Below are 57,671 nucleotides of genomic sequence, written 5' to 3' on the forward strand. Positions count from 1 at the left end.
TGATCTTCCTTTACCTTGACAGGCCAACCCTATGCGGGTTGGTATTTCTAAACACAGCAAGGCCTCTGAGAGCAACAGGTGCACCACCTGAAACTTACAGAGGCCTTTTTGTGCCTGATTTCAGAAAAACGGCAGCAAAATGGTCAACTCATTCTGGGACGAGCCAGCAGATAGCCACCCACTGCTGCCACGAAGCCAATGCCCAGGATGGCTACCCAATTTCGGGTGGTAGTGGTAATTGGTTTATTCATCTCCTCGGAGAGCAGTGGTTCATAGTTGATGCCACTGGTGACGGTGAGTACCAGTTGGACGGCTTCTTCCGGTGAGTCCCACTGCGGAAAATGACCGCACCGGGCAAACCAGTGAATACTGGCATCGGGGAAAAGGGCCAGCGCCCGCGAAGCCTGTTGTGTAAAGCAAACCCGGTCCTGGCGCCCCCACCCAATCACCAGCGGGGCTGAAATGGTGCCTCGCGGGGCTCCTTTCTGGGTCTCGCCGTAGGCCAGGTTGTACAGCAGCTCATCAAAGGACGGTGAGGAGACCATGGTGCGCAGTTCTTCCAAGACCAGTTTTGAGGGCAAATTCCAGGGACGGGCCGAAAACTGGGACAGCAGCAGCGTTCTTCCTACGGGGTTTCCCGCCAAGGTTGGTAATACCGGTTGAAGGAGTTGCAGCAGCCGCTTAGAGGAGGCCACCGAGTAATAGAAGACCGGCTTTTCCCAGCCTCTCCAGAATCCGCCGGGGTTCAGCGACACTACCGCACCCAGCACCCCACCGCGTCGCGCAAGTTCCAGCACCAGGCGGGCACCCATGGAACTACCCACGGCATCAATCCCCAGCAAGTTTTGGATATCTAAAAATGAGGTGACCGCATCGGCTAGGGTGCTGATGGATACCTCGCCCGATAAGGGCGGCGTGGCGCCATGGCCAGGCAAATCCAATGCAATTACCTCCCGACCGGCCTCGGCCAGACCGTCTATCATCAAATCCCAGGAGCGGGAACTGCCGCCCACGCCATGAATGAGTAACAAAGGTTTTCCCTCGCCGCGGCGGATGAAATGCATGTCCATCAGAAATCAGGTTAAAGGCTCATAGAGTTACGAGGCTGCTTAGAGGTACGGGTTAAAAAGCCTCATGTTCAATCTTTTGACTTCCTGCACATGTTCTTTCGCCCCTTTAAAAGGGAAGCCCCGCTTTAAGGCCGTTTTCATTAAATCGGCATTAAAGCGGGGCTTTGGGAAAAAGTCCTTAGGTGAGTTTCCTCTCTAGAGTGCGGAAAGTGTTTACTGCGCCTTCTTCTGGGTCACGTAGAAATTAGGGTCCACGGTGATATATGAAGTGCCAGCAACGAGCTTTGTTTTTTTCCAGGTTGAAGCCACGGGTTGCAGCCAGGTTTCTTTTCCGGCCACCAGCACTTTTACGGGCAAGTTAAAACCCGGTACGGTATTGTTCCAGCGGTAAGCCAACGTGCTCCCTTCCATGCGGTATTCCAGTTCGGGGATGCGCACATCGCGCAGGTACTGGTCAAAGAAGGCTTTGAGGTCTTTGCCGGTTTGCTTGCTCAGGTAATTCTCAATCTGCTGGGTGGTGACGGTCTGGTGGTAGAATTCCTTGTTGAGGCCACGCAGGATGTTGCGCCATTTAGCGTCATCGTTCACCACTTGCCGGAGGGTGTGCAGCATGTTACCGCCCTTAGGGTACATATCACCGGAGCCGCTGAAATTGACGTCGTATTTCCCGATGATAGGCCGGTCATTTTTGATTCCGCGCCGCGTGCCTATCACGTACTCACTGCCCGCTTTCTTGCCGTGGAAATACTCCACAAACAGGTTCTCAGAGTAGTTAGTGAAGCTTTCGTGGATCCACATATCCGCGATGTCTTTGTAGGTGATGTTGTTCGCAAACCACTCATGACCGCTCTCGTGGATGATGATGAAATCGAACTTCAAGCCCCAGCCGGTACCGCTCAGGTCGCGGCCCAGGTAACCGTTCTGGTACTTGTTTCCGTAGGTCACAGAGCTTTGGTGCTCCATGCCCAAGTAGGGCACCTCTACCAGTTTAAAGCCATCCTCATAGAAAGGGTACGGCCCGAACCAATGTTCAAAGGCCTTCAACATCTGGGGCACCTGTTTGAACTGCTCTTTGGCTTTGTCCAGGTTTTCGCGCAGGACATAGTAGTTGCAGTCCAGCTTGCCTTTCTCGCCGGCGTAGGTTTCTGAGAAGTGCACATAGTCCGCAATGTTCACATTCACGCCGTAGTTGTTGATGGGGTTAGTCACCGCCCAGTGGAAGGTCTTGGTGCCGTCCTGGTTCTGGTCCACTTTCCGGAGGCGCCCGTTAGAGACATCCATGAGGTTCTGCGGTACCGTTACCCTGATCATCATGCTGTCGGGTTCATCATACATGTGGTCTTTGCAGGGCCACCAAAGGCTGGCGCCATCGCCCTGGCAGGAAGTAGCGATAAACGGTTTGCCGGCTGCGTCTTTCTTCCAGGTTACCCCCCCACTCCAGGGTGGGTTGGTGCTCACCTGGGGCTTGCCGCTGTAAGAAACCTCCACGGTCTGCAAGGTGCCGGGCACCTGCTTCGCCGCCAACTGGATAAACCAAGCATTGCCATCATGTTTCACCGCGAGTTTCTGGCCGTTCTGCACTACCTGTTCAATGCGCATGGGTGGCTGCAAATCTATCTGCATGGTTTGCTGAGCTTTGAGCACTTTGTAGCGCACCAGGTTCACGCCCTGCATGGTACTGTCCTGCGGATTAACTTTCATGCGCAGGTCATAATGAACCAAATCCCACCAGGCCCGCTCCGGAGTAATGGAACCGCGCAAAGTGTCTTGCCGGGTGAAGGTGGGAGTAGTTTGGGCCTGGGTATCCCGGGTACTCAGAAGTCCCAGGAAACAGGCCACCGCGAGAACGGAGGTTAGCCGATGGTGCATGTTTGGATAGCTTTCAAGGTGAGGGTTAAGCCTTAGCAGGCGCACAGAAAAGCGCTTCTGTTTTCGGGCTACTTTGGTAAAAGTAAGCCGAAATCAGAAGCGCTCATACATTCTGGTTTGAATTAAATTCCGGAGCCTATTTCTTCTCCAGCCACACCGCCTCTACCTCAAAACTGTTGACCTGACCAGTAGCGGCTTTAGCATCCTGGCCCAAGGAAATCTCCAGTTTCTCCGCCTGCTGCAGGTTGAAAACCTCGGGTTTGGCCGGCCGGAACGAGAACGGCTGGAAACCCGGGTAAGGCCGCGGAAGCAGGATCATGGCATCGGGCTTCAAAGAATTCAGCGGTATCTCGATGTCTTTGAAGGTGTTGCCCACGCTGACCGTAGTAGCAAAAGCAGAGGCGTTGGCGGTGATCAAACTCACTTTTACCGGCGCCGGCGTAGCGTTGCCACTCCTGATCCTGATGACCAACTTATCAAAGCCTGCCAGCTCGGTTTCCCTCCCCTTCAGTTTGTCCCCGATGAATTGCTGAAAGCCGAAGGTCTTCTCCGCCGGAAGCTCTTTAGCTGAAAGTTTTAAAATCAATTGACCAGGTTCCGAAGCCGCGATTAGTTGGCGCTCATCGGCTTTCCAGAGGTTGGGGAAAACAAAGATGGAGCGGTCCGTGGTGGCGTTGAACAGCGACAGTGCCCCGTTCTCGGCGGCCACAAAGGTTTGGTAGGCATCGTTCTGGTAATAGTCCCAGGCCCAAGGATCACCCTCAAAGCCACCCGGGTACGACACGTGCTGATTTCCGTCCTGCACCATGATGCGGTAATTGACCAGACCCGGTGAGAGCAAATCAACGGGCACCTCGGCCTTGTACTGGTTCGCGCCTATTTTCTCCATAGGAACCGTTTTGTACCCGGCGGCTTGGTTGTTGAGCTGCACCTGTACCTTAGCATCAGGGGATACGCCCACCACCTGCGCAGTGATAGGGAAAGATCTTCCCGCTGATACTTCCTTCACAGGCTGATGGTTAACAAACGGCTTCGTGTCAAACGGCTGCGGCGCCACGAATTCCTTCACCAACAGGTTCCCAAAGGCTGCGTCCCGTTTTACTCCTGATTTTGATTTTTTGGTCAATAAATAGGCACCGGGCTGCACCTGGAAACTGCCGTCTTTGGCCATGGCGCTGTAAGTGTTTCCTTCGTTAACGGCGGTAATGGTGAAGGTCTCGCCCAGTTCAGTCAGTTTGATCTGCATAGACTGGTTTTGCCACTGGATGCGGGTCACTTCTTTGTTAGGCGATGCTTTCTCGAAGGGGTCGCGGATGTGGATGGCATCAGGCATCACCTCCAGGCGCCACACGCCTTTGTCCAGCTTGTCCAGGAAATAAGCGCCGGAACCGCTGTACTGCACCACCGGTGAGCTGCCTACGCCTGCCACCTGCGTCAGTTTGGCGGCGTTCACGGGTTTGGTACGGGTAGTGTTGGAGTACAGGAAAGCCTGAGGGGTATTCATCTCGCTCAAAGATTCCTTGTAACTCACCCGGAAAGCATCAAATACGCTGTCGGCAGGGTAAGAACCGTAGTTTTTGCGCAGGGGCACCTGGTGGAACACTTTAGAGGCAATCATCAAACTGATGGCTTTGGAGGGCGTGTAAGCCAGGTTCAGGTAATGTGTCTGGTACTCGGTGTTGCCGTAGGCGGTGGCCAAAGGGTCGTAGGCAAACTGCGTCGCCCATTGGAAACCGGCGCCCCGGAAACTCCGCGCCATGGCAGGATACATGTAAGAACCCAGCACATCGCCGGCATCGAACTCATACACCATCAGGGCCTTGTTCCTGAACTCGGGGATGGTGTCAAACGGGATGTGGTAGCGGTCTACGTTGGGCAGGTAATTGCCCTGCAACGTCCGGTTGGCCACCAGGCCGGTGGGATACCACTGAAAACTGAACCCGTCTACCTGGGCCTTGGCCACCGCGTCTGCATAGGTGGGTGACTCGCTGATGTTGTAGAATACCGGCTTGTTCCAGCCCGTGGCCCGGATGGCGGCCGTCATGCGGTTCACGTACTCGGTGGTGCGGGCTTTCGGTCCGGAGTGGTGCGGTTCATTGTTCACCTCCGCCCCGATGATGTTGGGGTCCGCGCCGTAGGTTTGTTTGGTGTAGGGATTGACGTGATTCAGCAGCTGTTTGAGGTAATTCTCCTGCGCCTTGAAGGCATGCTCGTTCACCAAGGCTTTCTGCTTGCCGTACAGGCGCGAGAACCCGGGTGTGTTCTCATCTTTCTCAGGATAGCCGTTGCCCCAGAACGCGATGGGTGTAAGCATGACCTTGATGTTGCGTTCCTTCAGCTTGAACAACAGGTAATCAAAGAGGCGCAGATGCTCATTGTTCTGCAGGTTACCCAAAGTATCGGAGATCTCGGTGTCCCAGACGTGTACCCGGAAGGCATCCAGCCCCAGGCGGGCCAGGTGGTACACATCCTGGTCAATAGCTTTCTCTGGATCTACGTTTCTGGCCTTCACGGAGCGGTATCCGTACGCGAACGGCACAGTGTAGTTCACCCCAAAGAAAGTGGCTTCCTGGTTGTTCTTTTTCCAGCGAAGAATCCCTCCTTTGTCTACATACACCAGGTCAGTTCCCTTCTCGTTTTTGGTCTGGGAGTAAAGGTTACTGGAGCTAAGCAGCCCGCAGGATAAGAGCACGGAACAAGCCAGCGTTTTGTATCTGTTTTTCATAAATGGGCCTTAAAATGCAAGGGAACGTTGTGCGGTTCCTTAGGCAAACTTACGCAGGAGAGTGTTACCTTCTATCAAGGTTACCATTAATATCATATACAAAGAGTTTAAGTAAAATCTCTCCCTTTTTGAATGATCTGAATTCTAAAAAATTATCAAACCACGCCTTGCTGATTACTTATCGGACTGCGGTATTTTAATATTTTGATTGTCTTGCAACCAAATTCCTTTTAGCCGGGTCATTGATAAAATCATTATAATCACACATTATCTCTATCACGTATGAAAACTACCTTTACTTTTTTGCTGGTTTTATTATTTTTATCAGCTTTTCAATGCCAGCACCAAGAGGACATTAAGCCTAGCTTGGGGAAAAAAGACATAGTAATTGGCAGATGGCAGTTGGTAGAATACTTTATGAGTGTTGGCGGTCCTGGCTATTGGACTAAAGCAGACGCCGCTAAACCTATTATTATTGAATTTAAAGCAGATGGGGAATATATTAGCGGCAGTGGAGACTGCTCCGGACAGTATACTGTAACAACCGGTCAGGATATTATAATCAAAGTTTCGTGCAGTGTTGGACACCTTAAGCAAAGCGAGCTTACCGGGAAAATTCTTCCATCTGGAGAGCTTTCCATTGTTCCAACTTCCCCCATGTGCATTGAAGGATGCTCATACAAGTACAAGCGCATTAAATAATTTGGCCAGATTGTGCTTCAGATAGCAGTTTGGTCTTTTATAAAGCTTGACTTAGAATAAAAATATCATTCAATTCTCTGAAAATAGATCAGCATACATTGACTTACCAAAAGTTCCAGATATTTTCTAACACATTTTGTTGTAGTAATACATAAAAGCCTTTATAGTAAAACAGATTAGTTAGATTGAATTTGACAGCAATATTCATTGTGGGTAGCCTATTGAACTAGAGCGAAGGTAATAGATGATTAATGTCAAATTTTGTAAACGCCATTTCTGCCGACGGCCGGGCTGCCGTATATACGAGTACGCTAAAAACAATTCACTACTTATAAATTTACCGGTAGCAGAACATTCCAAAATCATCTAACTGATGGAATTAACTAGTCATTGGGTTTCCGGCATGTTTTCCGGAAATTAACCCCAAAGCCATGATACAAGTTGAATTTGCCGAAAGAGCCAGTCAGCTTCTGCAAGAGGATAAAGACGTGATTGGGCTAGCCGTGGGCGGTTCCTGGCTCACCAATGAGCTGGATGAGTTCTCTGATCTGGACCTCATTCTTGTCACCAAGGAGAAGATATCAGATAGCAAAGACAAAATGCTGGCGTACGCTAAGAGATTGGGGAAACTGTTATCTGGGTTCACGGGAGAACACGTGGGCGAACCCAGGGTGCTGATCTGCCTATATGATGATCCCCTGCTTCATGTTGACCTCAAATTCCTGACCCTGACAGAGTTTCATAACCGGGTAGAGGATCCAATTCTCCTGCTTGACCCCGATAGCCAGCTTCAGGAAGTTTTAGACACCTCCACCGCCCAGTTTCCTTACCCAGATTATCAATGGATAGAAGACCGCTTTTGGATTTGGGTACACTATGCCCTTTTGAAGATTGGCCGGGGAGAATACTTGGAGGCGTTTGATTTTTTCGGGTACCTGAGAATGGTAGTGTTAGGTCCGTTACTCCACCTCAAAAACGGTAATCTGCCCAGGGGAGTAAGAAAGGTAGAGCGTGACTTGGAAAGTGAAGACCTGAGCCTACTCAAGCAAACCATTCCGGCTTATGACCGACATACCTTATTGAAAAGTTTGAAACATTCCGTTGCTCTTTACCGCTCCTTAAGAACCACACTCTTTAAGGATGTGATCTTTCAAAAAGACACCGAAGAAAAGGTGATGCGTTACCTTGAGAAGATCCATGCCAATGAGCAATAGAAGCTTATTTCTTTAATTACAGGTATTTAGGGCTTGTTTTCTTAAAAACAGGCCCTAAATACCTCAAACCAAATAGCTTACTTCTCTCCTATTTAGCCTGCAAAAGACCCCTCCGGAGCTCATCCAAGAAGGAAATGGTTTGTTTAAGGACGATCTGCTTGGAGTTAGTGACATTGCGCCCGTAGTCCTTGAGGCTTTCAATGTAAAGAATTTCTGACACCATCACCTTCACCATCTTGCGATCTACCATGAAAAACAGGAATCAGTCACTGCAGGCATATAGGGTTTAGGGAAAGGTGCTACTTCTTACTTATCAGTACGGAAAGGAGAAGCTGGTAATTTCTCTTTGTTGTAGAGGTTGGCGCTGTCGGGGTTGTCGGCCCAGGCGTAGCGAACGAATTTCGGCTCCGGTACCTCGTCGCTCCACACCACCACCTTGTCGCCCTCAATTTTAGCCTTGGCCCAGACAAACTTCTTTTCAACCCCGGCAATGGCAAACTGGCTGAGTTCCTCGTCGTCAATGGAAATCAGGCCGCTTCCTACATTGGTGAAACTCAGGATGATCTTATTGCCCTCAATCTTGGAGGACTGATATAACGGACCGGAAGAAACGATCTTTTTGTCGCCGTAGATCAGCTTCATGGCGGCCAGGGCCAACCGTTCGCCCACGTCTTTCTTGTTGTCCGGGTGAATGTCGTTCCACTCGCCTAATTCAATGGTAACGGCCATGGCCGTGTTAGGCACCGATAGTGTTTGCAGGGCCGCTTCCCGCATCAGCGCCCAGTTGCTTTCAGTAGGCAGGTAATTTGCCTCCATGAAGTTGGGAAGCTGTACAAACAGGAACGGCAGGCTGCCTTGCCCCCACTTTGCGCGCCAGTCTGCGATCAAAGCTGGTAAAAGCTTTTTGTATTCCATTGGGTTCCCGGCATTGCTTTCGCCCTGGTACCACAAAATGCCTTTGAGGGTATAGTCAATAGCCGGGGCCACCATGGCGTTATACAAAGCCGTGGGTTGGTTTTGGGCGCTGATGCCGCCTTCAAATGGACCAGTGGCCGGACGGTACACATCGCCCACTTTGTACTGCCAGGTGCCTTTCAGGTCAAGGGTTTGGCCGTTTGCCTCCAGGTAGTAGGGTTTGTCTGGCACAAAGCCGCCTTTGCCTCCTTGGTTCAGCACGCGTACCACAAACAAGTTCTTGCCTGCTTTCAAAGTACCGGCCGGAACGCTGTACCTTCTCTGCGGATACTGGTACCCTGTGTTTCCGACTTGTTTTCCGTTTATGTAAAGAAAATCAGCGTCCACGATGCGGCCCAGGAACACCTTGGCCGGTACGCCCACCATAGAAGCCGGAACCTCAATCTCGCGGCGGTACCAAACGGCTCCGTTCAGGTCCCTTATGCCCTGGTCTTCCCAATAGCCGGGGATGTTGATGTTGCGCCACCCTTTAGGTACGTACGCCGGATCAAACCACTTGACGGCTCCGGTGAGGCCTTTATCCAACTCAGGCTTTTGGCGGTTGGCTGCTGCCACGGCCGCGGCTCTGCGTTGAATAGGGTTCACGTAGCTGGTGTCCTTGTTTTTTTCTATGGTGGACACGATAGCCGGGAACTCCTTCAAACCTTCTTCGCTGGTCCAGGCTTCAATGGGCGTGCCGCCCACGCTGGCGTTGATCAGCCCAATGGGAATTTTATACCGGTCATACAGTTTCCGGGCGAAGAAATAGGCCACGGCGGAGAAGTTGTTCACGTCCTGCGGGTTTGCCCATTTCCAGGCCGCAGCCGCTGGCAGATCCTGGGCAGGGCCTTCCATGTTGGCCATGGTAGGAATCCAGAAATGCCGGATCTGGGGGTAACTGGCGGTTATGATATCGTTGGCATAGGTGATATTATGCAGCGACATCTGGTGTACCATGTTAGACTGCCCGGAGCAGAAATACACATCGCCCAGTAAAATGTCTTTCACGGTGATCTGGTTGCTGCCTTTGATGTCCATGGTGAAAGGACCACCGGCTTTCATGGGTGCCAGGGTTACTTCCCATTTCCCGCTGGGGTTGGTAGTGGCTTTGTAGTTTTTCCCCCGGAAGGTAACGGTCACTTTCTCACCGGGCGCGGCCCAGCCCCAGATGTTGGTTTTGGCATCTCGCTGCAGCACCATTCCGTCGCTTACCAGTTTGGGCAGTCTTACCTGGCTGAAGGCCTCGGCCTGGAACAGGCACAGAAGGGCAACCATAAACTTTACTTTCCCGCGGAACATGTTTCTTCTACTCATTCTTTGATTGGGTGGAAAATCAGATGAGCAATCTACAATTAAAAAGTATTGTTAGAAAGGAGCAGCCTGTTTCAAGAGCATTTTGGTAAAACCTCTCTTAAAACAGGCTGCTGCGCAATACACCCTTAACAATGTAAAGGTGCGTTTAAAAAATCCTTGCTCCTATTTATTACACCCACACTCCCAGCGGTAATCTTTGGAAAACTCCACAGTTACCTGGGCTACTTTGGTACCTGGCTGGTATCTGGAAGAAGTTGGAGCATTGTTCTTCATGGGTCCCGAAAGCCAGGTGATAGCGCCCGTTTTAGGATTGTACCTGTACTTGCCGGTTCCACCGTTGTCTAACCAGCGGTAGGTGCCATCTTTCTTCAAAGCAAAATATCCTTTGTAGTCAAAGCGGTAAGCCGGGCTGGCATTGGGCCCATTCCACACCGACTGGTGGCAGGTGTAGTTGCCGTACAGGAGCGGTCCGCCATAGGTGATTTTAGCGGCAGGCGTTGTTTTCACTTCCTTAGCCGCATTGAACTTGCTCCAGGCGGCTTTGGCGGAGCTGAGGTCACCCGCATACCGTTGCTGCAGGGAAGAGTCACCAGCTACAGCTTTTTGCAGGAAGGGCTTTGCAGCTCCTTCTTTTCCCTGGGCAGCCATGGAAACGGCTTTCAAGTAATTCACATAAGGATTCACCGCATCTACGGCCAATGAAAGATTGAACCGGGTTTCGGCACTGCCGTATTCTCCTTTTTCATAGTATTGAATACCCGCCATGGCTTCCTGCCCGGCAGATAACATCTGGGTTTCTTTTCCGCCTGTGGCAAAAGAGTACTTTAGCTTGTCTATGTACGCCTCCAAACCAATAGGAGCAGCTTTGGTGGGTTCAGATTTAGAATTTTCCGTACTCTTTGGGCCAGTTTTTTCAGTTTGACCCGCGGAAGATGTTTGCTGAACTGGAACATCTTTGGCATATCGCTCTTTGAGCGATGGGTTCAGTTTGAAGGCATGGTCCAGGTACTGTTCCGCTTGCCTGGCTTTATAAGGGTCGTTTTGCCTGATTAGGGCGATGGCTAACTGGTAGTTGGCAAACACATGGTCCTTGTTTGCCCCCACTATCCGCATAAAACCATCTGCGGCAGAGGAGTAGTTCTTAGCTTCAAAATACCCCTGGGCGTACAAAAAATCAGAACCTACAGACATAAAGGCGGTTTCACTTCCGCCGGTAGCATAAGAATCTTTTAATCGTTTCACATAGGCATCTAAATCATCCTGTGAGCTCTGGGCAAAAATCAGCGGCGCGAACAGCAACAGGAAACCTAGCAGGAATACATGTCTCTTCATCTTCAATCAATTAGGGTATAGCTTAATTTTTCCAAAATAAATATAGAAAAATAAACATATAACAACTATTCCCTTTCATTTGGCTCACATCAGCGCTTTTTTACACAGTATGAAATTGGTATCTCAGATGTGTTTTAAAGCCGAAATAGGAAAAGTAGGCCTAAAGCAAAAGCCAGCAGGAAGCCGCTCTTCACTTAAGAGAAGCGGTTTCCTGCTGGGTTTTGCGTTGTTTTTCAGAAACTACCTCCTACACGTTCTATCACATATTCTGTAAATATCCGCGAAAGGAAGTTACCAGTTTCAAATTATCGCCGATGGCCCTTTACAGTTAAGGAAATGTCTACTTCTGGCAGGATGTGGTGGCTCCCCAAGGGCCGGGTCTGCGGCGTACATCATGCCCCATTTGGTTCTGTCCAATTTGAAATCTGCTTTCATTTCAATGTTGTTGCTTTCCAGCGTGATTTTAGCCGGAAAGGTGATGGCGTGCGTCTGGCCTAACATCGTAAAATCTCCGGTAACGGTATAGTTAGCGTTAACTACTCCCCCACCAGTGGAAGAAGCCAACGGCTGAACATTAGTGATCTTGAAGGAGGCATTGGGGTGCAGGACCATGTTGAAGAAATCGGGGCTTTTGAGGTGCTCCAGCAAGGCGGGCCTCACGTGGTCAGGCAAATCGAAGTTCTGGATGGAGGCAATGGGAATGGTGAACGTCCCGGATTTCACTTTGCCGTCTACCACCTCCACGCCCGGGCTGCTCACTTTAAAGGAGCCGTCGTGGTACAAGGTTGGGCTGTAGCCTTTCCATTTAACGGTAGAATTTTCTTCTTCTATGGCGTAAGGCGTTTTGGTGATCTCTTCTGTCTCTTCGCAGCTGGTCAGGTTCCTTGGCAAACCCATAGACTCTCCGATCAAGGAGCAGAAGCTACCTTCCTTCCTGCGACATAACTAAGATGTGTGAGAAGCAATTTGAAGTAGGGCGTTTCCAGCAACTTAGAGACCTTCAACTTGAACTTACCTTTGTGAAGGTATACCGCAATGGTCAGATACAGATGGAAGCGTATGTGCTGGGCTGGATTCCTGAGAACCGGCTTTCCGAGTTGAAGATCCCGTAGGTAGAGACGTGACCATAGGGGAACCATAGCAAGCTAGTGCTTAAGCCATTCTATTGCGGGTTCTATCTCTGAAAAACTCTCGAACTGGATAGGAAGCACGTTATTATTGAACACCTTTCTTACCACGTGTTCCCGGAAGACGCTGGTGGAGCTGACGCGGGCGACCTTCTGCACCCTGGTAGTTGCCAAATCCAACACGAACTGGGTGATGACCGGAGCGAATACTTCCTCCTGGACATCAACCCGTGTTTCCCTTGCGTCAAACAGGAGCCTTTTGATGTCATAGTTCCTTGCGTTCTCTACAATAATGGCGAACGACCGGTTGATTTCAGGTATTAGAATATCGTTCATGGGTTGCATGGCAACAGACAGGATGTCCATGCTAGGATCGAAATCAAGGGTCAGGAAGGCGCTGTTGTAGATGATCATGGATGTTTATCTGAGTCAATCAGAAAACGGCACCTGAGCCACATTCGTTGCAAGGGCATTGCTGAGGCTATTGCAAACAAAAAAGCCACTTACAAGTTTTACCTTATAAGTGGCTGATTTTGAAGTGATCCCGTTTGGATTCGAACCAAAGACCTACTGCTTAGAAGGCAGTTGCTCTATCCAGCTGAGCTACGAGACCATCGAAACGAAAATGAGTAATGGAGAATGTCTTTTTAGTCATCCAACATTACTCATCTTTTTTCGTCGGGGTGGCAGGATTCGAACCTACGACCTCCACATCCCAAATGTGGCGCGATACCGGGCTACGCTACACCCCGAGTCCTGCAATTACAAAGCGACCAACTTCTCTAACCTTTCGTTCTCCGTAATTGCGGTGCAAAGATATTAAATGAAGTTTTCTTTTCAAAATTTATTTTCAAAAAAACTTCGCGGAGAGAGGGGGATTCGAACCCCCGGTACCCTTTAGAGGTACGGCAGTTTAGCAAACTGCTGGTTTCAGCCACTCACCCATCTCTCCGGGCATCCCTTTCTGTTAAAGAGTGTGCAAATATAGCCGAACTAAAATGAGATTACCAAAGCCCTGCCTAAAAAAATTTCCCCTTCTCTGCCCCGCAGCGCACCATCCGCTTCTCTGACAATGGCTTAGACCCAAAGATTTTTTTAAAATTTATTTTCCCGCCAGACGTTTCATGTTTGCTTCCCACTTGCACGAGCACTGCATTAGCAAAAGGAAGGCACAAGGGCATTTGTTTCTTTCTTTATAACTTGCCGCCGCACTTTAAAGCACTGGCCTTTTTCTATGACCTGGTATTTGCCATTTACTTCCATGGAGTTTTTTTTCTTTCTCCTGTTTGGGGTGCTCTACAGCGGATACCTGTTCAGGATTAAGAGGCTGGCCCGGCAGTTTTCCCAGAAAGCGAACACCATCTACATCAAAGCCATTATCAGGAGTATTTACATGGGGCTTTTGGTAGTGGCCTTGCTGGGACCTTCTTTTGGGGCCATGACCAAGGAAATAAGGACCAACGGTAAGGACGTTTACCTGGCGGTGGACCTGTCCCAGTCCATGAAAGCCCAGGATGTGCCCCCTTCCCGGCTGGAGAAGGTGAAACTGGAACTACAGGAGTTTATCCAAAACTCCAACGCTGACCGCATTGGGCTCATCGGGTTTTCCTCCGAGGCCTTTGTGCTCAGTCCGCTTACCTATGATCACGGTGCGCTGGACCTCTTTGTGCAATCTATGCGCACCTCGCTGGCGCCGGCAGAGGCTGCCCAGTTGGGCCCGGTCCTGCAATTGGCTAGCCAGAAGTTCAGGGAAACCGAAACCAGCCGTGAGACGGAACGCTCCAAAATACTGGTGGTGTTCTCTGATGGCGAAACCTTTGGGGAGAATGTGCAGGAAGCCGTGTCTACGTTGGTATACCAGGGGGTGCGGGTGTACTGCGTTGGGATAGGCACCTACGCAGGCGGAAAGATTCCTGAGGGACGTACCTTTAAGAAAGACGGCAAAGGCCAGACGGTGCTCACCAAGCTGGAAGCCGATGTTCTGAAGGAGGTAGCCCAACGTACTAAAGGTAATTACTTTGAGATAAATCAGAACATAAGTGAGATGCCGCGGCTGCTGAGTGCCGTCAATACCGTTAAAAGTGAGCTGCGCCAGGCCAAGGTGGTGGAAGTAGCGGCCAATAAATACCTCTATCCCCTGCTGGCCGCCCTGCTGCTCATCGCGCTGGATGTTTTATGGACGATACAGGTGCTTAAGATATGAATTACTGGTGGTTTATTGTTTTACTTGTCTCCCTGCCGTTTGACGGTTTCCAGCGCATTGCCCAGCGGAACCAGTTCAGTCAGCAGGCAGAGGCCGCCTACAAAAAGAAGGAGTACCAGCAGGCCGCGGCACTGTATGAAAAAGTGCGCGAGGCCGAAGACGGCAAGTCACCCGCTACCGTCACCCTGAACCTGGCCCACTCCTACTTTCACCTGCGTGAGTACACCCAGGCCTCGCCCCTGTACCGTTCTTTGCTCAAAACGCAAGACAAAGAATTACTCTCCACGGTGGCTACCCAGTTGGCCGTGATTGAGGCTGAGGAAGGAAACTACACCAGAGCCATTGATTTTTGCAAGCAAGCCCTTAAAGCCAGGGAAACGAATGCAACGGCGCGCTACAATTTTGAACTGCTCCAGAAATACCTGTTGCTGCACCCAGAAAAGCGGCAAGGTCCCAAACCACCCCAAAATAGAATAAACCAGAACGGGCCGGGCGGCTCCCGACAACCAAATGCAAATGGCAGTTCGGCAGCAGGTGCTCCTAACATTGACCAAAGCACAGGCGCAGGCAATACCGCCAATGGAGGCCCCTCCACACCGCAGAATGGCCAGGGCAATGATTCCAGGCAGGAGAATTTCGGGAGAAGCGAGGGGCTGAACAAAGGCTACAGCAACGAGGGACGGCCAGACAGCAATGCTACAGGCGGAAGCGGAAAAAGCAGCCAGGCTGCCCGCGAAGAGGATGCCCTGCTGCAGACCCGCTTTGAGCGCCTGAAAAAACTGCAACTCTCCCCCGAGAAAGCCCGCCAGCTCCTGGACGCTATGCGGCAGGAAGAAGCCCAATACCTGCAGCAGTTGCCTCGCAAAACCTCCAAACCAGCCGACAAGAATACCCCGGATTGGTAAATGAGAAACTGTTTTATGGCTCTTTTTGTAAAATGTGCCATAAAACAGTTAGGCTTAAAATCACAAGTAGCCATTAGAAGAAGTTATAGACTTAACTGCCGAAGGGTTAGACTTACAAGAACTGGTGAGGGTTGCCTATGCAGCAGTGAGGTGTAGAGAAGCTTTACCTTTTGAACCTGGGCGAGGAGTATTACCTTTCCGTTTCGGCACTGATTCCTGGAAAACAAGTCAGAAATGAGGCAACTTCAGCCAAGGGCCCTTTCCTGAAATTTTCACCTACTGCCTTGCACCTTCCTGCTGCAGACTTTTGTTTTACAGGAGAGAACCCTTTCAACCTAACAAGCGTTTGGTTTTTATTTAGAGAACTCCTAATTTCAAACCGATAATCCAGAAAAACTACTGCTATGCAAGTGAAAGAAGTATACGTTATCTCGGCGGTTCGTACGCCAATCGGGAGTTTTGGCGGGGCATTAGCCAGCCTGACGGCTCCTCAGTTGGGTGCCATCGCTATCAAAGGCGCTTTGGAGAAAGCCGGGGTAGACAAAAGCCTGGTACAGGAAGTGATCATGGGCAATGTGTTGTCAGCGAACGTGGGCCAGGCGCCCGCGCGGCAGGCAGCCATTGGCGCTGGTCTGGGATACGAAGTGGAATGTACCACCATCAATAAAGTGTGCGCCTCGGGTTCCAAGGCTATCATGTTCGCTTCCCAGGCCATCATGCTGGGCCACAAAGACATCATAGTGGCTGGTGGAATGGAGAGCATGTCCAACGTGCCTTACTACCTGGACAAAGCCCGTTTCGGGGCGAAGATGGGCCACGGCCAGATGATTGACGGCCTGGTGAAAGACGGCCTCTGGGATGTCTACAATGATTACCACATGGGCAGCGCCGCGGAAAATACCGCTCGCGAGTTGGGCATCACCCGCGAGATGCAGGATGAGTACGCTATCAACTCTTACCGTAAATCTGCCGCCGCGGCTAAAGCTGGTTACTTAAAAGATGAAATTGTGCCCGTAGAAATTCCTCAGCGAGGAAAGGAATCCATCTTCATCACCGAAGATGAGGAATACAGCAAGGTGAACTTTGAAAAGATCCCGGGCCTGCGTCCGGTGTTTGATAAGGAAGGCACTGTAACGGCGGCCAACGCCTCTACCCTCAACGACGGCGCAGCGGCCCTGTTGCTTATGAGCAAAGAGAAAGCCGAGGAACTGGGCCTGAAACCCATCGCCAAGATCCGCGGCTTCGCCGATGCCGAACAGGAGCCGAAATGGTTTACCACCACACCGGCCCTGGCCATTCCAAAAGCTTTGAAGGTATCAGGGGTAACGCCTGAAGAAGTTGATTTTTACGAAATCAACGAGGCTTTCTCAGTGGTATCACTGGCCAACAACCAGAAGTTGGGCCTGGAAGGCGGCAACGTGAACGTGTACGGTGGTGCGGTATCCCTAGGTCACCCATTGGGAGCCTCGGGAGCCAGAATTGTGACTACCCTCATCAATGTGCTGCACAAAAACAACGGCAAGATTGGGGTTACCGGAATCTGCAACGGCGGCGGCGGGGCCTCGGCCATCGTGCTGGAGCGGGTGTAAGCCTTTTGAACTATACTAATTCAAAATAGCCTTACGTTATAAGTAAGGCTTTTTTTATTGTTTTGTATCCATGAAAAGGATTCTGTTTTTATCTGCGTTTCTGCTGCTCACCTTGGGTTTTAAACTGGAGTCCAAGGCCCAGACCCGCGTGGTCACCTACCATGATTCCCTGCAATCGGCGATCAAGGAGGTGTACTTCATCAAAGGAACTGAGGACTCCGTGATGCACGGCTATTACCGTAAATACTACTCTACTGGCGAACTGGAGGCCATGGTAAAAGTAGTGGAAGGCAAACGCGACAGCCTCTATACCGAGTTCTTCCCCAGCGGCAAACCCAAACTGACGGTACCATATAAAGAAGGCAAAAAAAACGGACCTTTCTCAGCGGTCTACGCCAATGGCAACAAACTACAGGAAGGCCAGTACCTGAACGATCTGCAGAATGGTCCTTTCAAAAGTTACTATGAGAACGGCCAACTGAAGCAGGAAGCAAACTTTGTGGAGGGCTTCCCAGAGGGTACCGTGAAAGAGTATTTCTCCAACGGCAAGCTGCGTTCTGAGATCACCTATGCCAAGAAGGCGCAGAGCGGCGTCTCGCGCACCTTCCACCCCAACGGCGAAAAGCAGTCGGAGGCCAATTACCGCAACGGCATGATTGAGGGTGGCTACCGGACCTACTATGACAACGGCCAACTGGAGACCGAGACCATCAGCGATGGCCCTTCTAAACCGGCCAAGTTCAAAACCTACTACCGCTCCGGCAAACTCATGACTGAAGGCAGCGTGGTGGCGGGCAAGCCCGAGGGCACCTCAGTGGCGTACTATGAAAACGGCCAGCGTAAAGCAACCCTCACCTACAGCAAAGGCATCAGGGTAGGTCTGGCCCAGTCCTTTGACGAGAATGGAAAACTGAAAGAGGAAATCCGGTACGGCAACGCCGAGAAAGACCGCAAAATCACCCGCTTCTACCCTTCCGGGGCTATTGCCGCGCAGGAGGAGTTCAAAGACAACAAACGGGTGGGCACTTGGCAGGAATTCCACGAGAACAAGAAACCCAAAACCACCGAACCCTACAAGAACGGCCGCATCAACGGTGAGCGCCTCACCTACCACGACAACGGCCAGGTTGAATCCAAAGCCACGTACCTGAACGGCAAAATTGTGAGCACCCTCATCACCTACTTCCCATCGGGCAAGGTGAAATCAGAGACCCTGTACAAAGACGGCCTGCGCTACGGCACTTTCAAACAGCTCTACGAGAACGGTAAAACCGAAATGGCCGGCACCTTCCGCAACAACCGCGAAACCGGCACCTGGACCTACTTCGACGAGAACGGAAAACCCACCAAGAAAGTAGAATACCGCAACGGCCAGGTTGTAATAGCTGATAAGAAGTAGGCTTTATTGCTGATTGCCGAGTTCGGTTTTAAACCTGATTTTCAGAAAACAGGCCTGAAACACAGGAAGCCCATGCAGGAATTAAATTCCACATGGGCTTCGTCTTTTACAAAGCATCATAATTTTGCTGCCATAGAAGTTCTTTCCCAGAAAAAGATTTCAGCAATGCTCCCAACGCACCCCGCCCCCCCTTTGAAGGGAGTCGGGGGGATGACCAATTGGCTTGAGGAACCGTTTACCTTCCGCCAAAAACAAGGGCAACCATAAGGGATTGCCTTAACATTTCGGGAACGCCATAATCTGTAGTTTTAAGTCATCCAGAGCTTTAAAGGGGCCTATATGCGTATGAATTCTCACGTCCAAAATAAAACAGATTCAAGATTGATTCTTGGTCTCTTAAATCCCTCTATCCATCCCTAAAGGTTCTAAAACTAGTTTTTATTATCAATGTGGTTATTCTCACAAATTAATATGAACCATTACTTCTTTTGATTTCTGCCTGATTTTCAGAAAACAAGCTTAAAAATAACCTAACAAGGGTTAGCATTAGGTTTAAAAAATTTCTCCTATTGCTTTTTCCGCCGTACTTTAGCCGCCTAAACCACACTTTTTAGAATATGACGGACGCCCTGAACACCGCCCCTCTCCGTACGGATTGGACCATGGATGAAATACGCGCCATCTACTATAAACCCGTGCTGGAACTCATCGTGGAGGCCTCACAGGTTCACAAACAATTCCAGGCTACCGGCGAGGTGCAGGTGTGCACGCTGCTTAGCGTAAAAACTGGGGGTTGCCCAGAGGACTGCGCTTATTGTCCGCAAGCGGCCCGTTACCATACCGGTGTGCAGGCGCACAAACTTCTCAGCAACGAGGTAGTATTGGATGCCGCCCGCAAAGCCAAAGAAGGCGGTTCTACCCGTTTCTGCATGGGCGCCGCCTGGCGCGAGGTACGTGACAACCGTGACTTTGACCGCGTGCTGGAAATGGTGGAAGGCGTAAACGAGATGGGTCTTGAAGTTTGCTGCACCCTGGGAATGGTGAACGAGTACCAGGCTGAGCGTCTGAAACAAGCCGGTCTCTACGCCTACAACCACAACCTGGATACCTCAGAAGAGAACTACAGCAACATCATCACTACCCGTACTTACGACGACCGCCTGGGCACCATTGAAAACGTGCGCAAAGCCGGTATCTCCGTGTGCAGCGGCGGCATCATTGGCTTGGGCGAGACCGACGATGACCGTATTGCCATGCTGCACGTGCTCAGCAACCTGCCGCAGCACCCGGAAAGCGTACCAGTGAACGCGCTGGTGCCAGTAGAAGGGACACCGCTTGCCGAGCAACCACGCGTGAGCGTATGGGAGATGGTGCGCATGATCGCCACTGCCCGCATCCTCATGCCAAAAACCATGGTGCGTTTATCCGCCGGAAGACAGGAAATGCCGGTGAGCGAGCAGGCCCTTTGCTTCTTGGCAGGCGCCAACTCCATCTTCTCCGGTGACAAACTGTTGACTACGCCTAACCCCGGCTTCGCCGATGACAAGGCCATGTTTGAGTTGCTGGGTCTCAACCCGCGTAAGTCTTTCAAAGCCGAAACTGCCTGCGGCGGAACTGTTGACGCTCCTGCTGAAGCGGTTGCGGCTGAATAAACTGTTGCCATGAAGGTGCCGGAACGTCTGCTGCGCCAGCTGGAAACCAGAGTGCAGAAAGGAACCCTGCGGAGTCTTACCCTTCCCCCTAAAGGTTTGGTGGATTTCAGTTCCAACGATTACCTGGGATTAGCGGCATCAGAGGTTCTGGCTCAAAATATAGCCGAAGAATTAGGGAAACAACCGGCCCACGGCGCCACCGGCTCCCGCCTGCTGAGCGGCAATACCCGCTACGCCCAGGAACTTGAAGAAGAGCTTGCGCATTTCCACCATGGGGAGTCAGCCTTGCTTTTCAACTCGGGGTACGTGGCCAACTGCGGATTCTTCTCGGCGGTGCCCCAGCGCGGCGACACCATCTTCTACGATGAGGCCAGCCATGCCTCCATGAAAGAAGGTATCCGGCTCAGTTTCGCGCAGAGTTTCCCCTTTCGGCATAACGATGTAGACGATCTCCGCCAGAAGCTAAAGCGGGTCCAAGGCGATGTGTACGTAGCTGTGGAGTCGCTGTACTCCATGGACGGGGACTTCGCGCCGCTAATGGAGTTGGCTTCGCTTTGCCAGGAACAGGGCCTGTACCTGGTGGTGGACGAGGCGCATTCCAACGGAATCTACGGCCCTAACGGAGAAGGCTTGGTTTCCGCACTGAAGCTGGAGCAGCAGGTGTTTGCCCGCATCATGACCTTCGGGAAGGCGATTGGGGCACACGGAGCCGCGGTGGTTGGTCCGAGGGAACTGCAGGAGTTTCTGCTAAATTTCAGTCGGCCCTTCATCTACACCACTGCCCTGCCATTAGCCTCTTTAACGGCCATCAGGCAAGCCTACAGGTTACTTCCCTCCCTGACCCAGGAAAGAACCCAGGTACAGGAACTGGCCAAGTATTATCATTCACTCCTGGAAGACGGACGCGTTTTGGCTTCGTTTTCCGGAAAAGAGGGGCAAGACGGCAGCCCTATCCAAGCCTGGCAATTGCCAGATCCGGTGGCGCTGCGGAAATTGGCCAACCATATTCAGGCAGCGGGATTTGACGTGCGGCCAGTGTTCAGCCCCACCGTTCCAGCGGGCAAGGAGCGCCTCAGGCTGGTGCTGCACGCCTATAATACCAAAGCCCAAGTACAAAAATTATGCAACCTGCTTCATCAGCACACCCAAAAAGATATTTCATTACAGGCATAGGCACCGATGTGGGTAAAACCATTGCCGCCGCCATCTTCACCGAAGCGCTCCAGGCTGATTACTGGAAACCCGTACAGGCTGGAAACCTGGAAGACTCAGACACCCACACCGTTCGAAGCCTGATCTCCAACGTTCGTACTGTTTTTCACCCGGAGGCCTACCGCCTACAGATGCCAGCCTCCCCCCACACAGCCGCTGCCGCAGAGGGCATCCGGCTGTCACTGGAGGAAATTCAATTGCCTGCCACTAAAAACAACCTGGTGGTGGAGGGCGCTGGGGGCCTGATGGTGCCGTTGAACGAGCGGGACCTGGTATTGGACCTCATTCAGCAATTGCAATTGGAAGTGGTACTGGTTTCCAGAAACTATCTGGGCAGTATAAACCATACCTTGATGGCGGTGGAGGTGCTCAAGAGCAGAAACATCGGCGTAGCCGGCGTTGTCTTCAACGGGGTGCCTAACGCTTCGTCAGAAGATTTCATCTTAAACTACTCCCAGCTTCCGGTTTTTCCCCGCATTCTGCAGGAAGAAAGTTTTGATCAAAACACGGTATCAAGGTACGCGAAGACGCTACAAGATTATTTAACCAACCATGCACAATAGCCTTTCGGAGCGGGACCAGTTGGTGAACTGGCACCCGTACACCCAGATGCAAACGGCTCCCCCTCCCATTGGGGTCACGCGCGGAGAAGGCGCCGTCCTTTTCACCGAGGATGGCCGCGAGTTCATTGACGCCGTTTCCTCCTGGTGGGTGAACATCCATGGGCACGCGCACCCGCACATCGCGGAGCGGGTAAGCCAGCAATTGCGCACTCTGGAGCACGTGATCTTCGCAGGGTTCACCCACGCTCCCGCCGTAGAACTCGCAGAAAGGTTGCTCAAGCTCTTGCCCCAGAACCAAGCCCGGGTCTTTTACTCAGACAACGGGTCTACGGCCGTGGAAGTGGCGCTTAAGATGGCTTTGCAGTTCTGGTTTAACCAGGGCCAGGACAAGACCAGGATCATTGCGTTTGAAGGCAGCTACCACGGCGATACCTTCGGGGCAATGTCGGTGAGCGAACGGTCGGTCTTTACCCGTCCTTTCCAGCAGTATCTTTTTGACGTGGAATTTCTGCCAGTGCCGGTATCCGGCGAAGAAGAACAGACCTTGGCGCAACTGGAAAAACTGCTGGAACGCGATGACATTGCCGCTTTCATCTTTGAACCTCTGGTACTAGGCACTGCCGGAATGGTCATGTACTCGCCCGAGGTGTTAAACCGCTTGGTGGAGCGCTGCCGGGCCAAAGGTGTACTCGTCATCGCTGATGAAGTCATGACCGGCTTTGGAAGAACCGGCAAGCGTTTCGCCTGCGATTACCTGAGCCAAGAACCAGACCTGATGTGCTTCTCCAAAGGGCTTACCGGCGGCACCATGGCTCTGGGCGTGACCACCAGTTCGCAGGCCATCTATGATTCTTTCCTGAGCGACGACAAGACCAAGACCTTTTTCCACGGGCACTCCTATACCGCCAACCCGGTGGCCTGCGCTGCTTCTTTGGCCAGCCTGGATCTGGTGGAGGAACAATCATTTCTGGAGAACCTGGATAGAATCAGCGCTTCCCACGCTGCCTTCGCCCAGACCTTGGAAGGCAGAGCGGGAATTAAAGCTTTTCGCCAAACCGGCACCATTCTGGCCATTGAGTTTGAAGTGGGGCAAACCTCCTATTTCCATTCTTTGCGGGACCAGTTATACAATTTAGCCCTGGATAACGGCGTACTGCTGCGGCCTTTGGGCAACATTGTGTACGTGCTTCCGCCTTATTGCATCACCAATGCCCAACTTGAAAAAGTGTACGGGGTCATGGAGCAGATGCGAAATTTTAGTAGTGCAGGCGTTTTAGCCTTGTTTAGAGAAAATCACCCAGAAAACAGATGAAGAGCAGAGGGGATCAGGAATGGATTGTGGTCCGGGGAATGGGATCAATATCGGGGCTGGGAGGCACCCCGGAAGAAGTATATGCCTCCTATACCAGCGGTAAAACCGCCTTTACAACCTTAGACCACCTGGGGAATGACACTCCCGTGGCTCCAATTTCCCTTGCGGCCGAAAACCTGCTGCAAGATTTACTACAGGAAAATCCTGTTTATGATTCACTTGACCGCTCAGTGCAGTTAGCCATTTTAGCGGCCCGGCAGGCAGTAGCACAGGCAGGTTGGACCATGGGTGAAGAATTACCGGTAGGCATCAACCTTGGTTCTTCCAGAGGCGCTACCGGTCTGTTTGAGCATTTCCACGCCGATTTCCTGAAAACACCCGAAAAACGGCTTTCGCCGGGTGTCTCGCCCAGTACAACCCTGGGGAACGTGGCTAGTTGGGTGGCCAATGACCTGCAGGCGCAAGGGCCGCTCATCAGCCATTCGGTTACCTGCAGCACTGCGTTACAAGCATTCGCCAACGGGGTTGCCTGGCTCAAGTCCGGCATGGCGAAACGTTTTCTGGTAGGCGGCACTGAGGCTCCCCTCACTTCTTTTACAATTGCGCAGATGAAATCCATCGGCATCTACTCCAAATTTACCGCCGATGATCATCCTTGCCGCCCTTTGAATAAGGAACACAACACCTTTGTTTTAGGCGAAGGGGCTGCCGTTTTTGCATTGGAAAGAATGACCCAGCAAGAGTTGGAAGCCCTTGGGCAGGAGAAAGCAGTAGTTGTGACAGCCGTAGGAATGAAATACGAACGCAGCCCCTCCAAAACAGGCATCTCCAAAGAGGGATCTCACTTCCAGGCAGCCATGCGCGACGCCTTACAGCAAGCTGCCCTTTCGCCTGCCGACTTAGACGCTCTGGTGCTGCATGCCCCCGGCACTAAAGCCGGCGATGCTGCTGAGTTGGCGGCCATTGACAGTGTCTTTGGTGAAAACGCCCCTGATTTCTTCTCTAACAAAAGTCAGATAGGCCACACACTGGGTGCCTCCGGCGCCTTATCGGCTGAAATGGGGATTGCTTTGTTACTTTCTCATTTCTGGACCAGAGCCCACCAAAGTAATAGGGTTAACCCCTCGTCTCATCCTCATCATATTATGGTGAATGCAGCTGGTTTTGGCGGCAATGCCGCAAGCCTCTTATTTACCTTAATCACTAAATAAACCTCTTACAAGTAAGGTCCAGAAATACCTTTCAAAAGTTGCTTTTCAGCATTTATCCGTTTTAAAAACCCTTTTACAATTTGTACTTATTGCACTTTTTACACCATCCTCTTCCTTTCCTGCGATATCCAATCATTGGACAAAACAAAACTGTATGTCCACGTGTTTATAGGTTTTATTCTAAAAACCAGCCGTTTATATAAACCTACCATTTTACGAACCGTATTTCTACTAACGTTTTACTCTATTTGGTCCGGCGAAAGGCTCTGTTCACCGAATTAGCGCTTTTCTAAACCTGCGAGGAATAATTTTGAAGTACCTCACCACTTTTCATCATTCACCTAATTATAAGCTATGAAGGAAAAACCTTTACTTCCTAAGAGCCAGAATTGCAGTTTTCTTATTGCCTTCCTTTTCTTCCTTTTGTATTTTCAATACAGTGCTCAGGCCCAAACTCCGGGTTTGATTTTTCAACCAGCTACCGGAACTGGCAGGAATGTTTTGGACCCAAATCTTGATAACTATGTTTCCAAGACAAACACAGGGTATGTAGGGGCGAATGATAGAACATTCCAATACAATGAGATTGCCTATCGGGAATTGCCCCAACTGGGCTCTGAGCCATTGAATGACTTGGTAACAGGGTCAGCCGGCGGTCATACGGATTTGGCTCCTAACCCATTGTACATGGCTTACAATGGAACACAAGTGCTGTTTAGGGTGCGCTTAGGAGGAAACTCGTCGGCTTCAAAAGGCTACAGTTTCTTGATTGATTCTGACGGGGTATTTAATAAACAAAGACTGGCCAATGGAACCCTGGTGGATTATACCACTCCCTCTAAGGTAAAAAACCTTGGGTTTGAGTTTGAGGTAGTTCTGGCCCTCAACTTTGACGTGGTTATTTACCGTCACCGGGGTAGTGGGGATGAAACCGATCCTTTCACAAGTAATGTAATCTGGCGGGGAAGCACCAATGGAGGTTACAGCCAATACTTCCAGAAAGCCATTGCCGCTTCTACCGCCGGTGGAAACGCTGATTACTTCTTTGATTTTTACGTTCCGCTTTCTGCTTTCAGTGGTGATGGCGGGGTAGGAATTAGCCCAACTACTCCCCTGCGGGTAACTGGATCTACCGTAACCAGCGCCCAAACGGGATTGGAAGGTACTATCTCAGATGTTGGCGGGGTTGATGACAGAACTTATGCCAATGATAAATTCCGTATCTGGCGCGATCTGATTCCTGCCTTTCCGTCAACCTCTCTGCAGCAAATCCAGGCTGGCGAGTTCTGCCAAACTGCGGCGCCCTCTGCCCCCGTCATTTCAACAAACCCAACCATTAGAGTAGGCACTACTACCATTACCGGAACTTCCACTGAAAATGGCGGAACCATCACCCTCTTCCGCAACGGAACACAGGTAGTGGCAGCTTCGCCGGTAATCGTATCTAATGGAACGTTTTCTTTTCCTTTGCCAAGCGGCACCACCTTGGCTGCTGGTGATATCCTCACAGCAAGAGTAACCAGAGCAGCTTCAGGAAACTGTCCGGCCAGTACTTCGGTATCATCTAATACTGTAACGGTTGGCAATCAGGCCTTTGTCAATTGTACAACTCCTGCTCCCTCATTCCCAGCAACAAACACTTTTAACAGTAACCAGCAAAGTGTCAATATTACCTCAACGGTGAATGTTGGAGCTTCTACCTCTGGCTTAGGTACACTAAGAGTGTACCGTGACGGTGTATATTACCAAGGTTCTTATCCGGCACCTACTTCCTCTACGGTAAACGGAGTTACCACTTATACCTATGTATATACTCCTACGGCTTGTACAAATGGTAACTTTCGGTTTAGCTATTCCTGCGGAAGTAATAATAACACTAATAACTATGGTACTCTTACAGCTACTATCACACCTTCTGGTGGCTGCGAGTCACCAAGATCGAACCCTATTTATTTAGAAGGAGGAAATGAGAGAACTGCTCCTACCACTACCACAACTCCTTCTCCTACCATCAGCAACACATTTTTCTGTACTTCTACTACCACATTGCTTTCAGGAACTGCAGCTAACGGTGGCCCTGTTTATCTTTTTGTTAACAATCAACCTGTTACCAAAGACGCAAATGGTAATCTTGTAGCAACTACTACGGCAAGTTCAACAGGTACCTGGTCAATCAACTTATATCTATATCAACTTCAGGCGGGTGATGTAGTAAGCGTTAGAACAAAGTCTACAAGTACTAACCCTAGCCTGGGTTTATCAGGGCCTTCTAACACCTTAACAATAGGTGCTAACTGTGAAACAGCCGCACCTGCCTTTACCACCACCGCCCCATGCCCTACTGTAACAACCATTACTGGAACCTCATCAGAGGCAAATGGTACTACTGTTATAGTTTACCGTAGAAGCGGCACCACTCCTAACACAGCCACAGATACCCGTATCACCGAAACCGCTACGGTTTCAGGGGGAGCTTGGTCTGCTCCGGTTTTAAGTGGCATTACGCTTAGAGGAGGGGATGTACTGTACGCTGTAGCAACTGCTCCGGGAGGAAAAACAGTAAGCCCAGCCTCGGCAACTATCACCGTAACCACGCCATCAACTGCTGCAAGCCTTGGATTAACTTTAGCCTCTCCCATTAAAGAAAGGGCGACGGTGATTACTGGTACCAGTACGACTAATGGAACAGTGAATGTGTTCATTGAAGGACAGCGTATTGCCGGAACTGCCACCGTCACTGGGGCTTCTACTACAACTCCTGTGACCTGGTCCATCGCTATCAACCCTACAAACCAGGCAAACCTTTCAACCGGAACTTCGGTGACTGCTTCTATCACTCCTACTGGTGGAGGTTGTGAGAGTCAGCAAACAGCTGCTGTTACCGTTACCTGCGTTTCACCTTCAACTACCCCAACCTTCACCCCGTCGGCACAAACCGTTTGTAATAACAGTTCAGCCACTATCACGGTAGCCAATACCGAAAATGGGGTTATTTACCAGATTTACAATGGATCAACTGCCAGCGGGCCTTCTATGGTAGGTAACGGAGGTACCATTACCTTGTCTTCTGGTAACCTAACAGCTGCGGCTGTTTTAACGGTTAGAGCTTTCCAGGTAGGCTCCCCTGATTGCCAGGCTACTTTGAAAGGGTCAACTTCCATTACTATTGCACCGGCTCCTACAGCTTATGCAGTTACCCCAGCTTCTACAACAGTTTGTAATGGTGCCACAACCACTGTCACCATGGCAAATTCTGAATCAGGTGCCTCATACCAGATTCAGGTGCTTAACCCTTCTACCGGAACCTATGTTAACACGGGGAACGCTGTGGCAGGTACAGGCAGTGCAATCACCTTAACTACCGGCGCCATTACAACTAGTGGCACGTTCAAAGTGGTAGCTACCAAGAATGGATGCTCTACAGACATGTCCAACACCTTCACGGTGACTGTACCATCTAATGCTCTAACCATTACCCCTTCAGTTCAATCTGTCTGTGCGGGTAACACAGCCTCGGTGGTCATCCAAAGCTCAGAAAGTGGCGTTGTGTATCAATTGCAAACCGGGTCAGGTGGTACTTTCACCAACACTGGTGCTTCGGTTACTGGTAATGGTGGCAACATCACCCTTACCTCTGCGGCTCTTTCCACCACTGGCGCTAATACTTTAAGGGTACTGGCTACCTCAGGGGGATGTGCTCCTTTTGCCCTGACACAGCAGTTTACAGTTAACGTTACTTCTGCCACTCCAACTACCTTCAACGTAACTCCTGCTACCCAGACGATCTGTAGTGGCCAGGCTGCTTCTATTGCCCTCTCAGGATCACAGTTAGGTGTTTCCTATCAAATTTTCCTGGGTAGTACTTCAGTTGGAAGCATTGTGGAAGGAACAGGCAATGCCTTGACACTTTCAACTGGATCAATTACAGCCGGTGGTACTTACACTGTGGTGGCAACAAACTCCTGTGGTGCAAGGGTAACCATGTCAGGGAACTCTGTTATTACAGTAACCCCTGTTCCTACCGCCTTCGCAGTTACTCCTACCACACAGGCTATCTGCTATAACAATGCGGCCACTTTAACTCTGGCAGGCTCTGAAACTGGAGTTAGCTATCAGGTTCAGATTTACAACCCCGCAACCGGTAACTATACAAACACTGGCTCTGCTGTAACTGGAACCGGAAGTGCCATTACTTTAACTACTGGCTTGCTGACAGGCAATTCTAACCTGAAAGTAGTTGGCACCAGATCAGGAAATACCTGCTCAGTTGACATGAGCAACCGCGTGTTTGTCTCTGTGCCATCCGCCAACCTCACAGTGGCAGCCATTACCCCAACTATCTGTAGCGGCGGTACCGCCCAAATTAGAGTAAGTGCCTCTGAAACGGAGGTTTTCTACCAATTGTTCATCAACGGAGTAGCCACTGGGGCTGCCGTAGAAGGCACCGGGGGAGATATTACCCTTACCTCAGCCGCTATTACTGCAACTACTTCTTTTACAGTTCAGGCTACGCCAAGCAGCCCTGCCAATTGCGCTGCTTTCACTGTAGGAAGCCCAGTTACTGTAACTGTTTCGGCTCCGTCAAACCAAAATAGCACCTTGGTTACTTCAACTAGTATCTGTAGCGGTTCAACCGCCAGCATTAGCCTGGCTAGCTCAGAAGTTGGGGTAACTTACCAGATTTACAATGGTACCACCCTAACTGGGCTTGGGGTAGCAGGTACCGGAGGTGCCATTACCCTTACCACAGATGCATTGACTTCCAATGCTTCTCTTAGAGTGTACGCCGTGCGGTCTGGCTGTTCTTCTCTGGCAATTGGCTCTACTTATGCCATCACGGTAACACAATCTCCAGCAGTGCAGAGCTTTACTTCTAGCCAGCAGGTGGTTTGCTCAGGAGGAACTGTTTCTATCACTTTGCCTTCTTCACAGAACGGCATAGCCTATCAGATCTACAATGGTGGTGCTGCAAGTGGTGCCCAAGTAACTGGTACAGGTGGTTCTATTACCCTTATGTCTGGTGCTTTAACAGCTTCTACCACTTTGACTGTACAAGCGGTTAGCCCTGGAAACTGCGGCAATGTCACCATGGAAGGTTATGTAGCTGTAACAGTAAGTCCAACCCCACTAGCGACAAACATCAGCGCTTCTACTACCAAATTCTGTGGCAACGGAGGCAATGTAACCTTTACTGCTACCTCAAATCTGGTGAATGGAGTCACATATAGTTTAGCACTAAATGGGACACCAGTTGGTTCCTCCATTGTTTACAATGGAAGCAATACAGTATCCTTCACCACAAGCGTAAACTCTACTGGAACCTACACTATTGTGGCATCCAGCACAAACTGTCCATCTGCTACCTCAGCCCCGGTAACAGTAACAGTATCTCCAACGCCAATTGTGTACAATGTCACACCTGCCTCATTAACCATCTGTAACGGAAACTCAGCTACCATCACTCTCTCCAATTCAGAAAATGGCGTTACCTACCAAATTTACAATGGATCTAACCCTAGTGGAACAGCAATTACCGCTACAAGTACTGGTACTTTGACCTTGACATCAGCTGTGCTATCTGCAAATGCAATCCTAACTATTAAAGCATCAAGAAGCGATTGTCCTGCAGTTGATATGAATGGCTCAACAAATGTGACGGTTAGCCCAAAACCAGTATCCCCTACAATCACTGCAAACACCAGTTCTGTATGCGGCAACAGCAACGTCACTATTACTGCAAGTTCTAACCTGGTAAGCGGGGTTTCTTATCAGCTTTATAGAAATGGTATTGCTGAAGGAAACACTATTACCTTCAATGGAAGCAACGCAGTTACGTTTACAGCTGCTGTAACTGAACCATCCACTAAGTTCACAGTGGTTGCCAGCAGTGCCTCCTGCTCACCTGCTACCTCTAACGAAGTAACAGTGACCTCTATCCCAGCACCTGTTGCTCCTGTTATTTCAGCCTCTGCCACCACTTTCTGCGGAGCTGATAATGTAGTCATTACTGCTACCGGAAACATGGTGAATGGTGTTTCTTACAGACTTTTCCGTAACGGAGTAGCAGAAGGTAGCTCTATTACCTATAATGGAAGTAACACGGTTTCCTTTACAGCATCTGTTAGTGCTACAACAAAATTCACCGTGGTGGCCACCAGTGGTTCTTGCCCTTCTGCCACTTCTAATGAAGTTACCGTCACCGTTAACCCAGCACCAGCTGCGCCGGCAATTACCGCCAGCAACGCTAGCATTTGTGGTGGTACACCGGTTACCATTTCAGTTGGTTCACCAGTAAATGGATACAGTTATCAATTGTTCCTGAATGGCAGCCCAAGTGGCTCACCCGTTGTTGCGAATGGAGCGGTCTCCTTCACGGCATCTGCGGCCGGCACCTACAGTGTACGCGCTACTTCCAACAACTGTGATAGCCCGGTGTCTAATGAAGTAACTATTACCTCTACCCCAACATTCACGGCAAATGCAGGCCCAGATAAAGCCGTTTGTTCAACAAATGCCCAGGGTAGCAAAACAGTTACGCTTGAAGGAAATACGGCTCCATCTGGCACAAACGGTGCCTGGACTGTAGTTTCTAAGCCAAGTGGTTCAGGAAACCCTGTCTTTGCTGATGCCACCAACCCAACCACTACTGTCTCTGGTTTGAATTCGGGAGCTTACGTTTTCAGATGGACCGTGTCCTCTACTTCCTGTGGCTCACAGGCAGATGAGGTAACTATCACGTTGGATTGTGAGGCAGAAGTTGTTTCTTCTATGCAACCAAAGGCGGTTTCTGAGTACCAGAACGAAGATGTGCTTTTCACATTTGGTGACAGTGATGCTCCTATCACAGCTTATTCTATTGATGACAATTATTCAATACCAGGTGTATCTTACCGGATTGTGAATGGTCAGTTAAGAATGTATGTAAGCAACCGCAGTGCCCTGAGATCAGATTTGTATTCTCCAACCATCAGAACTACTGATGCTAACGGCGGTACTTCAACCCTTTCTCCAACCGTGATCATAGGCACCCCGCTGCCGGTTACTTTAACGTCCTTTACAGCTTCAGCCACTAACAATGGCATCAAGCTTAACTGGACTACTGCCTCTGAGAAGGACAATGCCTACTTCCAGGTGGAGCGTAGCCAAAACGGAAAAACCTTCTTGAGCATCGGGCAGGTAAAAGGAAACGGAACCAGCAACGTGGCGAAGACCTATAGCTTCACCGATGTTTCTGCCCCTGCTGGAACAGTGTACTACCGCCTGAAACAAGTTGATGTTGATGGAGACTCTGAGTACAGCAAGGTTGTATCCGTGACAGCTTCGGGTAATAAGGCGACTGCTCAAGTAGCCGTATCTCCTAACCCATTTACTAAGGAAGTTTCTATCTCTATTAACAGTGTAGAAGACAGAACAGTACAGGTAGAACTCTATGACCTGAACCAGAAACTGATCTACCATGAGACTGCCAATGTAACCTCCGGAAAAGTGACCCTCACCAGAGACTTGTCCAGACTTGCCAATGGTGTATACATCCTTAGAATCACGGGGGCTTCCCTTTCTGAGATCATCAGGGTAGTGAAGGAAGACTAATCTCATTCACCACCTTATTAAAACCCCACCTACCGCAGATAAAAAGTAGCGGTAGGTGGGGTTTTCTTTTAGTATTCCCCTGATGATTTAGTAAATTCGCAGGTTTTATTTAATATCTATGAAAATCATGAAATTTGGGGGCACCTCCGTAGGCTCTGCGGAGCGGATGGGTGCCGTCTCACAACTGCTTCCAACCCAGGAACCGGTTATTGTGGTGCTTTCTGCCATGTCAGGAACCACGAACCACCTGGTTCAGATTGGACAGCAACTGGCCCAAGGCGAGGTAGCCCAGGCAGAATCTCTCACAGCACAATTAGAGCAACACTATAAACAGGTGATTGCTGAACTATATAAACAGGAAGCATCTAAGGACAAGGGTAAACAGGTAATTGAAGTAGTTTTCTCTGATATCCGGGCCTGCTTCAACCATCCTTTCTCTCCTGCTTCAGAAAAAATCATTTTGGCGCAGGGTGAACTGCTGTCAACGCAGCTCTTCAAGATTTTCCAGGATGAGAAAGGCACGCCATCGGTGTTGCTTCCCGCGCTTGATTTCATGAAGATCACCCCAGATGAGGAGCCAGACCATGCTTTCATCCGTGAGAACCTGAGAAACCTGCTGGACCAGTACCCAGGCAACCAGTTGTTCATCACACAGGGATACATCTGCCGGAACGCCAAAGGCGAAATTGACAACCTCAAGCGCGGGGGCAGCGACTATACCGCTTCCATTGTTGGGGCAGCCGTGAAGGCCTCTGAGATCCAGATCTGGACCGATATCAACGGGATGCACAACAACGATCCTCGCATCGTGAAGAACACCTACCCTATCGCGGAGTTGTCTTTTGACGAGGCGGCGGAGTTGGCGTACTTCGGGGCGAAGATCCTGCACCCTTCCAGCATTCTGCCAGCCCAGCAGCACAACATCCCGGTGCGTCTGTTGAACACCATGGAACCTGAGGCCGCTGGTACCACTATCTCTTCTAAAAGAACCGGTAACAAGATCAAGGCGGTAGCGGCCAAAGACGGCATCATTGCCATCAAGATCAAATCCAGCCGCATGTTGCTGGCCTATGGTTTCCTGCGCAGCGTGTTTGAGGTGTTTGAGCGTTTCAAGACGCCTATTGACATGATCACCACGTCTGAGGTAGCCGTTTCCCTTACCATCGACAACATCACCTATCTGCCGGAGATCACCGAGGCCCTTCAGCGCTTCGGAACAGTGGAGATTGACACGGAACTGACCATTGTGTGCGTAGTAGGCGACTTCATGGAAGACAAGCCGGGCGCTGCCCTCAAAGTGGTGCAGTCGCTGGGTCATATCCCACTGCGCATGATCTCTTACGGCGGAAGCAAAAACAACATCAGCTTTTTAGTGAATACCATCCATAAAGAAGACGCCCTGGTGTCTATCAACGAAGGCGTGTTTCAGGAAAGAGAGGAAGCCAATGCTTAAAGAACAATTGCAGGCGTTCTCTCAACAACCTACTCCTTTCTATGCCTATGACCTTTCCCTGCTCCGCCTGACGCTGGATACCGCCAAAGCCGAAGCCGGGAAATACGATTTCCATGTGCATTATGCCCTCAAGGCGAACGCCAACGGCCCTATTCTGGCCGAGATCCTTGAAAGAGGTTTCGGGGCCGATTGCGTGAGCGGAAATGAGGTGCGTCGGGCGCTGGAGGCCGGCTTTGCGCCGGACCAGATTGTGTTTGCAGGGGTGGGCAAGTCTGACGCGGAGATCAATTTTGCCCTGGATGCCAATATCTTCTGCTTCAATTCAGAATCTGTGCAGGAACTGGAGGTGATCCAGGAACTGGCGGCCGCTAAAGGAAAAGTAGCGCAGGTAGCTTTGCGCCTCAACCCCAACGTGGACGCGTATACCCACAAGCACATCACCACGGGTCTGGAGGAAAACAAATTTGGGATAAATGTGTGGGAACTGGAAGACCTGGTGCCCCAGTTTGCACAGTGGCCTAACCTGAGACTCATAGGGCTGCACTTCCACATCGGGTCTCAGATCACTGATCTGCGGGCATTCGAAAACCTGTGCGTGCGGGTGAATGAGCTGCAGAGCTGGTTTGAGGAGCGCGGACTCACGTTCCCGCATCTGAACCTGGGCGGAGGCCTGGGCGTGGATTACCGCACCCCGGAAGAAAACCCCATCGCTGATTTCGCCACCTACTTCGCTATTTTTGAGCGGTTGCTGGACAAACGTCCCGGTCAGGTGGTGCACTTTGAGTTGGGCAGAGCTTTGGTAGCTTCCAGTGGTAACCTCATCTCCAAGGTGCTGTACATGAAGCATGGCCAGAAAACGAACTTTGTGATTCTGGACGCTGGCATGACCGAACTGATGCGCCCGGCCCTTTACCAGGCGTACCATAAGATTGAGAACCTTACCAGCGACCTACCCGCCAAAACCTATGACGTGGTAGGCCCCATCTGTGAATCAACGGACTGCTTCTCCAAGGCCATTGAACTGCCCGAGACTAAACGCGGTGACCTGGTGGCCATCAGAACAGCAGGTGCCTACGGCGAGGTAATGGTTTCTGAGTACAACCTCCGCGACCGTGTGAAAGCCGTGTACCTTTCTTAGCGTTTCACAAAGCTTATCCAGCTTTCAATTTTTGAACTCCGTTCTGGGGCTGTTTTCTAAAAATCAGCGCCAGAACGGAGTTTTTTTTCAGGCGGATTTTAGATCAGCTAAGCCCTTTCAGCTAAAGGAAATTCCCAAAACAAGCAGTTCCGATTTAGAGGTAATTCCGGAAAAAGAGACCAAAAACAGCCCCCCAAGAAGTATGCTGGTCTGAACAGCACTTAATGATCCTTGACGCAGGCTATGTTATATAACCGTTTTATCTAAAACAGGCCATAAACGTAAACACCCAGCTTATAGCCAGGTGTCTGCGTAATTGAACGAACTAAATAAACAAGCTATTCTTTGAAAGCGGATAATCTGCTTTGGATGCTGAAATGTTTTTCCAAATTAGATCTGGAAAATCAGGAAACCTCCTGCTGTACTTTCACTTTTTTTCTGGGTGCGCCCACAAAGTCAGAAGACAGGGCCATAATGTAGGCGCCGGCTTTTCTGATGTGGTCCTGGTTTTTGATCAGGTTGCCCAATGTAACTGTGCCCAGCACGCTGAAGGTATCATTGTCCCGCTGCACGTTCTGCAGATTGGTTAAGCCCAATGCGGCTACCAGTTCTGGCTCACTGCTGCGCAGGTATACCTCCAGTTCAAAATCCAGCGCCAAGGCCGGAGCATTGGTGGTTTTGCCTAGCTTCTTATAACCGTAAGAATAACCGTTGCTGATGGAAACGATGTCTGACAGCACCGCGGCTCCGGTGGGGTGCCCGCCGGCACCACGGCCTTTGAACAACTGCGGACCAGAGTAGGTGCCCTGCACCACCACGCCATTGAATTCCTGCTCTACCACAAAAAGATCGTCTGAGGCGTCTACCATACTAGGCAACACCACTGGTACCAACTCCCCGTCTGAGGTTAGGTGCACCGAAGCCACCATTTTGATGACGGAATCGCTTTGCTTGGCATATTCCACGTCTGCGCCACCCAAGTGATCTATGCCGAAGAAGGCCAACTCCTCGGGGGCAATGGTTCTGCCAAATGCGTGCGCCGTTAAGATACAAAGCTTGTGGCGGGCATCGGCTCCGGCCACGTCCAACCAAGGGTCCAGTTCAGCAAAGCCTTTGTCCTGGGCTTCCTTCAGGGCCTCGGCATAGCCTTTCTGCAGTTTGAAGATCTGGCTAAGGATGTAGTTAGACGAACCGTTCAGAATGCCGTGGACCCGTTCCAGTGGTTCGTTGGAAAAATATTCCTCCACCGTTCTGATAATAGGTATCCCCCCGGCCACCGCCGCCTCATATAATAACACGCCGCCAAACTCCTGCTGCAAAGCCAGCAACTCTGGCAGATGGTAGGCCACCAGTTTTTTGTTGGCAGTTACCACCCTTTTACCGCGCCGCAGAGCCTCGGCCACAATTGTGTAGGCTTCATTGGCATCACTTATGGCTTCCACCAGGATATCCAAAGAATCATCCTGCAGCACCTGGTGCCAGTCATAGGTGAAACTCTCTGAAGGCAAAGGCCGCAGTTTTTTAGGGTCTTTCACGCAGATGCGTTCTACTTTGAACGGAAGCGCCTCTTCGCGGGAAAGTATGTCGTAAAGGCCCTGGCCTACGCAGCCAAACCCAAACAAGCCGATTTTTAGAAGACGGTGGGAATCCATGTTTTTCTTTGTTGTTTTTTCTGTAAAAAAGTATCTAAGTGACGGCTTAGCTGGTCTGTCTCCAACAGGAACCCGTCATGCCCGGCTTCTGAGTGAATGACCTGGAAAGTGGCATTGGGAATATACCGGGTCACGTATTTCTGCTCCACCAATGGGAACAACTGATCAGTATCCACGCCAATAACCAGGGTCTCTGCTTTTACCTGGCGCAAGGCTGCTTCTGTGTTGCCTCGGTTGCGTCCCACGTTGTGGCTGTCCATGATTTTGGAGAGCTGCCAGTAAGAATAAGCATTGAAGCGCTTGGCCAGCTTCTCGCCCTGGTACCGCTGGTAACTGGCCGCCCGGTAAATTCTTTTCAAATCTGAAGAACCCTCGCGCTGCGCCTGGTTATAGGAGTTATAGGTGCGGTAAGATAGTAAGGCAACGGAACGGGCTGTTTTCATTCCCTCCAGTCCGGCGTCATCGGTGGCCAACTGCCAGGTAATATCCTGCTCAATGGCCATGCGTTGGCTCTCATTCAGGGCGATGGCCCAAGGCGATTGCCGGGCGTTGCCTGCCACCTGTACCAGGCGCTTGACTCTTTCCGGATGTTCAATAGCCCACTCCAGGGCCTGCTGGCCGCCTATGGAGCCGCCAATGAGTACGTTTATCTGCTCTATTTCTAAATGTTCGCGCAAAGCATCAAAGGCCCGCACCACATCACGGATGGTTAAAACCGGGAAAGTATGATAGTATGGCTTGCCGGTATCCGGGTTCAGGCTCAAAGGGCCGGTAGAACCGTAGCAGCTACCCAAAGAGTTGGCGCAGACAATGAAATGCTTGGCCGGATCAAAGGTCTTTCCTTCGCCAAACAAATCTCCCCACCAGTCTTTCACAAAAGCGTTGCCGGTGAAAGCGTGGCAAACCCACACCACATTGCTGCGGTCCTCGTTGAGGGTGCCCCAGGTGGTATAAAAGAGCTGGAAACCGGGCAAAGATCGCCCGGACTCCAACGTGAATTCTTCAGTGTAATTAAAAACGCGTCCTTTTAACATGGCCTTTACGCAGTAGTTGCGTTCTCCAACTTAGGTTTTCTTACTTTCACTTTGGCAAACGCCTGTTCAAAATCTGCTTTGATATCATCTAAATGCTCAATACCTACTGACACCCGCAGCAGCGTGGGAGTTACCCCGGCTGATAGCTGCTCTTCTTCGTTCAGCTGCTGGTGGGTAGTAGAGGCCGGATGGATGATGAGGGTTTTGGCATCGCCCACGTTGGCCAGGTGGCTTACCAGCTCCAGGCTGTTCACAAACACCTCGGCTTCTTCTTTTCCGCCCTTCAGGTTAAAGCTTAGCACGCCCCCAAAACCGCGTTTCAGGTACTTTTTGGCGAGTTCATGGTAGGGGCTGGAAGGCAGGCCTGGATAATTCACGCTTTCCACCAAAGGATGCTTCTCCAGCCACTCAGCCAAAGCCTGTGCATTCTGCACCGTGCGGTCTACCCGCAGGGAAAGCGTCTCCAACCCTTGAATCAACTGAAAGGAGTTGAAGGGGCTCAAGGCCGGACCGAAATCACGTAGGCCTTCTACCCTAGCCCGAATGGCGAATGCGATGTTCCCGAACGGCCCGTTGGCGCCAAATACTTCCCAGAAGTTAAGGCCATGGTAGCCTTCAGACGGCTCGCTGAACTGCGGAAACTTGCCGTTGCCCCAGTTGAAGTTACCGCCGTCTACAATCACGCCGCCCACACTGGTACCGTGGCCGCCTATCCATTTGGTAGCGGAGGCTACCACCACATTAGCCCCATGTTCCAGTGGACGGAACAGGTAACCACCCGCGCCAAAGGTATTGTCTACCACCAATGGAATCTGGTGCCCGGCAGCTACGGCCGCAATGGACTCAAAATCCGGAATATTGAACCGGGGGTTCCCGATGGTCTCCAGGTAAAGGGCTTTGGTATTTTCGTCAATTAACGAGGCGTAAGTGGCAGGCTCGTCATTCTTGGCGAAGCGCACTTCAATGCCCAGGCGTTTAAAAGCGACTTTGAACTGGTTGTAAGAACCGCCATACAGGTTGCTGGAGGCCACAAAATTGTCTCCTGCCTGCAGGATGTTGTTCAAGGCGATAAATTGGGCCGCCTGGCCCGAGCCTACGGCCACCGCTGCTACGCCCCCCTCCAATGCCGCAATGCGTTTTTCAAACACATCGGTGGTGGGGTTCATGATGCGGGTATAAATATTCCCGAACTGCTTCAGGGCAAACAGGTTGGCGCCGTGCTCGGCGTTCTCAAAAACGTAGGAAGTGGTCTGGTAAATAGGTACTGCCCGTGAGCGAGTGGTGGCATCTATTTCCTGGCCAGCGTGCAGCTGAAGGGTTTCAAAACGATATGAAGTAGACATAATATTAGCCGGTTACAATTGAAGAATTGAACAAATTCAAGAGCCAGAAATACAAACAGGTTACAGGTTTCCTCCTGAAGCTGCTGTGCATCAGGTCCCTGAGAAAAAATTAATTAACTGGAGGGATTAACGACAACAGCAACAAATATCCATAATGGACATAGTGCACATTCGCGTAATGGAAGGGATAATAGAATGGGTAATACCTGTTGCCGCCATGTTCAGGCGCGGCGCTGCATTGTCAGAAGTGGCGTTGAATTGATTTTCCATCTTCGTATCAATTTATATTCCCCAGGTGGCAATATGTCCCCTGGGATCAGGACTTAGCACCTTACACGGCTGGTAGGTTGCTAGAGCTTCATTGAGCCTGTCTCTCCGCTCTTCTTTATAAATCAACTACCGGAATAATTGACTTGATGCTGCAAATCTATCAACGAAAAACTAAACCCCAAATAATTTTGAAAAAATTTTGCGAATTATTTTAAAAAACCAACAAATGTTAGTAAATGAGGAGGCAGATAAAACCAGACCGGAAAATAGAAATATTCTTGCCCCGTCTGTATCCTTTCCTAACTTTGCCTCCCTTAGTTATCTGCTATGCAAGCGTTAAAAGAAACCAATTTCCATTTTCCGCAACAGACCGGCTTTTACCGGGGAAAGGTGCGCGACGTGTATTATTTCAAAGACAAATTAGCCCTGGTGGCCACAGACCGCATTTCTGCGTTTGACGTGGTGCTACCCCGCGCTATTCCTTATAAGGGCCAGGTGCTGAACCAGATTGCCGCCTCTTTTCTGGAGGCTACCGCCAATGTGGTACCCAACTGGGTTTTGAGCCAGCCGGCGCCCAATGTGACCATTGGCCGCCAGTGCGAAACGTTTAAAGTGGAGATGGTGATCAGGGGTTACCTGGCCGGCCACGCTTGGCGCGAGTACAGCGCCGGCAAACGCACCCTCTGCGGGGTTACCCTGCCCGAGGGTCTGCGCGAGAATGACCCTTTCCCTGAGCCTATCATTACCCCTACCACCAAAGCCGCCGAAGGCCATGATGAAGACATCTCCCGGGAAGAAATCCTGCGCCAGGGAATAGTGGCCGAACAAGATTATGTACAATTAGAGGCATACACCCGGGCGCTGTTCAAACGGGGTTCAGAACTGGCCGCAGAGCGCGGATTGATCCTGGTGGACACCAAGTATGAATTTGGGAAAGCAGATGGCATCATTTATGTGATAGATGAAATACACACGCCTGATTCCTCAAGGTTCTTTTACTCAGAGGGTTACCAGGAGCGGCAGTCCAAGGGTGAACCACAGCGGCAACTTTCAAAGGAATTTGTACGTCAATGGCTCATTGAGAATGGTTTCCAGGGCAAGGAGGGACAGCAGGTCCCTGAAATGACCGACGCTAAGATATCAGAGATTTCACAGCGTTACATTGAATTGTACGAGCAGTTACTAGGCAAAAAGTTTGTTCCCCAGGACTATGCCAGTCAGCCACATACGCTACAGGAAAGTATTGCGGCCAACATTTTTTAGATTACATTGTTAAAGATATTCCACCAAAAATTGGTAGATTCGCACTCTAAACCTTTTTGCTGTTACTTATGAAGTACACAATTGATAAAAAAGAGAATTACACCATCATCACCATAGATGAAAAAAAGCTAGACACCACGATCGCGCCCGATTTGAAGTCTGAGTTTGTGAAGTTGAATGCAGAAGGTATTACCAACCTGATCCTGGATCTTACCAACGTAAAATATACTGATTCTTCCGGATTGTCTTCTATCCTGATTGCAAACCGTCTTTGCAACTCTTCCGGAGGGGTTCTTATCTTAACCGGCTTGCAAGAGCACGTAACCAAGTTAATCACCATCTCTAAGCTGGAGTCTGTTCTGAACATTCTGCCTACTGTAGAAGAAGGCATTGACCGCGTTTTCCTGCACGAGATTGAGAGCGATCTTACAAAAAAAGAAGAATAGTTTCTAAGCGGGTACTGCAGTTTGGATTTTGAGCTGAAAATACTTGGGAGCTCCTCTGCCACCCCGTCTTTTGAAAGAAATCATACGGCCCAACTACTCACGGTTGGCAATCAGATAAACCTGATTGATTGCGGCGAAGGTACACAAATGCAGCTGATGCGATACAAGGTAAAGCATCAGCGCATTTGTAACATCTTTATAAGTCACCTCCACGGTGACCATTACTTTGGCCTGGCAGGATTGCTTTCAACCATGCACCTGCAGCAGCGCACCGGCCACCTTAATCTCTTCGGCCCCAAAGGCCTGGCCGAGATCATCACCCTCCAATTTAAGTATGGCGGCACCCAACTCCCCTACCACATCAACTTTGTGGAAGTGGACACCACCGTCTGTAAAAAAATCTTTGAGGATAAATACATGACGGTGCACTCGCTGCCCATGCAGCACCGGGTGCCCTGCTGTGGTTTTCTCTTTAGGGAAAAGCCCAAGCCTCGTCACCTGCTCAAAGGCAAGCTCCCAGAGTTCCTCACGCCTCCGCAATTGGTAAGACTCAAGTGGGGCGAGGACATCCGCAACGAACAGGGCGAGATCCTGGTCCGTAACCAGGACGTCACCACCGAGCCTAAACGTAGCCGCAGTTACGCTTACTGCTCAGATACCAAGTACAAGGAAGATATTCTGCCTTATTTGAAAGGCGTGGATCTTCTCTATCATGAATCCACGTTCCTGAGCGACATGGAGCACCGCGCTATCCACACCTTCCACAGCACCGCTGCCCAGGCTGCTACCCTCGCGGAGAAAGCCCAGGTAAGAAGACTGCTCATCGGGCACTTTTCCGCCCGCTACAAAGACCTCACGCCTTTGCTGGAGGAAGCACAGTCAATTTTTCCTAATACAGCTTTGGCTACCGAGGGGAAAACGATTAGTGTGTTGGAGTAGAGCCCCTTTCATCTTATTCTTTTTTAGCCTGTTTTGGTGAATTTGGCCCTAAAATGAAGTAGCCGGGTACACACTTGCTTGCTTTGTGAAAGGCCACTTTCCGCCGTACAAATTCCATTTCATTTGTGGATTCGTAGTCCGTTTGTGCTGGCGTGGCGCTGTTGTTTGCGTGGGTTCAATTACTTTATTGTTGTATAGCTAAGCTCCGTGCGCTCACGGCCGCGGGGCCCCGCCTTCCGGCCTCGCGCCTTGCCAGCTTCCTTTGCTCCTTTCAGTCGCAATGCCTTCGGCACCGGAACCTGACAAGGCGCTCAACCGAAAGGCTGGAAAAAGAATATCCCGGTAGGAACGCCGAAGACCTCGCAGCGTCCGAAGGTCCTGCGAGCGTCTTTTCCCTTGTAGAGACTCAATGCCTTGCGTCTTTACACGCATTGCTGATAAGATTCTCCCCTTGAGGGGAGCGCAGTGGGGTGTTTACACCTCCTGGTCATGGCTTTTGCTCTTCACTTCCTATGGTTCAAGTCTGTGACTTGGACCCACTATGACCGGCAGTTTGTAACTGCCGTGAGGCCATAGCCTCATACCCTATTATGCTGTTGTTGCTTAACCTGGCCCTTTTCTTTAATCATAGGAGTGATTCCCCTCCTCGGAGGGGCTGGGGTGGGTTAACTTGCCATGGTTCAATGCAGTTCACAAAGAGATGAGGCCCAAAGCTTATTTGAAACAACATGCTTTCTTGGCTTTTTTGAAGAAACAGGCTTAAAACGGTTTATCTCTGGAAACTGTCTGTATTTCCGCAGCACGTTTTTTCTTTAGCTTCTTTCTATCATCTTTACATCAACAGAAGAACCACTTTCCAAGCACTTCCAGATCATGCAGCAGACAAGTACAGAACTAAACCATTTGGGTCAAAAGAAACGGCAGCTCTTTATGGTTCTCTGTGGCATTTTCCTTACCAATGCTTTGCTGGCGGAGTTGATCGGGGTTAAGATTTTTTCGGGTGAGGGGGTCTTTGGCTTAACCGGGGCGCAGATTCCGGTGCTGGGCACCAGGCTGGATTTTAACCTCACCGCCGGGGTCATCATCTGGCCGGTCGTCTTTATCACCACCGATATCATTAATGAATATTTCGGGAAAGACGGGGTAAGGCGCATCAGCTTTTTGACGGCGGCGCTCATTGCGTATGCATTCCTGGTGATTGTGGTTGCCACAGCCTTACCGCCGGCGCAGTTCTGGCAAGAGATCAACAGCCAGGGACCCAATGGTACTTCTTTTGACATGGATTACGCCTTCAGCAAGGTTTTCCGGCAGGGACTAGGAATCATTGTTGGCTCATTGGTAGCTTTCCTTTTGGGGCAGTTGCTGGATGCACACGTGTTCCATTGGCTCAAACACTTAACCGGCAGCCGCAAGATCTGGCTTAGGGCTACGGGCTCTACCCTGGTCTCGCAGTTGGTAGACACGGTGGTGGTTCTGTTTATCGCCTTTTACCTGTTCGGGGATTGGGACCTGAAGACGGTACTTTCGGTGTCGGTCATCAACTATCTATATAAATTCACGGTGGCGGTGGTGCTCACCCCTTTGCTGTACGTGGCCCATACCTTCATTGACCGGTACCTGGCCGAGGAGCACCATGTACCCATGGAAACTTTCATCGCCAAAGACTAGGTCACCGCCGTATCAGTTGCCCATGAGCCAACCTCCCTTGTACCTGCTGAGCGGTCTCTGCGCCGATGAACGCTTGTTCCAGTTCCTGCAATTGCGCCATCCAAACCCCAGGGTCATTCAATGGATTACCCCGGAGCCAGATGACACCATGTCTTCTTACGCCACCAAACTGATCCGGCAGATTGAACCTGGCCAGGAGCCTCCTATTTTGCTGGGCTTAAGCTTTGGCGGGATGGTCATCCAGGAGATCGCGAAGCAGATTCCAGTGAGGCGGTTGATTTTGCTGTCAAGCTTGGCCAATACACAAGAATTGCCCCTGCATTACAGGTTGGCGGGCAGTTTGCAGATGCACAAATGGCTGCCATTAGGCAAATTCAAACGCTGGACGTTTCCTGCTAATTGGCTGTTCGGGGCTCATACCAGTGATGAGAAACGCATCCTGCGCGACATCATCCGGGATACCGATGTTCCTTTTCTGCGTTGGTCTCTGCACCAAATACTGCATTGGCGGCACCAGGCTTCTACCCTGAATGTAGTAGCCATTCATGGCGACAGAGACCTGATTCTCCCTGTCCCGCAGTTCCCGCATCTGCATCTGGTGAAAGATGGCCAGCATCTCATGGTCATGAGCAAGGCCGAGGAAGTGAGCCTTCTAATCAACCAGTACCTGTACTAAAGGGTTTTTCGGGGCGATTCTGCAAAAACCAGTCTCAAACAGAAAGGCTTTCCCGTTTGCCCGGCAATCGCTTTCTTTGTACAAATTATCAGAATAACATGGCACGAATTCTCACCGGCATCCAAAGCAGTGGCCGTCCGCACCTGGGCAACCTGCTGGGCGCCATCCTTCCCGCAATAGAGCTTTCCAAAAAATCAGAAAACGATTCGCTTTATTTCATCGCCGATCTGCACTCGCTTACCTCTATTAGGGATGCGCAGGAGCGCCGAATGAACACTTATGCCGTAGCGGCTGCCTGGCTGGCCTTCGGGTTTGACACCGACCGTAACATCTTCTACCGCCAGTCAGACGTGCCTGAGGTGACTGAGTTGACGTGGTATCTGAGCTGTTTCGCGCCGTATCCTATGCTGGCCAACGCGCACTCCTTCAAAGACAAATCAGCCCGCCGCGGCCTCGCCGATGTGAACGCAGGGTTGTTCACCTACCCTATCCTCATGGCCGCCGATATCCTGCTCTACGATGCGGAGTTTGTACCCGTGGGCAAAGACCAGGTACAGCACCTGGAAATCACCCGTGATGTAGCCAGTTCTTTCAACCACATTTACGGAGAGACTTTTGTTTTGCCAGAGGCGAAGGTAGACGAGAGCGTGATGACGGTGCCCGGCATTGACGGCGAGAAGATGAGCAAATCATACGGCAATACCATTGACATTTTCCTGCCAGACAAAGAACTCCTCAAGCGCATCAAGAGCATCGTTTCAGACAGCAAAGCCTTAGAAGACCCCAAAGACCCGGCTACAGATAATACCTTCAAGCTGTATTCGCTGCTGGGCTCGGCTGAGCAGATTGAGACCATGCGCCAGAATTACATAGCGGGTGGTTACGGTTACGGCCACGCCAAACAGGCTTTGTATGACCTCATCATCACCAAATATGCCGAGCCGCGTGAGCGCTTCCAGTACTACATGAACAACCTGGCTGAAGTAGACGCCAAGTTAGCCGAAGGCGCTGCCAAAGCCCGCGCCATTGGCGCACCTGTTCTTCAGCGCGTGCGCGAGAAGCTGGGTTTTTAGTCTGTAGCAAGTAGCACGTATCAAGTAGCACGACTTTTAAACGAGAAAGCCGAAGCATCACTGCTTCGGCCTTCTCGTTTTTACTCCTATCTCTTGGCTACATGGTAAGCTTTTAAAGTATCTGAGGCTACATAGAAGTAAAACTGTTCTCCAGTTTCATCTGCCATGGGTACTTCGTACCAGTTTCCAGACCTCAACCGTTTATTTAACTTCTGAAGATTTTTAACTGGAACAACATTGGATGACTGAGGATTGGAAATGGAAATAGTATGTAGTTCTTTTTTCTCCCCATCAAAAAGAAGAAGAATACCTTGTTTCTGCAAAACCTCCATTTGTATTATATATCCTAGTTCAAAATAAAAGCCATTGAATTTATGAGCTGAAAGCTTCTTGCCATTCACATGGTATACAATGAGGTTATTGGTTTCTTCCTCATGGGTCTCCTCCCAATCATGCTTTTCCTTATTGTAGATTCGCTTTGTTGAATAATTGACAGCGACAAAAGATGTATCTGTTAAAAAAGCGGTAGCTACCATATCTGGTTTACCAAAAGAAAAAACGTAGCCATTTGGACCATACAACTTGTTACAAGTAAGATAATAGCTTCTGTTTGGGCTGGTTTGAACTTCACTGCTGCAATCTGCCCCAGTTGGTTCATAATGTAACAAATTGCCTTTTGAATCTGTGGAGAAGGAAGCCACTACCCCGAAATCACTCTCCGGCAAACAAAACAAAAGATCAAATATTGCATTCCCTTCAGTGGTTACGCCTTTGAAGTTTGGGGCATCTGGGGCGCTTTCTTTTATAAAACCATTATCACCAGCCTTTAAGAAATCAAGCTTGGTGAATTGCTTTTGGAAAACAAGCTTGCCGTTCTTGGTGAGCCGTATTTTATAGACGTGGTTGTGACATCTGAGTTTTTCAACTTGTACCTGCCTGCCTCCAACGCTATCAAACAAAACTTCTACTAAGGAACTGTCATTCAAACTGTAGCTTTCTGTGTAGGCTTTGTATACATCATCTCCAGCTTTGAATTCGCTCTCCACTTTATCATGATTATATTCCTCAAGGGTGTAAAGTGGTTGGGTTTCATACACGGTGTCATTCACTGGGACAGCTTCACTCTTAGCTTCAGTTATTGCCGCAGGTGCTTGTTTCGAGACGGGCTTTTGTTCCTGGCAAGAACACAGGGCTACATAAATCAAGAGACTAAGAAACGGGAGGACATATTTCATTCTGAAGAATAGGGACAATTAAGTGCAATAGCAACTGTCCTGCTTTGCAACTCATCATTTCAGGCCCATTTTTCGAAAGAGGGCTTGAAACAGAAAAGGCTCCTTTGCAGGGAGTGCCTGCAAAGGAGCCTTAGAATCTGGGGGTACTATGTTCTGGAATCCGGGGAATTATCCCTGCCAAACCTCCTCACGCACGTTTTTGCCTACGCTCAGGATTAAACGAGTTGGGTTAGGTACCAGCACCAGACGGGCTTCTTTGTTGGGGTAAGCGTCGGCTTCCACCCAAACGCCTTGCTTGCCGGTCAGGTCCACCTGTCCGTCGGCGTTCAGGCCTTCTGGCAGGTAGGCGGTAGGGAGCAACACATCAGTGTCTGGGCAGATTTTCATGTGCACATCGCCTAAAACGTCTTCCAGATACTCGCCGAAGTTGTCGTTGAACTCATCCTCCAAATCATGCAGCTCCTCTTCCACGTCATCGTAGCGGTCGTCGTTGTAAGAGAGTTTGCTTAGTTCCTGCTTTTTCTGGATTATAGTGACCAGCGCGGTATTCAGTTCCTGGATATTCATGGGTTCTTATTTTTTACAAATTTTATAACATCTGAGACTATTTCCAAGTAGACGGCCCAAATACCCTACGCGAAAAACCTATTTTCTTTCCTGCGCAATTATTCTATTTTTACACCAATTGTCATTCTAAACAGAGCATTATCCCTAAAAAACCCCTCTTATGGCTGAGCCCACCGATTTTCTACCCCTTAACGGTACAGATTACATCGAATTCTATGTGGGCAACGCCAAACAGAGTGCCTACTTCTACCAAGGTGCCTTCGGGTTTGAGCTGGTGGCTTACGCTGGCCCTGAGACCGGCGTGCGTGACCGTGCCTCTTACGTGCTGCAACAGGGAAAGATCAGGTTAGTGCTCACCACCTCTCTCCTGCCCGACTCGCCCATCTCAGAGCACGTGCGCCTGCACGGCGATGGCGTGAAGGTGATGGCCTTGTGGGTGGACGATGCTTACAAATCTTACGAGGAGACCACTAAACGCGGGGCCAGATCGGCGGGCGAGCCGCAGACCTTGACAGATGAATTTGGGGAGGTACGCATTTCCTCCATCTACACCTACGGCGAGACCATCCATACTTTTGTGGAGCGCAAGAACTACACCGGCGCGTTCATGCCGGGGTACAAGCCCCGCAAGAGTACTGCACCGGTGGCGCCCGTGGGCCTGAAGCACGTTGACCACTGCGTAGGCAACGTGGGTTGGGGCGAGATGAACACCTGGGTGGATTTCTACGCCAAGGTGATGGGCTTCCAGTTGCTGCTTACCTTTGACGATGAGGATATCTCCACGGAGTACTCGGCGCTTATGAGCAAGGTGATGAGCAACGGCAACGGCTACGTCAAATTCCCCATCAACGAGCCCGCCGAGGGAAAGAAGAAATCGCAGATTGAGGAGTACCTGGACTATTACCACGGCCCGGGTGTGCAGCACATCGCCATTGCCACCGATGATATTGTGTCTACCGTGGGTGAGCTGCGCCGACGCGGGGTAGAGTTCCTGAGCGTGCCCGCCTCCTACTACGCTGATCTGCTGGACCGCGTGGGCCACATTGACGAAGACCTGAAACCGCTGCAGGACCTCAACATTCTAGTGGACCGCGACAACGAGGGCTACCTGCTGCAGATCTTCACCAAACCCGTGGAGGACCGGCCTACCGTCTTCTATGAGATCATTCAGCGGAAAGGGGCCAAATCCTTCGGGAAGGGGAATTTCAAAGCCCTGTTTGAGTCAATTGAACGTGAACAAGCCCTGCGGGGTAACTTATAACCTAAGAAAGCCGTTCTGAGACTGTTTTCTCCAAAACAGCCCCTAAACGCTTTTGCCTTTTTCTACAAAACTATGGATAACAATCTATCGCTGGAGCCAGCCGTATTGACCAAGGTAAACACCTGGCTAGAGGGTGCCTATGACCAGGACACCAAGACCGAACTGCAACGCCTCATTGACAGCCAGGACTCTGATGCCCTGACGGATTCTTTCTACAAAGACCTGGAGTTTGGAACCGGCGGTCTGCGCGGCATCATGGGCGTGGGCAGCAACCGCATGAACCGCTACACGGTGGGCATGGCCACCCAAGGCCTGAGCAACTACCTGTTAAAGTCTTTCCCTGGTCAGCAGATCAGCGTGGCCATTGCGCACGACAGCCGCAACAACAGCCCCTATTTTGCCAACGTAGTGGCCGATGTGTTCAGCGCCAACGGCATTAAGGTGTATTTCTTCAGTGAACTGCGCCCCACGCCTGAGTTGTCCTTCGCTATCCGTCACCTGGGTTGCCAGAGCGGCGTAGTCTTGACGGCCTCGCACAACCCCAAAGAATACAACGGCTACAAAGCCTATTGGAACGATGGTGGCCAGGTAACCGCTCCGCACGACAAGAACATCATTGCCGAGGTAAACAAAATCACCTCGCTGGATCAGGTGAAATTTGAGCGCAACGAGGCGAATGTGGAATTTATCCTGGACGAGGTAGACCAGGCGTATCTGGACAAAGTGGCGACGCTTTCCGTGGATCCGGAGATGATCAAACGCCAGCATGACCTGAGCATCGTCTACACCCCTATCCACGGCACCGGTATAACCCTGGTGCCCCGCGCGCTGGAGCGTTTCGGGTTCACGAACGTGCACGTGCTGGAGGCGCAGGCCACCCCAGACGGAAACTTCCCGACAGTGGTATACCCGAACCCTGAGGAAAAAGACGCTATGAACCTGGCCATGCAGAAAGCCCAGGAACTGAACGCCGAGCTGGTGCTTGCCACTGACCCAGATGCTGACCGCGTGGGTATTGCCGTGCGTGACTTGAATGGCCAGTTTGTGCTCCTCAACGGAAACCAGACCGCTGCTCTGCTCACCTACTACATTCTGCAGGCCTGGAAAAAAGCGGGCAAACTCACCGGCAAAGAGTACGTGGTGAACACCATCGTGACCACCGATCTCATCAACCGCGTGGCTGAAGGCTTCGGGGTGGACTGCTACGAGACCCTTACAGGCTTCAAGTACATCGCCACTATTATGCGCGAGAAAGAAGGCGAAGCCCAGTACATCTGCGGCGGCGAGGAAAGCTACGGTTTCCTGGTGGGTGATTTCGTGCGCGACAAAGACGCGGTTTCTTCCTGCGCCATGATCGCGGAGATGGCCGCGGCGGCCAAAGACCAGGGCAAGAGCCTTTATGAGCTCATGATCCAGATGTACCAGGAGTTTGGCTACTACAAAGAGGACTTGATCTCTTTGACTAAAAAAGGCCATAGAGGTGCCCAGGAAATCCAGGAGATGATGCAGGAACTGCGCGAGAATCCGCCTAAGACTATTGCGGGTTCTGAAGTAGTGGAGTTGATTGACTACAAAACCGGCTTCCGGAGAAACCTGCGCACCGGCGAGGAAAGCGCCACCGGCCTGGAAAGCTCCAACGTGCTCCAGTTCCTAACTGAGGACGGCACCAAGGTATCAGCCAGACCATCGGGTACCGAGCCTAAGATCAAGTTCTACTTCAGCGTACGCGAGCCCCTGGCTTCTGCCGATGAATTTGACCAAGTAGGTCAGAAACTGAATGACAAAATCCAGCGGATCATCACCGATCTGAACTTGAAATAATTTATCCTTTTCAAACAAGAAGGGCCTTCCTGTAACCTACAGGAAGGCCCTTCTGTTTTAAGGCTGTTTTACCCAAAACAAGCCTAAAGCCCCAAGGGTAGTATAGTAAAGTATTGAATTTCTTTGCATTACATAAGCAATTGATTAACTTAACCATATCTTAACAGGTCCCCCTGATCCTCGTTTTGGGTTTATCCAAAAACACCCTCCCGCCTTACACACAATAGCACTTGTTCCTGGGTGCAGTGTCGTTAGTTGAAGCTCATTTTTAATAACTGGGCCTAAACCAATGAAATTCCTTTTACTACTTTTTACACTTCTCTGCTTTAACCTGGCTTTGGGGCAGAAAAAAGAGCCTTATCCTAAAGGTTCACAGGCGTATTACCTGAAAATCGCCGATACCCAGCATACTTTGGCTACGATCACCGCGGCAACTGGAATAACCACTGCTTCCGTAGGTTTGATAATGGTTATGTCCCAGTTCGGGAAGGATTCAGGACCTAACGGTTCTGGCGGAAATGGCAAAATCATGGACCGGGGAGATATGTTGGGGTATCTTGGCTTAGGGCTTATGGTGATTAGTATTCCCTTTAGGATCAGCTCAAAGATCAACTATAACAAGGCCATGTCCTTGTCTTTCTTAGAGACTATCTCTCCCCCACTACAAACCGGTGGCCCTGCTTCAGGGCAAATCATGTCTATCGCCATCAAGGTTAAACTGGCCAAATGAAAATGATCTATAAAAAATTCATTTATCTAAACCTCATCTTAAAATGATCAAATATGAAATTGAAAATCATTTTATTCCCAATTCTATTCTTTGCCTTGCTCTCCACCAAAACCGAAGCACAAACCAGTAAAGATATCCAAGGCACCTGGCGGGTTGTTACCACCACCATAAAATTCCCCAATGGTGATGAATTCAAAATGGACAGTACTACCCATAACCTGACCAAAACCATTACCCAAAACAGAATTATTTTCACGGTCTACGACCGGAAAACCGATAGTCTCCTGATCACTGCCCAAGGAAAGGCAAGCACCAAAGGCAACCAGTACACCGAGCGCTTTGAACAGTCATCAGACAAAACCATGATAGGCGAGCCTTTAGTGTTTACTTACAAAGTGCAAGGAAACAAGTTGTCTTATGAGGGTGGGCATAAGGGCATGCATATTGTGGAAGTCCTTAGAAGGATTGAATGACGGCAATATTTTAAGACGACATCAATCCATCTGCCAGGCTACCGCAGGCAACAAGCCTAAGGAATAGCTCTGCTTAAGCGTACGCGCGGAATTAGTTTTCGAGAATGGATTCTAAAACTACCCTCTTATCAAAGTAGCCCATCGACCTCCGTTTTTCACGTCATTGGATAGGGTGTCTTGTGCTAGTAAAACGCAAGGCATGATCTTTACACCTTAATACTTTATAAATGTTTATAAATCAAATAATTAAATAAATATAAAGAATTGCAGCTTTTGATAATTACCAGGGTTTAAACCCAGCCGGCTGCACTATAGAAGTATATGATTCCCTCTTTATTCAACTGTAAGAATGGCGCAAAAAAATGCTGTATAAGAGTAAAGCTTTATTATGTATTTTATGAAAAAGGTATTCCTATACATAAAAATTTTCCTTCCAATATTCATCCTGGGTCTTCTAACTTCTTGTGAGGATAGCGATGATGAATCAGAAAGGGTATACTTTGAAATGACTAGTACCACTTGGTATCGCTTTTCACCCACTGCTCCTGCCCCGGCGGTTGTTAACGGTACAACCTATACAAGTTTTGCTTACTTACCTGGCGGTGGCACCGGAACTGCTACAAACATGGGTAACATCAACACCTTCTTTAATCAATTGGCTTATACTTCTGATGCCACCGTCCCCCAGCCAGTTCCCGTAGGTACACTCCCTGCCTCAGTGTCCTTAATTCCAACCCTTCCTGTTTTAGGCGCGCCACTTCCCTTGATCCAGGCCGGGGATTTCAATGCCCTGACTTCCGCCAACACGTTGCTTCAAATTCCGCCTTCAGATGGCTCCGGTAGAGTAATCAATTCTGTCATTTTCAATAGCAGCGGTGATGCCCTGTTTACTACCCCCACCAGTCCGTCAGTTATCACACCAGTTTCACCTACCAGATTGAATTTAACGGGCAAGTTAACCGTGGTGGGCGGTAGAGGTAAATTTGCTAATGCAACCGGTGACTTGGACTTAACGGTTTTCTTCAACCCCACTAATCCCAACGATGCGGGCTATAACGTTGAAGGTTGGATTGAATACTAAATTTGAGACTGGTCTCCTTTAGATTTCGTCTTGTCAAGTGGCTCTCCTGACCTTCACCGGTGAGAGAACTGAATCTGGAATCGAATTCATTTTAAGCGTTTGTGAAAAATTGGGATAAAACTCCAGTAAGCAGAAAGCCCCTCCTATTCTTGTTAGGAAGGGCTTTTTGCCTTGGAACCTCTTTCAGGAACCGAAGCCTAAAACTTCTCTTCTCTAAAGTTGATATGCGTAAAAGTTAGAGTAAATTCGCTCTGTATAAAGCTCCCGTTATGGAGCCAGTTTTGTAAAAAAGACCAGGAAATGAGAATCTGTGTAGTTCAGACCAAACCAGTTAAGGGAGACATCCAAAGTAATATAAACCAGCACTTACAGTTGATAACTCAGATACTGCCCTCAAGACCGGATATCATCATTTTCCCGGAACTTTCCATTACCGGATACGAACCAGGGCTGGCCCAGCATTTAGCTACTTTGCCGGAAGACTCTAGGTTTGACATCTTCCAGCAGACCAGTGACACCGCGAACGTAACCATTGGCATAGGTGTCCCCACCAAATCGGGAGCGGGAACTTGTATCAGTCTGGTGTTCTTTCAGCCTCATCAGCCAAGGCAAACCTATTCTAAGAAATACCTGCACGCAGATGAGGAGCCATTCTTCGTAGGGGGCCAAAACAACATCAGCTTTCTTAGTCAAAACCCTAAGGTGGCACTGGCCATTTGCTATGAGGTATTTGTTCCCGAACACGCTCAAGATGCCTCCAGAAATGGAGCAGAAATCTACCTAGCCAGCGTGGCCAAATCAGTGAAGGGCATGGACAAAGCCATAGAGAGAATGACCGATATTTCTAAGGGTTATGGCATGACCATAGGCCTGGCCAATTGCGTGGGCTTCTCCGATAACTTTACCTGCGGCGGTAAATCATCTATCTGGAATCACCAAGGCGAACTGCTGGGCCAACTCAACGGCACTGAGGAAGGCTTCCTGATGCTGGACACCACTACCCAGGAACTGGTTCAAAGGCAAATCCCTGTTCTGGCCGTTCACCAAGCCTAATCCAACCCAGCGCAACAGCTGGTTCCTAGATTTAAATTGGTCCTTTAGGTGGCAATGAATCCCGACAAGTTCAGGCAGTTCTGTTTTTGGTATGTTTTTCTCTAAATAGCCTAAAAACAGAACTGCTCTAACATCAAAAAGCCACAGACTTATTCCATTCACCACAATTAACCTGCATCTATACAAAACTAGTTGGCCGGCACCGGAAAAAACGTTTTGAGGTTATTGTGGTTACTTTATTGATTCCCGTATTTTTTTGGGCAGTTCTCTTCTTCAAAGGTGATTGAACAAAAGAATGAGTTTTATTCAATCACTTTAAAACAGAGTACAGGATTTTCCAATTTTTATTATAGTTTTAGTTTCAATAAGGGAAACTATTGCTCTGATAAGGAGTACTCATGGAGATTAGGTGAGGGTACCTTCCAGCTTGCAGTCTTCAGGGAGGCTCAAACCATTGCCCACCAGGATTAGCGCTCAACAGGATTGTGTATTTGGTTTTATTGTGTATTTTAGGTGGGGGCTTGGTCCGCAAGAACCTTTAGCAGAGCAAAGCCAGGTACCCGGTGCTTCTTCCTTTTAACCTGGGTAAATGATTTAAGGGCGGAGTATAATAAAATCCCCTTTTTTACGATTAATAACAAGAGGTTCATACACTTAAGAAGAAAGAACATTTGATATAACTATTACCACACTCCTACATCTGGATCAAATTAGAAAGGCACTCTGTTTCTGGATTGGCAGACGGAATAGTTCTGTGGAATTTCCTTCTTCAACATGTTTACCTGTATTTGATGTTGTTTACTTATTCCAGAAAACCGAATGCATTCATTCAAAAGCTATCTGCTGATATTTGCTATATATCTCTATAGCTCCTCTTTCCTTTTAGGGCAAACCACTCCGCCAACACCTTGTGGGGCTGCCATAACCCCTCCGGCTCAAACAACAGTCTGCTCTGGCACTCCCTTGACCGCCACTCCTTCCGGACAGGGTTTTCTGTACCAATGGCAAAAAGACGGAGTCAATATCCCAAACGCAAACCAAAGCACTTTTCCCCTGGAAGAGTCGGGCCGCTATACGGTTATTGTGAGAGGGCCTTCCTGCGCCGCAGATACGTCTGATGCCGTGACCATGACGGTGAACAAAGAGGAAGCAAAGTTCACGGTGGAGAAACGCGAGCGCATGACGCCCCAGAGTGCCGACACTTGCGGTATCCCAGTAAAGGTGACCCTGAAAAATGAGTCAACCCCAGCCACCGGCTTAACCTACGCCTGGGAGATCACCGACAGCAGCGACGAGCAGGTTCCCACCACCGTGGCTAAATTCATTGAGGGCACCGATTCCACCTCTGAAAACCCCATCATTCAGTTCAACCTGAAAGGTAGTTACACCATCAGGCTCCGCATTAAAGGCGCTTGCTTTGATCCAAATAACCCTGATGGTCCGGAAGATCCGGTTGATCCGGATAACCCAGACCAGGAATCTGATGGCCGGTATGTACATGAAGAGAATGTAGTCATTGTGTATCCGCAGGCTAATCCCCAGGCAATAAGTGAATGCGAGGACCTTTCTCCCAATGCTCCACCGTTGACCATCAATGGAAGTCAGTTAATTGGAAGTCAGGACGGCAAACTGGATTATAACTTAGGCACGCTTAGACCTGGGTCCATTCAATGGACAATTGTTTCTGGAACAGGGGCTACCATCAGTGACCCAACCGCTGAAAACCCAAGGTTTACTTTCCCTAAAAGGGGCTCTTATGTGGTTTCCTTAGTATATGCAAACGAGTGCGAATTCTCTGATGTTTTACAGGGACCAACGCTCATCAACATAGACTTCACCCCTCTGCCAGCCAAGCCATTCTTACAGGTAACTCAGACTTCTACCTGCGCTGGCGGTACCTATGAGATTGCGCCAAGCCCTAATGACCCTACCAAACTCTACAATTTCTATTCTTCAGCTACCAGCACCACTCCGTTGAACACTAGCGGACCAGTTCCCTCCTATTTTGCGGGTCCGGTAACCAGCAGAATGGTATTCTACATCACCGCCGTGGAGAATGGCTGCGAGAGCTTAGAACGCGCTGAGTTTACCATCAACATCATCCAGCAGGATATCCAGAACACCATTGGCACGGCCCAGACCATCTGCGCGGATACCAAACCAGCCGCTTTAACCGGGAATGATGCCCGGGTAGGCACCAACCGCCCTATCTACCTCTGGGAAAGCCGTACCGAAGGCGAAACCGAGTTCTCTCCTGCTGAAGGCCGAAACGACCAGCAGAGCTACTCCCCTTCTGAATTGTCGCAAACCACAGATTACCGGCGCACAGTAACCTTTGAAGGTTGCGAAACACCAAACCTCAGCAATGTGATCACCATTGAGGTTCTACCGGTGATTGACCCAAGCGAAAACACCATTGAGGTGGACAGGGCGTTGGTTTGCAGAGGAGACGCACCCACCTTCAGCGGTAACCTGCTCTCCGGCGATATTGAATACGTTTGGCAAAGCAGCACCACCAGCGCCACTGCTGGCTTCGTGGATGCCGCTGCCGCTCCTGGCTCAGATAACAAAAACGGGGCATCCTTTACCCCTGCCTTCGTGTCTCAGCCCACATGGTTCAGAAGAGTGGCCAGATACAAGAACTCCAACTGCGGATTTGTACCATCGGCGGAAGCCATCAAAATTGATATTGAGGAATTGCCCCAGGCGCCTATTGTAAAGTCAGCTGATGTGAGTACCTGCCAGGGAAGTTCAGCGACGCTGGAAGTGCTGCCTGCTACCGGTAACTTCACCTACGCCTGGTACACCGAGGCCACTGGCGGCACGCCTATCGGGTCTGGTTCACCTTTCGCCACGCCACCATTAACGGGTAATGCTACCTTCTACGTGGAAGCCATTAGTGCCAATGAATGCGTGAGCGCCCGCCGTACGGCCGTAAGGGTGACGGTTGCCCCAATCTCCGCTAACGCCGGCAGAGACACCACTATCATTCAGGGCCAGATTGTGCAGTTGAATGCCACCGGTGGTAACACGTACAAATGGACCCCTACCACCGGACTGGACAACCCGAACGTGGCTAACCCATTGGCCTCCCCGTCTGTGACCACTACTTACACGGTGACGGTTTCCAGTGGGGCCGGCTGCGAGGCGGTAGATGATGTTACCATTACCGTTCTGCCGCGCATTGTGATTGTGAACACATTCAGCCCTAACCGCGACGGTATCAATGAAACCTGGGAGATCCAGAACATTGAGAACTTCCCGGATGCTACCGTGGAGATCTTTAACCGCTACGGCGCCCAGGTATTCAAGTCAACCGGGTACAGCCAGCCTTGGGATGGAACCCATAATGGTAGTCCGTTGCCACTGGCCACTTACTACTACATTATCCGGTTGAAGAAAGATGAAAAGCCATTCACGGGCAGCGTTACCATTATCAAATAAAATCAGATGAAGAGATATTTAGGCGCTTTTTTGGTTCTGCTGCTCCTGACTGCCCCGGCCTGGGCCCAGCAGCGGCCGCAGTTTAGCCAATACATGATCAATAGTTATTTACTTAATCCGGCCATTACGGGCATAGAAGATTACACCGAGGTAAAGATTGGGACGCGTCAGCAATGGGTTGGCCTTGAAGGCGCACCCAAAACCTATCATATCAGCGCGCATACCCCGTTAAACAAGCAGGTCTCCAGTGTTCGCAACGTAGGCAAGGGAATCACCAGCACCCGTACCGTGAACCAGAACCGATTTGTGCGGGCGTATCCGCACCACGGTGTGGGGGTGCAGGTCATCAGAGATGAAACAGGTCCGTTGAGCCGCACCAACGCCAACCTCACCTACGCATACCACTTGCCTATTACCAAAACCATTACAGTGTCTATGGGCGCCAGCGCGGGCATTCTGCGTAACAGCTTCAATCCCAGTAAAGCCACATTCACCAACCCCAGCGACCCCGCTATAGGCAGTGACTACGTGAACCGCAACTACTTTGACCTGGGCGTAGGCACCTGGATTTACTCTAACCAGTTCTTTGTGGGACTGTCCGGGGCCCAGCTCCTGAAAAGCAAACGCGACCTGAACCCAGAACAGGAAGACGAGCAGTCTAACAATGTGCTGCAAAAGCACTTCATTGGTACCGCTGGTTATAAATTCAACGTGGGCCGCGATGTTGTTCTGATCCCCTCCATTCTGGCGAAGTTCACCAGCCCCAGCCCTTCCACCCTGGATTTTAACCTGAGGGCCTTGTACGCCGACCGGGTGTGGGCAGGTGTCTCTTTCCGGAACCAGGATGCTTTCGCCATCATGACTGGGGTGAACATCAGCACCATCATGGACCTCAGCTACTCCTATGATTACAACACCTCTGAACTGAACATCGCCAACTCAGGCACCCATGAAGTGGTTCTGGGACTCAAGCTCTTCAACAAAGGAAAAGTAATCTGCCCCAGATGGATGCACTAATACCTGATTATCATTCTTAAACAGCAGCGGCCCAATTCTTAGGAATTGGGCCGCTGCTGTTTTTAGGCACTTTTGCTGAAAACGGCTCTTA

The 57,671-nt window shown here is 50.2% G+C and carries 42 protein-coding genes, 3 tRNA genes and 1 riboswitch; of the genes, 29 read left to right on the top strand and 16 right to left on the bottom strand.

The window, feature by feature from the left end:
* Positions 1–143: 143 nt before the first annotated feature.
* From J3P35_RS13995 to J3P35_RS14005, 3 genes are all read right to left on the bottom strand, one after another.
* Complete coding sequence (locus tag J3P35_RS13995; protein WP_246850214.1) at positions 144–1,064, bottom strand: alpha/beta fold hydrolase; 921 nt, start codon at positions 1,062–1,064, stop codon at positions 144–146.
* A 219-nt stretch (positions 1,065–1,283) separates the two neighbouring features.
* On the bottom strand, positions 1,284–2,939 hold the full coding sequence (locus J3P35_RS14000; protein WP_210465202.1) for a M1 family metallopeptidase: 1,656 nt from the start codon (positions 2,937–2,939) through the stop codon (positions 1,284–1,286).
* A gap of 136 nt (positions 2,940–3,075) precedes the next feature.
* Entirely contained in the window at positions 3,076–5,664 is a 2,589-nt protein-coding gene (locus tag J3P35_RS14005; RefSeq protein WP_210465203.1) for a cellulase family glycosylhydrolase, read from the bottom strand.
* A 282-nt stretch (positions 5,665–5,946) separates the two neighbouring features.
* On the opposite strand from J3P35_RS14005, the gene J3P35_RS14010 reads away from it, so the two are divergent.
* Together J3P35_RS14010 and J3P35_RS14015 are read left to right on the top strand one after the other, a co-directional pair.
* Complete coding sequence (locus J3P35_RS14010) at positions 5,947–6,366, top strand: hypothetical protein (protein WP_210465204.1); 420 nt, start codon at positions 5,947–5,949, stop codon at positions 6,364–6,366.
* Between the two features lie 431 nt (positions 6,367–6,797).
* Positions 6,798–7,580 (top strand): aminoglycoside 6-adenylyltransferase, encoded by a 783-nt coding sequence (locus tag J3P35_RS14015; RefSeq protein ID WP_210465205.1) that lies wholly within the window; start codon positions 6,798–6,800, stop codon positions 7,578–7,580.
* Between the two features lie 88 nt (positions 7,581–7,668).
* On the opposite strand, the gene J3P35_RS14020 is transcribed toward J3P35_RS14015, so the two are convergent.
* From J3P35_RS14020 to J3P35_RS14035, 4 genes are all read right to left on the bottom strand, one after another.
* Positions 7,669–7,830 carry a hypothetical protein gene (locus tag J3P35_RS14020; RefSeq protein WP_210465206.1) on the bottom strand — a complete coding sequence of 54 codons (162 nt, stop codon included), beginning with the start codon at positions 7,828–7,830 and terminating at the stop codon, positions 7,669–7,671.
* Between the two features lie 56 nt (positions 7,831–7,886).
* Positions 7,887–9,848 carry a sialate O-acetylesterase gene (locus J3P35_RS14025; protein WP_394371288.1) on the bottom strand — a complete coding sequence of 654 codons (1,962 nt, stop codon included), beginning with the start codon at positions 9,846–9,848 and terminating at the stop codon, positions 7,887–7,889.
* Positions 9,849–10,010: 162 nt separating this feature from the next.
* Positions 10,011–11,180 (bottom strand): tetratricopeptide repeat protein, encoded by a 1,170-nt coding sequence (locus tag J3P35_RS14030; protein ID WP_210465207.1) that lies wholly within the window; start codon positions 11,178–11,180, stop codon positions 10,011–10,013.
* 300 nt (positions 11,181–11,480) lie between these two features.
* On the bottom strand, positions 11,481–12,071 hold the full coding sequence (locus J3P35_RS14035; protein ID WP_210465208.1) for a YceI family protein: 591 nt from the start codon (positions 12,069–12,071) through the stop codon (positions 11,481–11,483).
* A gap of 59 nt (positions 12,072–12,130) precedes the next feature.
* Between J3P35_RS14035 and J3P35_RS14040 the strand changes: the two genes are divergently transcribed.
* Positions 12,131–12,292 carry a nuclease A inhibitor family protein gene (locus tag J3P35_RS14040; RefSeq protein ID WP_210465209.1) on the top strand — a complete coding sequence of 54 codons (162 nt, stop codon included), beginning with the start codon at positions 12,131–12,133 and terminating at the stop codon, positions 12,290–12,292.
* A gap of 33 nt (positions 12,293–12,325) precedes the next feature.
* On the opposite strand, the gene J3P35_RS14045 is transcribed toward J3P35_RS14040, so the two are convergent.
* From J3P35_RS14045 to J3P35_RS14060, 4 genes are all read right to left on the bottom strand, one after another.
* Positions 12,326–12,721, bottom strand: a complete 396-nt coding sequence (locus J3P35_RS14045) for a hypothetical protein (RefSeq protein ID WP_210465210.1) — start codon at positions 12,719–12,721, stop codon at positions 12,326–12,328.
* 125 nt (positions 12,722–12,846) lie between these two features.
* A tRNA-Arg gene (locus J3P35_RS14050) sits at positions 12,847–12,920 on the bottom strand.
* Between the two features lie 65 nt (positions 12,921–12,985).
* Positions 12,986–13,059, bottom strand: a tRNA-Pro gene (locus J3P35_RS14055).
* A 112-nt stretch (positions 13,060–13,171) separates the two neighbouring features.
* Positions 13,172–13,259: transfer RNA gene (locus tag J3P35_RS14060), tRNA-Ser, on the bottom strand.
* Between the two features lie 282 nt (positions 13,260–13,541).
* Between J3P35_RS14060 and J3P35_RS14065 the strand changes: the two genes are divergently transcribed.
* From J3P35_RS14065 to lysA, 12 genes are all read left to right on the top strand, one after another.
* Positions 13,542–14,510 (top strand): VWA domain-containing protein, encoded by a 969-nt coding sequence (locus tag J3P35_RS14065; RefSeq protein WP_210465211.1) that lies wholly within the window; start codon positions 13,542–13,544, stop codon positions 14,508–14,510.
* Positions 14,507–15,415 carry a tetratricopeptide repeat protein gene (locus J3P35_RS14070; protein WP_210465212.1) on the top strand — a complete coding sequence of 303 codons (909 nt, stop codon included), beginning with the start codon at positions 14,507–14,509 and terminating at the stop codon, positions 15,413–15,415. The genes J3P35_RS14065 and J3P35_RS14070 overlap by 4 nt, the downstream gene beginning before the upstream one ends.
* 404 nt (positions 15,416–15,819) lie before the next feature.
* A complete protein-coding gene (locus J3P35_RS14075) occupies positions 15,820–17,004 on the top strand; it encodes an acetyl-CoA C-acyltransferase (RefSeq protein ID WP_210465213.1) in 1,185 nt (394 codons plus the stop codon).
* A 70-nt stretch (positions 17,005–17,074) separates the two neighbouring features.
* Complete coding sequence (locus J3P35_RS14080; RefSeq protein ID WP_210465214.1) at positions 17,075–18,403, top strand: toxin-antitoxin system YwqK family antitoxin; 1,329 nt, start codon at positions 17,075–17,077, stop codon at positions 18,401–18,403.
* A 617-nt stretch (positions 18,404–19,020) separates the two neighbouring features.
* Positions 19,021–20,055: a biotin synthase BioB gene (bioB, locus tag J3P35_RS14085; RefSeq protein WP_210465215.1), complete on the top strand. Its 1,035-nt coding sequence runs from the start codon at positions 19,021–19,023 to the stop codon at positions 20,053–20,055.
* Between the two features lie 9 nt (positions 20,056–20,064).
* Positions 20,065–21,228 (top strand): aminotransferase class I/II-fold pyridoxal phosphate-dependent enzyme, encoded by a 1,164-nt coding sequence (locus J3P35_RS14090; RefSeq protein WP_210465216.1) that lies wholly within the window; start codon positions 20,065–20,067, stop codon positions 21,226–21,228.
* Positions 21,177–21,830 carry a dethiobiotin synthase gene (gene bioD / locus J3P35_RS14095; RefSeq protein WP_210465217.1) on the top strand — a complete coding sequence of 218 codons (654 nt, stop codon included), beginning with the start codon at positions 21,177–21,179 and terminating at the stop codon, positions 21,828–21,830. The genes J3P35_RS14090 and bioD overlap by 52 nt, the downstream gene beginning before the upstream one ends.
* The gene (bioA, locus tag J3P35_RS14100) at positions 21,820–23,142 is read left to right on the top strand and encodes an adenosylmethionine--8-amino-7-oxononanoate transaminase (RefSeq protein WP_210465218.1); all 1,323 of its coding nucleotides are present in this window, start codon (positions 21,820–21,822) and stop codon (positions 23,140–23,142) included. The genes bioD and bioA overlap by 11 nt, the downstream gene beginning before the upstream one ends.
* Complete coding sequence (locus J3P35_RS14105) at positions 23,139–24,353, top strand: beta-ketoacyl synthase N-terminal-like domain-containing protein (RefSeq protein ID WP_210465219.1); 1,215 nt, start codon at positions 23,139–23,141, stop codon at positions 24,351–24,353. Before bioA ends, J3P35_RS14105 begins: the two co-directional genes overlap by 4 nt.
* 354 nt (positions 24,354–24,707) lie before the next feature.
* On the top strand, positions 24,708–31,943 hold the full coding sequence (locus J3P35_RS14110) for an Ig-like domain-containing protein (RefSeq protein ID WP_210465220.1): 7,236 nt from the start codon (positions 24,708–24,710) through the stop codon (positions 31,941–31,943).
* Between the two features lie 118 nt (positions 31,944–32,061).
* Positions 32,062–33,396: an aspartate kinase gene (locus J3P35_RS14115; RefSeq protein ID WP_210465221.1), complete on the top strand. Its 1,335-nt coding sequence runs from the start codon at positions 32,062–32,064 to the stop codon at positions 33,394–33,396.
* Positions 33,389–34,534: a diaminopimelate decarboxylase gene (lysA, locus tag J3P35_RS14120; protein WP_210465222.1), complete on the top strand. Its 1,146-nt coding sequence runs from the start codon at positions 33,389–33,391 to the stop codon at positions 34,532–34,534. Before J3P35_RS14115 ends, lysA begins: the two co-directional genes overlap by 8 nt.
* Positions 34,535–34,938: 404 nt before the next feature.
* On the opposite strand, the gene J3P35_RS14125 is transcribed toward lysA, so the two are convergent.
* The 3 genes from J3P35_RS14125 to J3P35_RS14135 are packed head-to-tail and all read right to left on the bottom strand — an operon-like array spanning position 34,939 to position 38,563.
* Entirely contained in the window at positions 34,939–36,186 is a 1,248-nt protein-coding gene (locus J3P35_RS14125; protein WP_210465223.1) for a homoserine dehydrogenase, read from the bottom strand.
* Positions 36,165–37,220 carry a homoserine O-acetyltransferase MetX gene (gene metX, locus J3P35_RS14130; RefSeq protein ID WP_210465224.1) on the bottom strand — a complete coding sequence of 352 codons (1,056 nt, stop codon included), beginning with the start codon at positions 37,218–37,220 and terminating at the stop codon, positions 36,165–36,167. Before metX ends, J3P35_RS14125 begins: the two co-directional genes overlap by 22 nt.
* Before the next feature lie 5 nt (positions 37,221–37,225).
* Positions 37,226–38,563 (bottom strand): O-acetylhomoserine aminocarboxypropyltransferase/cysteine synthase family protein, encoded by a 1,338-nt coding sequence (locus J3P35_RS14135; protein WP_210465225.1) that lies wholly within the window; start codon positions 38,561–38,563, stop codon positions 37,226–37,228.
* Positions 38,564–38,842: 279 nt separating this feature from the next.
* A riboswitch (SAM riboswitch) is annotated at positions 38,843–38,957 on the bottom strand.
* A gap of 203 nt (positions 38,958–39,160) precedes the next feature.
* On the opposite strand from J3P35_RS14135, the gene J3P35_RS14140 reads away from it, so the two are divergent.
* From J3P35_RS14140 to trpS, 6 genes are all read left to right on the top strand, one after another.
* Positions 39,161–40,096 (top strand): phosphoribosylaminoimidazolesuccinocarboxamide synthase, encoded by a 936-nt coding sequence (locus J3P35_RS14140; RefSeq protein WP_210465226.1) that lies wholly within the window; start codon positions 39,161–39,163, stop codon positions 40,094–40,096.
* A 68-nt stretch (positions 40,097–40,164) separates the two neighbouring features.
* Positions 40,165–40,542: an STAS domain-containing protein gene (locus J3P35_RS14145; protein ID WP_062545662.1), complete on the top strand. Its 378-nt coding sequence runs from the start codon at positions 40,165–40,167 to the stop codon at positions 40,540–40,542.
* Between the two features lie 21 nt (positions 40,543–40,563).
* Complete coding sequence (locus J3P35_RS14150) at positions 40,564–41,481, top strand: ribonuclease Z (RefSeq protein ID WP_210465227.1); 918 nt, start codon at positions 40,564–40,566, stop codon at positions 41,479–41,481.
* Positions 41,482–42,411: 930 nt separating this feature from the next.
* Entirely contained in the window at positions 42,412–43,149 is a 738-nt protein-coding gene (locus J3P35_RS14155) for a queuosine precursor transporter (RefSeq protein WP_246850216.1), read from the top strand.
* A gap of 22 nt (positions 43,150–43,171) precedes the next feature.
* Positions 43,172–43,825 (top strand): alpha/beta fold hydrolase, encoded by a 654-nt coding sequence (locus J3P35_RS14160; RefSeq protein WP_210465229.1) that lies wholly within the window; start codon positions 43,172–43,174, stop codon positions 43,823–43,825.
* Positions 43,826–43,923: 98 nt separating this feature from the next.
* The gene (gene trpS / locus J3P35_RS14165) at positions 43,924–44,898 is read left to right on the top strand and encodes a tryptophan--tRNA ligase (protein ID WP_210465230.1); all 975 of its coding nucleotides are present in this window, start codon (positions 43,924–43,926) and stop codon (positions 44,896–44,898) included.
* An 86-nt stretch (positions 44,899–44,984) separates the two neighbouring features.
* Here trpS and J3P35_RS14170 read toward each other — a convergent pair whose 3' ends face one another.
* Together J3P35_RS14170 and J3P35_RS14175 are read right to left on the bottom strand one after the other, a co-directional pair.
* Positions 44,985–46,133: a DUF4738 domain-containing protein gene (locus tag J3P35_RS14170; RefSeq protein WP_210465231.1), complete on the bottom strand. Its 1,149-nt coding sequence runs from the start codon at positions 46,131–46,133 to the stop codon at positions 44,985–44,987.
* 168 nt (positions 46,134–46,301) lie between these two features.
* The gene (locus J3P35_RS14175; protein ID WP_210465232.1) at positions 46,302–46,700 is read right to left on the bottom strand and encodes a hypothetical protein; all 399 of its coding nucleotides are present in this window, start codon (positions 46,698–46,700) and stop codon (positions 46,302–46,304) included.
* A gap of 160 nt (positions 46,701–46,860) precedes the next feature.
* Here J3P35_RS14175 and hppD point away from each other — a divergent pair, with 160 nt between their 5' ends.
* The 8 genes from hppD to J3P35_RS14215 all read left to right on the top strand — a co-directional run bounded on the left by hppD (position 46,861) and on the right by J3P35_RS14215 (position 57,580).
* A complete protein-coding gene (gene hppD / locus J3P35_RS14180; protein ID WP_210465233.1) occupies positions 46,861–47,961 on the top strand; it encodes a 4-hydroxyphenylpyruvate dioxygenase in 1,101 nt (366 codons plus the stop codon).
* 72 nt (positions 47,962–48,033) lie between these two features.
* Entirely contained in the window at positions 48,034–49,782 is a 1,749-nt protein-coding gene (locus J3P35_RS14185; RefSeq protein ID WP_210465234.1) for a phospho-sugar mutase, read from the top strand.
* A 289-nt stretch (positions 49,783–50,071) separates the two neighbouring features.
* Positions 50,072–50,512, top strand: coding sequence for a hypothetical protein (locus J3P35_RS14190; RefSeq protein ID WP_210465235.1), 441 nt, complete (start codon positions 50,072–50,074; stop codon positions 50,510–50,512).
* A gap of 53 nt (positions 50,513–50,565) precedes the next feature.
* Positions 50,566–50,985 (top strand): hypothetical protein, encoded by a 420-nt coding sequence (locus J3P35_RS14195; RefSeq protein ID WP_210465236.1) that lies wholly within the window; start codon positions 50,566–50,568, stop codon positions 50,983–50,985.
* A 397-nt stretch (positions 50,986–51,382) separates the two neighbouring features.
* Positions 51,383–52,066: a hypothetical protein gene (locus J3P35_RS14200; protein ID WP_210465237.1), complete on the top strand. Its 684-nt coding sequence runs from the start codon at positions 51,383–51,385 to the stop codon at positions 52,064–52,066.
* 300 nt (positions 52,067–52,366) lie between these two features.
* The gene (locus tag J3P35_RS14205; protein WP_210465238.1) at positions 52,367–53,119 is read left to right on the top strand and encodes a carbon-nitrogen hydrolase family protein; all 753 of its coding nucleotides are present in this window, start codon (positions 52,367–52,369) and stop codon (positions 53,117–53,119) included.
* A gap of 963 nt (positions 53,120–54,082) precedes the next feature.
* Positions 54,083–56,563, top strand: a complete 2,481-nt coding sequence (locus tag J3P35_RS14210; protein WP_210465239.1) for a gliding motility-associated C-terminal domain-containing protein — start codon at positions 54,083–54,085, stop codon at positions 56,561–56,563.
* 6 nt (positions 56,564–56,569) lie between these two features.
* Positions 56,570–57,580, top strand: a complete 1,011-nt coding sequence (locus tag J3P35_RS14215; protein WP_210465240.1) for a PorP/SprF family type IX secretion system membrane protein — start codon at positions 56,570–56,572, stop codon at positions 57,578–57,580.
* The last annotated feature ends 91 nt before the right edge of the window (positions 57,581–57,671 follow it).

Source organism: Rufibacter roseolus (assembly GCF_017916365.1).
Lineage (GTDB): Bacteria > Bacteroidota > Bacteroidia > Cytophagales > Hymenobacteraceae > Nibribacter > Nibribacter roseolus.

What these genes read in the sequence shown, in the direction of transcription:
- J3P35_RS13995 (WP_246850214.1), bottom strand. Translation starts at nt 1,064, where the DNA reads ATGCATTTCATCCGCCGCGGCGAGGGAAAACCTTTGTTACTCATTCAT.
- J3P35_RS14000 (WP_210465202.1), bottom strand. Translation starts at nt 2,939, where the DNA reads ATGCACCATCGGCTAACCTCCGTTCTCGCGGTGGCCTGTTTCCTGGGA.
- J3P35_RS14005 (WP_210465203.1), bottom strand. Translation starts at nt 5,664, where the DNA reads ATGAAAAACAGATACAAAACGCTGGCTTGTTCCGTGCTCTTATCCTGC.
- J3P35_RS14010 (WP_210465204.1), top strand. Translation starts at nt 5,947, where the DNA reads ATGAAAACTACCTTTACTTTTTTGCTGGTTTTATTATTTTTATCAGCT.
- J3P35_RS14015 (WP_210465205.1), top strand. Translation starts at nt 6,798, where the DNA reads ATGATACAAGTTGAATTTGCCGAAAGAGCCAGTCAGCTTCTGCAAGAG.
- J3P35_RS14020 (WP_210465206.1), bottom strand. Translation starts at nt 7,830, where the DNA reads ATGGTAGATCGCAAGATGGTGAAGGTGATGGTGTCAGAAATTCTTTAC.
- J3P35_RS14025 (WP_394371288.1), bottom strand. Translation starts at nt 9,848, where the DNA reads ATGAGTAGAAGAAACATGTTCCGCGGGAAAGTAAAGTTTATGGTTGCC.
- J3P35_RS14030 (WP_210465207.1), bottom strand. Translation starts at nt 11,180, where the DNA reads ATGAAGAGACATGTATTCCTGCTAGGTTTCCTGTTGCTGTTCGCGCCG.
- J3P35_RS14040 (WP_210465209.1), top strand. Translation starts at nt 12,131, where the DNA reads ATGTGTGAGAAGCAATTTGAAGTAGGGCGTTTCCAGCAACTTAGAGAC.
- J3P35_RS14045 (WP_210465210.1), bottom strand. Translation starts at nt 12,721, where the DNA reads ATGATCATCTACAACAGCGCCTTCCTGACCCTTGATTTCGATCCTAGC.
- J3P35_RS14065 (WP_210465211.1), top strand. Translation starts at nt 13,542, where the DNA reads ATGACCTGGTATTTGCCATTTACTTCCATGGAGTTTTTTTTCTTTCTC.
- J3P35_RS14070 (WP_210465212.1), top strand. Translation starts at nt 14,507, where the DNA reads ATGAATTACTGGTGGTTTATTGTTTTACTTGTCTCCCTGCCGTTTGAC.
- J3P35_RS14075 (WP_210465213.1), top strand. Translation starts at nt 15,820, where the DNA reads ATGCAAGTGAAAGAAGTATACGTTATCTCGGCGGTTCGTACGCCAATC.
- J3P35_RS14080 (WP_210465214.1), top strand. Translation starts at nt 17,075, where the DNA reads ATGAAAAGGATTCTGTTTTTATCTGCGTTTCTGCTGCTCACCTTGGGT.
- bioB (WP_210465215.1), top strand. Translation starts at nt 19,021, where the DNA reads ATGACGGACGCCCTGAACACCGCCCCTCTCCGTACGGATTGGACCATG.
- J3P35_RS14090 (WP_210465216.1), top strand. Translation starts at nt 20,065, where the DNA reads ATGAAGGTGCCGGAACGTCTGCTGCGCCAGCTGGAAACCAGAGTGCAG.
- bioD (WP_210465217.1), top strand. Translation starts at nt 21,177, where the DNA reads ATGCAACCTGCTTCATCAGCACACCCAAAAAGATATTTCATTACAGGC.
- bioA (WP_210465218.1), top strand. Translation starts at nt 21,820, where the DNA reads ATGCACAATAGCCTTTCGGAGCGGGACCAGTTGGTGAACTGGCACCCG.
- J3P35_RS14105 (WP_210465219.1), top strand. Translation starts at nt 23,139, where the DNA reads ATGAAGAGCAGAGGGGATCAGGAATGGATTGTGGTCCGGGGAATGGGA.
- J3P35_RS14110 (WP_210465220.1), top strand. Translation starts at nt 24,708, where the DNA reads ATGAAGGAAAAACCTTTACTTCCTAAGAGCCAGAATTGCAGTTTTCTT.
- J3P35_RS14115 (WP_210465221.1), top strand. Translation starts at nt 32,062, where the DNA reads ATGAAAATCATGAAATTTGGGGGCACCTCCGTAGGCTCTGCGGAGCGG.
- lysA (WP_210465222.1), top strand. Translation starts at nt 33,389, where the DNA reads ATGCTTAAAGAACAATTGCAGGCGTTCTCTCAACAACCTACTCCTTTC.
- J3P35_RS14125 (WP_210465223.1), bottom strand. Translation starts at nt 36,186, where the DNA reads ATGGATTCCCACCGTCTTCTAAAAATCGGCTTGTTTGGGTTTGGCTGC.
- metX (WP_210465224.1), bottom strand. Translation starts at nt 37,220, where the DNA reads ATGTTAAAAGGACGCGTTTTTAATTACACTGAAGAATTCACGTTGGAG.
- J3P35_RS14135 (WP_210465225.1), bottom strand. Translation starts at nt 38,563, where the DNA reads ATGTCTACTTCATATCGTTTTGAAACCCTTCAGCTGCACGCTGGCCAG.
- J3P35_RS14140 (WP_210465226.1), top strand. Translation starts at nt 39,161, where the DNA reads ATGCAAGCGTTAAAAGAAACCAATTTCCATTTTCCGCAACAGACCGGC.
- J3P35_RS14145 (WP_062545662.1), top strand. Translation starts at nt 40,165, where the DNA reads ATGAAGTACACAATTGATAAAAAAGAGAATTACACCATCATCACCATA.
- J3P35_RS14155 (WP_246850216.1), top strand. Translation starts at nt 42,412, where the DNA reads ATGGTTCTCTGTGGCATTTTCCTTACCAATGCTTTGCTGGCGGAGTTG.
- J3P35_RS14160 (WP_210465229.1), top strand. Translation starts at nt 43,172, where the DNA reads ATGAGCCAACCTCCCTTGTACCTGCTGAGCGGTCTCTGCGCCGATGAA.
- trpS (WP_210465230.1), top strand. Translation starts at nt 43,924, where the DNA reads ATGGCACGAATTCTCACCGGCATCCAAAGCAGTGGCCGTCCGCACCTG.
- J3P35_RS14170 (WP_210465231.1), bottom strand. Translation starts at nt 46,133, where the DNA reads ATGAAATATGTCCTCCCGTTTCTTAGTCTCTTGATTTATGTAGCCCTG.
- J3P35_RS14175 (WP_210465232.1), bottom strand. Translation starts at nt 46,700, where the DNA reads ATGAATATCCAGGAACTGAATACCGCGCTGGTCACTATAATCCAGAAA.
- hppD (WP_210465233.1), top strand. Translation starts at nt 46,861, where the DNA reads ATGGCTGAGCCCACCGATTTTCTACCCCTTAACGGTACAGATTACATC.
- J3P35_RS14185 (WP_210465234.1), top strand. Translation starts at nt 48,034, where the DNA reads ATGGATAACAATCTATCGCTGGAGCCAGCCGTATTGACCAAGGTAAAC.
- J3P35_RS14190 (WP_210465235.1), top strand. Translation starts at nt 50,072, where the DNA reads ATGAAATTCCTTTTACTACTTTTTACACTTCTCTGCTTTAACCTGGCT.
- J3P35_RS14195 (WP_210465236.1), top strand. Translation starts at nt 50,566, where the DNA reads ATGAAATTGAAAATCATTTTATTCCCAATTCTATTCTTTGCCTTGCTC.
- J3P35_RS14200 (WP_210465237.1), top strand. Translation starts at nt 51,383, where the DNA reads ATGAAAAAGGTATTCCTATACATAAAAATTTTCCTTCCAATATTCATC.
- J3P35_RS14205 (WP_210465238.1), top strand. Translation starts at nt 52,367, where the DNA reads ATGAGAATCTGTGTAGTTCAGACCAAACCAGTTAAGGGAGACATCCAA.
- J3P35_RS14215 (WP_210465240.1), top strand. Translation starts at nt 56,570, where the DNA reads ATGAAGAGATATTTAGGCGCTTTTTTGGTTCTGCTGCTCCTGACTGCC.